Raw genomic sequence first — 57671 nt, forward strand, 5'->3', positions numbered from 1 at the left:
AGAGCTGACCAGGATTTCTTATGTCGCACCCGCCGGGAAAATTTGCGCCAGGCAGGCCATAATCTTTCCCCCTGACCGAAACACCTGCCCTGCCCCCGTCCGCCAGCACATCTGATAGGACGCTGGGCACACCAGGAGGGTGCAAGGAGGCTACCCTCTTCGCTAGAGTAGTGTGAGGTGGCATCTTGATGCGATACCTGCACAACCGGTACTGCACCTATCAGTAAGAGCCACCAGGTGCCAACTGGCACCCAATACTATCAACTAACTAAGGGGTATATAGAGGCATGAGCAAGATTTGGAAGGTCGCTGTTATCGGCGCTGCTGGCCGTATGGGGTCCGAGGCTGTTAAAGCAGTCAACACCGCAGAAGACATGGACCTTGTCGCGGCTCTAGGCAACGGGGACTCCCTAGAATTGCTGGTTGAATACGGCGCTGAGGTCATGATTGACCTGACCGTTCCTTCCGCTACTGAAGCTAACGTCCGCTTCGCTGTTGAACACGGTATTCACGCGGTGGTGGGCACCACCGGCTGGAACGAAGAGCGCCTGGCCTCCCTCAAAGCCCTGCTGGCTGAGCACCCCCAGGTAGGTGTGCTCATTGCCCCTAACTTTGCCATCGGCTCCATCCTGGCTACCGAGTTCGCAGCTAAAGCAGCTAAGTTCTTTGAATCGGTTGAAGTAATTGAGATGCACCACCCCAATAAGGTTGATGCCCCCTCAGGTACTGCCGTGCACACCGCCAACAAAATTGCGGCAGCCCGTGCCGAAGCTGGGGTGCCGGTCTCACCCGATGCCACCGAAACCGATGAAGGCGGCTCACGCGGGGCCAAAGTCAATGGCGTCAACGTCCACGCCGTCCGCCTGCGCGGGCTCACTGCCCACCAGGAAATCCTGCTGGGGGACGCCGGCCAGCAGCTGGTTATCCGCCACGATTCTTTTGACCGCACCAGCTTCATGCCCGGCGTGCTCCTGGGCGTGCGCCAGGTTGAACAGCACCCCGGCCTCACCGTAGGCCTTGACCGCTACCTCAACCTGGACTAACCCCCATGACCTCGCTGCGCGCTTTCACCGCCGGGGCAGTAGCCCTGGCCGCCCTTACTGTGCTCATACTGCCCCTACCAGTAGGAACCCGCCTCTTCCTCCTGGCCGTAGGTGTTTTCTGCGCGGTATTTATCGCAGTGGACGCCGGTGGGCACGGGCGTATCTACGCCGCCCTTGTGACCGTAGTGCTGAGCCTCTACCTGCTGCTCACCTTCCAGCGAGGTATCATCTTCCTCCAGAACGCCGGAGCCCTAGGGGCCCTGCTGGGGGCAGCGTTGATTGTCCTTCCTATCCTGGGCACCTGGGCTATGGTGCGAGAAATCATCTTTGGCTCCCGCACCCAGGCCCTAGGCCAAGAACTAGCCGCAGAAGCAGAACTGCCCGAAGACACCCTGCCCCAAGACACTCAGCCCCAAGACACTCAGCCCCAAGACACTCAGCCCCAAGACACTCAGCCCCAAGACGCTCTGCCTGAAGACACCCTGCCCCGCACCAAAGCAGGCCGTATCGACCGCGCCGCAGCCGATGCACAATTCACCCACATCGCAGCAGCCACCGAAGCGGAACCTGCCAACTGGAAAAACTGGTTCCGCCTCTCCCTGGCTTACGATGCCTGCGGCGACCGAAAACGCGCCCGCACAGCAATGCGCACCGCCATCGCCCTGCACCGAGGCAAAACCCCAGCCCATCTATCCATCTAAGCGAAAGCCGCCCACCGGCGTCCGCCCCGAAAACCCCAGCCATAAATAAGCAAACTCACCCCACCCCACCCGTCAGATAAGGTAACGTAGTAGATATGTCTGAGACCTCACAGCACCCCACCGCAGCAGAACCCACCTTCGGGCGCCTGCTCACCGCCATGGTTACCCCCTTCACCGCAGAAGGCAAACCTGACGAACAAGCCATCGCCGCGCTCGCAACCCAACTGGTTGATCGTGGCCACGACGGCCTGATCGTGTGCGGTACCACCGGCGAATACTCCACCATGACCGATGAGGAAAACGAAAAAGTTTTCCGCACCGTCAAGGAGGCTGTGGGCGACCGCACCAAGATCGTTGCCGGTGTTGGCTCTAACGACACCGCCCACACCCTGCACCTGGCCTCACGGGCCGAAGCTGTCGGCGTCGATGGCCTACTGGTAGTGACCCCCTACTACAACAAGCCCACCCAGACCGGCCTAGAGGCCCACTTCCGTGCTGTCGCTGATGCGGTCAAGACCCCCGTCATGCTTTATGACATTCCCGGCCGTGCAGGTATCCCCATCACCCCGGCGGTATTCCGTGCCCTGGCAACCCACGAGAACATCGTGGCAGTCAAGGACGCCAAGGCCGACTTCGCCGCAGCAACTGAAGTCATGGAAACCACCGACCTAGAATTCTACTCAGGCGATGACGGGCTGACCCTGCCCTGGCTTGCCATGGGCGCAGTCGGCCTGGTCGGCGTTACCTCCCATGTAGCCCCCGAACACTTCCGCCAGCTCATTGACGCAACCGTCGCCGGCGATATGGCAACTGCCCAGAAGCTGCACTTAGACTTAGCACCGGTCGTCCGCGCAACAATGAGCCGGGTTCCCGGTTGCGTTGCTGCCAAGCAGATTCTTACCTGGCAGGGCATCCTCGACTCAGCTGCCGTGCGCCTGCCGCATGTGCGTGCCACCGACCAAGAAATCGCTCTCATGCGCTCTGATCTTGAAGGCTCCATCATCGCCTCCACACTGGTCAAATAAAGAAACGTACTGCGGGCACCTGGCGGGCCCACCCAAAATCACCGTGATTTTGGGTGGCCCGCTTTGCCCGTATTTCAGAAAAGAAAACCGAACGAAAGAGAAACTATGCAAATAGTTGAAAGCCCGCACCTACCCCCCAAACTGAAAAAGGACACCCTACGCGTTGTGCCCCTGGGTGGCCTGGGTGAAGTTGGCCGTAACATGACCGTCTACGAAATCAACGGCAAACTACTCGTTGTTGACTGCGGCGTGCTCTTCCCTGAAGAGTCCCAGCCCGGCGTAGATTTGATCCTGCCTGACCTCAACTACATCAAGAACCGTCTGCAAGATATCGTCGCTATCGTACTGACCCACGGCCACGAAGACCATATCGGTGCTGTGCCCTACCTGCTGCGTCTGCGCCCGGATATCCCCCTGGTTGGTTCTCAGCTAACCCTGGCCCTGGTTGAGGCAAAACTGCAAGAGCACCGTATCAAGCCCTACACCATGGACGTTGTTGAAGGTCAGGTGGAACGCTTTGGCCCCTTCGAATGCGAATTCGTAGCTGTTAACCACTCCATTCCTGACGCACTGGCTGTCTTTATCCGCACCAAGGCCGGTAAATGCCTGCACACCGGTGACTTCAAGATGGACCAGCTACCCTTGGACGGCCGTATTACTGACCTGCGTCATTTTGCTCGCCTGGGTGAAGAAGGCATCGACCTCTTCCTACCTGACTCAACCAACGCTGAGGTTCCCGGGTTCACCCCGACCGAAAAGAACATTGGCCCGGTTATCTCCAACGTCATGCGCGATGCTAAGCGCCGCGTGATCGTCGCCTCCTTCTCATCTCACGTGCACCGCGTGCAGCAGGTACTTGAAGCTGCTGCTGAACGTGGCCGCAAGGTCGTGCTCGTAGGCCGCTCCATGGTCCGTAACATGACCATCGCTGAGAAGCTGGGCTACCTGAAGGTGCCCGAGGGCGTGCTGGTTGACCTCAAAAAGGTTGATGATTACCGCCCCGAACAGATCGTGATGATGTGCACCGGCTCCCAGGGTGAGCCCATGGCTGCTCTTTCTCGCATGGCCAATGGCGACCACAAGATTCAGGTAGAAAAGGGTGACACCATCATCCTGGCCTCCTCCCTGATTCCTGGTAACGAAACCTCTGTCTACCGCGTCATCAACGGCCTGATGAAGTTGGGCGCCAACGTGGTGCACAAGGGTAACGCTAAGGTTCACGTTTCAGGTCACGCCGCTGCCGGTGAGCTGCTCTACTGCTACAACATTCTGCAGCCTAAGAACGTCATGCCCGTCCACGGTGAAGTCCGACACCTCTTGGCCTCTGGCAAGCTGGCTATCGAAACCGGTATCAAGAGCGACCGCGTTCTCATCTGCGACTCAGGTACTGTAGTAGATTTGCGCGATGGCCGCGCTGACATTGTCGGCCAGGTACCTTGCGAATACGTCTACGTCGATGGCAAGTCCGTTGGGCACGTGACCGAAGATGACCTCAAGGACCGCCGCGTACTGGGTGAAGAAGGCTTCGTATCTATCGTGACCGTCATTGACCGGGCCACCAAGCGCGTGGTCACCGGCCCTGACATTCACGCCCGCGGTATCGCCGAAAACGACTCCGTCTTTGACGACATCACCCCCAAGATTACCTCCGCCTTGGAAGATGCCCTCCACCGGGCACCTGAGAAGGTGCACACCACCCACCAGTTGCAGCAGATTGTCCGCCGCACCATGGGCGCCTGGGTAGCCCGCCGCCTGCGTCGCAAGCCCATGATTGTGCCCGTAGTTATCGAGACTCACAGCCCCGAAGCTGAAGGCAACTAACAATCTCTGAGCATACCCGGCGGCAGTTTGACCTGCTGCCGGGTAAGCTATTTAAACGCAACCGATCATCAACCAGTATTGGGAAGAATGGCTCAGCGAAAGTCTGCATCGAGTAAATCAGCCCCCCGTTCCACGGGGAGCCGCTCCAAGACGTCCTCACGTCGCTCAACCTCCGCTCAAGGTCGAAGCCGTAAGATCGCCCCCGCACCCCCTCAAGAGAGTAACGCTTTGGTGCGCGCCCTAGTAGGGGCCTGGCAAGCTCTAGCTTTTACCGTAGGAGGTGCGGTGCGCCGTATGGGCGAACTCCGCACCGACATTGAACTGCACGAACGCCGAGACGGCGGTGCCCTACTGGTGCTGGTCATCGGCCTGCTAACTGCTGCCGTGGAATGGTGGGGCTGGCGCTCTGACCCCACAAACCTATCCTGGTACGAGTGGCCCCTGCACCTGTGGCATGTTGCAGTAGGCGGCCTCTTTGGTCAAGGCTCTTTGCTGATTCCTATCCTGTGCCTCATTTTTGCTATCCGCATCTTCCGCCACCCGCTAGAAGTGCGGGCAAATAACCGCATCGCCATCGGTTTTACCGTCATGACGGTCTCGGCCTCAATGATGGGAGCCAAGGTAGCGGGCTACCCCTCCTTCTCATCAAGTTTCGACGAATTCTGGGGCGGCGGCGGCACCGTGGGCGTGCTGATTGGCACCCCCGCAAGCCGTATCGTGGGTGGGGTCAACCTGCTTGAATGGTCAGTCATTGCCCTAATTTTCCTCACCGGCCTGTTGATAGCAACCGACACCCCTCTACGCCAAATCTGGCCCAAAATTGTGTACATTTATAGCCTCATGCTGGGCGAGAAACCCCACAGTTCTGTGGCCGATGCTGGGCGCCCCTCCCGTACTTCACGCACCCAAGACGAGACAAAAACCCGTGTGCTTGAGGGTGAGCATGACCGTTCTTACCTCTATGAGGACGCCCCCGCACCTGCCCCGCGCCAACGTGGCGGCTTACTCAGATGGTTAGGTTTTGGCACCCGCAAGGAGCAGGACACCAGGCTTGACCGCTATGAAGCTGACGAAGCCTACCAGAGCGCTGTGGTAGATGAAGGGTATGCCCCTGAACCTGATACGGCCCCGGTCAGACGCGTAGCTGCACCCGGCCGTCCTGCCCAGAAGACCGCTCCTGCCACAGAGGTCTTTGACATGGAGGCCCCTGCCCGGCAGACCCGCCGGCAGAAGAAAGCCGCTAAGAAACAGCCCGAGCTCTTTGACCAAAACCTGTGGAAAAACCAGGAAGAGACTGCAGCAGAAGGCAAGAGCGAGAGCCTCTCCGATGCCCCCGCTCAGCGTCTTGACCAGGCCCGCCAGGCTGCCGCCGACCACGGCTATAGCCCCGAACCTGTAGAGGCAGGTAGCTACAGGGCTGAGCCCGAAGCCGATGCGGCGCGCCCTGCCCCTGCCACCTCTGCCCCCGCCTCAGCCCGGGCTACTGCCACTCCTACCGTGCCCCGCCCCGGTAAGGCTACTGCTTCTGCCGCCTCACTGGGGGCCACCCTCGCCGGTGCTGCTGCTGGTGCAGCCACCGGGGCCGCTAGTTCTGCCGCCGGCTCAGTAGCTGCTTCAACAGCCGGCTCAGCAGCCGGTTCGGCAGCTGGTTCTGTTGCTGCAAACCCTGGTCAGGTGCCCGCCCCCGCGCGTCCGCCTGCCCGCCTGCAAAATAACACTGTTGCTGAAACTACTGAGCAGCCCCGCGGTGAGCTAGTCGTTGAATCATCAACTGGTGCTTATGCCCTGCCTACTGAGTCCATGCTTGAAGCTGGCCCACCTGCCAAGGAAAGCTCCGAAGCCAATGAACAGGTTGTTGATGCCCTGACCAACGTGCTTGAACAGTTCAACGTGGATGCTGAAGTAACCGGTTTCTCACGCGGCCCTACTGTTACCCGCTATGAAATTGAGCTGGGCCCCGGCACCAAGGTGGAGCGTGTTACCGCCCTATCAAAGAACATTGCCTACGCTGTGGCATCTGCCGATGTACGTATTCTCTCGCCTATCCCCGGTAAGAGCGCTATTGGTATTGAGATTCCCAATACCGACCGCGAAATCGTGGTACTGGGCGATGTGCTGCGCTCCTCTAAAGCCCACGGAACCGACCACCCCATGGTCATGGGCGTCGGCAAGGACGTTGAGGGCGGCTTCGTTATCGCTAACCTGGCCAAGATGCCTCACCTGCTGGTGGCAGGTGCAACCGGTGCCGGTAAGTCATCCTTTGTGAACTCCATGATTACCTCAATCTTGATGCGTTCAACCCCTGACCAGGTGCGTCTGATTATGGTGGACCCCAAGCGCGTGGAACTCACCGCCTACGAGGGTATTCCTCACCTAATTACCCCCATCATCACTAACCCCAAGAAGGCTGCTGAAGCCCTGCAATGGGTGGTGCGAGAGATGGACGCCCGCTACGACGACCTGGCCCACTACGGCTATAAGCATGTAGATGACTTCAATAAGGCCGTCAAAGCTGGCAAGATCCAGCCAGAACCTGGTTCTAAGCGCCAGATTAAGGCCTACCCTTACCTGCTGGTGATTGTCGATGAGTTGGCTGACCTGATGATGGTTGCCCCGCGTGATGTGGAAGAGTCCATCGTCCGTATTACCCAGTTGGCTCGTGCCGCCGGTATTCACCTGGTGCTGGCTACCCAGCGTCCTTCTGTTGATGTGGTTACTGGTCTGATTAAGGCTAATGTGCCTTCTCGTATGGCTTTTGCTACCTCGTCTGTCACTGACTCTCGTGTGGTGCTCGATCAGCCTGGTGCTGAGAAGCTAATTGGTCAAGGTGATGCCCTCTTCTTGCCTATGGGTGCTTCTAAGCCTATGCGTGTGCAGGGTGCCTGGGTGGGCGAGTCTGAGATTCATGAGGTCGTGGAGCATGTGAAGAAGCAGGCTCCTGCGGTGTACCGTGATGATGTGATTGCTGCTGCGCCGTCGAAGAAGATTGACGATGATATTGGCGATGACCTGGATGATCTGCTGCGGGCAGCGGAGCTGGTGGTCAATACCCAGTTCGGTTCGACCTCCATGTTGCAGCGTAAGTTGCGCGTGGGTTTTGCTAAGGCTGGCCGTCTGATGGATCTGCTCGAATCTCGCGAAGTTGTTGGCCCCTCTGAGGGGTCTAAGGCCCGTGACGTGCTGGTTCAGCCCGATGATTTGCCGGTGGTACTTGCTAAGCTTCGCGGTGAGGAGCCCCCGGCTGCGGCTGAGAGTGACCCTTACGGTGATGACCCTGTGGCTCACATGAATGATGGGGTGCCGCAGGCTGTTGACTACTATGACCAGGCTGATGACCCTGATAGTGAGGACGCCTGGAACCTCACCGGCCGCTAATTTACTCACCCGCCAGACCCTAAGGAGACTCCCATGTCTGAGCAAACCACAACCGCCTCGAACTGGAATGTGCCTAATGCGCTCACTGCCCTACGCATTGTGATGGTGCCACTTTTTGTGTGGGCGCTGTGGGCTGGTGGCCCTCATGGTGAGGCTGATCTGAGCCTGCGCTGGTGGGCTGTTGCCGTCTTTGTGCTGGCTATGGTCACTGACTGGCTCGATGGCTACCTGGCCCGCAAGAACAACTTGATTACCAGTTTCGGTAAGATTGCTGACCCTATTGCTGATAAGTTGCTGACGGGTGCTGCTTTTGTGGTTCTTTCTCTCTTGGGGGAGCTGTGGTGGTGGGTAACCATCGTCATTTTGGTACGTGAGTGGGGTATTACTATCATGCGCCTGTTTGTGATTAAGTACGGGGTGATGGCGGCTTCACGGGGAGGTAAGGTGAAGACCGTGCTGCAGACTGTGGCTCTGGTGCTGATGATTCTTCCCTTAGGCCAGCTTGGCTCCTGGGCCTTGTGGCCTGGCTATGGGGTGATGGCTGCTGCGCTGGTGGTGACTGTGGTGACCGGTATCGACTATGTTATGAAGGCTATGCAGCTACGCCGTGATTTTTTCGCAGCCCAGGGGAAGTAAGTTCTTATGGCTAAGGTGAGCCTTCAGGCACTTGAGGACGCTGCAGCCTGCTTGGTGGCTACAGCTGCGGCGTTGAGCCGGGGAGAGCATGCCCTGGGTGCGGACGCTGGCACCCAGCTGGCTACCGCCGAGTCTTTGACTGGGGGTATGGTGGGGCAGATGATATGCACTGTTGCTGGTGCTTCTGCTGTTTATCGGGGCGGTGTTATCTCCTATGCCACTGAGGTTAAGGCCTCTATCTTGGGGGTGCCCGCAGATTTGTTGGCTGAGCGCGGGGCTGTAGACCCTGATGTGGCAGTTGCCATGGCGCAGGGAACTACCCGAGTCTGTGGAGCTGATTTTGGGGTGTCTACTACTGGGGTTGCTGGGCCAGAACCTTGTGATGGGAAACCGGTGGGGCGCGTCTATCTGGCTGTGGCTCACCCGGTTAGTGGGGGCGTGCGTGTGCTGGAGAAGAACTACGCTGGTAGTCGCGGGGAGATTCGCGCCCAGGCTACTTGTGATGCTCTGACTCTGTTGAGAGAATTTATTTTAGAGACCAGCAGGTGAGCTCCCAGGAAGTTTTCAGATGAATTTTTCAGCTAACCGGGAATGAAACCACAGTTGCGTGGGGTTATATAGATGTAACGATGAAAAAATCGTAAGTAAACGAAATATTTTTCAGATCAGCTGACGAAAGCGCGCTTATGCGCTAGGCTGAACACAAGGAGCTTCTGATCTACCAGAAGCAGAGCAACCAGGAGATTGGTATAAAAATGACTAAGCAGCCCGTATCCGTGAACGGTGTGGTCCGTTGGAAGGATGTGGGTCAGACTGAGAACGCTGCCCCCGCCAACGACACCGGTAAGGTAATCCTGCTCCGCCACGCTATCGGCGAAGTTCTCCGCGATGTTCGCCAGCGCCAGGGTCGCACCCTCCGCGAAGTTTCCCACTCAGCCCGAGTATCACTGGGCTACCTCAGTGAAGTTGAACGCGGCCAGAAGGAAGCCTCATCAGAACTGCTGGCATCCATCTGCCAGGCGTTGGACATCTCCCTTTCAGCTATGCTGGCTGAGGTTTCAGCTCGCATGGCTGTGGAAGAAGGCTTCTCGGTGCCCGATACTGTACCTGCTGAATTCTCAGAACAGTTCAAGCGTGAATACGGTATCGCCGCAACCTCAAGCCGCGATATTCCTGCCGTCGAGCACCCCATGGCAGCTCGATAAACTATCGGCTTCTTTAGGCTAAAAGATAGAGCCGAGCCCGCAGAAGGGCTCGGCTCTCTTTGCGCCCTGTACCTTAGAGGATGGAAAATCATGAAGCTCAGTGAATTTTGGGCCGCTATGGACCATGAATTCGGGCCGGTTTATGCCCGCCATCTAGCCCGTGACCTGGTACCTGGGGATTTTGGTGATTTAACGGCCCAGCAGGCTCTGGATGCCGGTGCCAGCGTGCGCGAGGTCTGGTTGGCTATCTGCCGTGTGCAGGATGTGCCACCGGAGAGGCAGTTGGGGCCTGATGTTGAGGCTCGGCCCTAAGTTAGAAAACTATTCGTACTTGATAGAAAATGTGTTCGAATTCCTGTAGGGTTGTGAACAAACGACTGGCAGCCCGCGACACATAATCGGGTTATCCACAGATTTTCAAAATCTTCGCGCTGAACCCTTAAAGTGTCAGCCCTAGGTATTAGCGTGGTAGCCAGAGAAGAAATCTCGCACCGCGATAAGAAATGAGGAACATACATGGCAGCGAAAGCTCGCATGCAGTCAGTAGGCCAGGTGCCCGCCGAAGGCCGCGAAAAGGCCCTCGAAACCGTCCTTGCTCAGATTGATAAGAACTATGGCAAGGGCTCTGTAATGCGCCTGGGCGACCGTGAAACCGCCAAGGTAGAGACCATCTCAACCGGTGCTCTGGCGCTAGATGCCGCACTCGGTATCGGCGGTTTGCCCCGCGGTCGCGTGGTAGAAATCTACGGCCCTGAGTCCTCCGGTAAGACCACTGTGGCCTTGCACGCTGTTGCTAGCGTACAGAAGGCAGGCGGCATCGCAGCCTTCATTGACGCTGAGCATGCCCTTGACCCGGTCTACGCAGCCAAGCTGGGTGTAGACACTGATGCCCTGCTCGTCTCCCAGCCCGATACTGGTGAGCAGGCCCTAGAAATCATGGATATGCTGGTGGGCTCTGGCTCCATCGACATTATCGTAGTTGACTCGGTTGCAGCCCTGGTGCCCCGCGCTGAAATTGAGGGCGAAATGGGTGACTCCCACGTGGGTCTACAGGCTCGTCTGATGTCTCAGGCTCTGCGTAAGATCACCGGTCGCCTGTCTGCCACCAACACCACCGCTATCTTCATCAACCAGCTGCGTGAAAAGATCGGTGTCTTCTTCGGCTCCCCTGAAACCACTACCGGCGGTAAGGCCCTGAAGTTCTACGCCTCAGTGCGTATCGATATCCGTCGTATCGAAACCCTCAAAGACGGTGCTAACCCCATTGGTAACCGTACCCGCGCTAAGATCGTGAAGAATAAGATGGCTCCGCCCTTCAAGCAGGCCGAGTTCGATATTCTCTACGGTGAAGGAATCTCCGTTGAGGGTGGCATTCTTGATCTTGCTGTTGAGCACAATGTGGTCAAGAAGTCCGGTGCCTGGTTCACCTACGAGGGTGACCAACTGGGCCAGGGTAAGGAAAATGTGCGCCGCTTCCTCAAGGACAACCCTGAGCTGACCGAAGAGATTAAGTACAAGACCATGGTTAAGCTTGGCATCATCGAGGGTGAAGAGGAAGAGCAGGGTGAGGTTGAGCCCAGCACCTCCGCTGACCCGCTCGATGATATCTCTGAGAACTTCTAAACTCACCACAGTGAGCTCATAGCCGCCACTACCAGGCCTATGCCAGGTAGTGGCGGCTTTCGCCATAAAACGATGCAGGCAAAGAGGAGGGCAGCATGACTAGCGAAAACCCACTGACCGATTTTCTGACCCCCGAAGAATACCCAGCCTGGCACCCAGCCGCCCAAGGCCTTAGCGAAGATGTGCCGGGGGAGTCTGGCACCTATACCAGTGAACGACCAGCCACCCCCTACACCGGTAAAGCATCATCTGCAGTCGGTAGCAGTCATAGTGCGGGGCACATAAGTGAGAGAAGTGAGGGCGAGCGCCCAAGCAAGTACACCCGCCGCCGCAACCCCAACCTCAAAAAAGGGTTCCGCAAGCCACCTGCCAAATACGCTGCCCGCTCGCCCTTCGCACCTGCTATCGGGGCGGCGTCCGCACCGGCGGCCCAAGCCTCCCGGCGTAAACCTTCCCAGCCCCTCTTTCGTGAAGGCTCAGCCTTGAACGAGCCGGTGACCGATGAGGAGATGCTGGTACAAGGCGTTACCCCCATGCCTGAGAGACGAGGCCGGGGTAGTAGAGAGCCTGAGAGCGAATTTACGCGGGCTAAAAATATTGTGCTCAACCAATTGGCTGCTTCACCTAAATCGCGGGCCATGCTAGAGAAAAAGCTGGTTGAGAAAGACATCTCGGCAGAGGTGATTGAGGATATCCTGACCCGTTTTGAAGCGGTCAACCTTATTAATGACGCCGAGTTCGCTGACCTGTATGTGCGCACCTGTATGAATGTGAAGAAGCTATCGCGTTCAGCTATCCGGCGGGAGTTGAAGACCAAGGGCGTTGAGGGTGAGCTGGCTGAGCTTGCCCTAGAGCAGAGAACTGAAGAAGATGAGCGCGCGGACGCCCACGAGCTGGTGCGTAAAAAACTACGGCCCTCTATGAATCTAGGCGACCGTGCGGAGAAAGATAAGGTTATGCGCCGCCTAGTAGCTATGCTAGGCCGCAAGGGCTACCCGGCAGGTCTAGCTTTTAGTGTGGTGCGTGAAGAGGTCGAGAGCTACGCTCAGGAAATGGGTATGAGCGATGAAGGAGGGTACAGCTACTACGACTAACTGGGCGTGAACCGGATGAATCTAAGGGCTAGTGGTCGCCGTCATGAATTGTGCAGGCGTAGATGATGAGAACACTGCGCCTCTTATATTCGGTTACTTCGTAGATGAGGCGGTGCCTTCGACTATGCCCATGCTTCATCGGACCATAGCTTATTCATCGATTAGTCCATGCTCTGTTAGCTGGCCTCCTTTGACCTGGCGAACAGAACGTCGTAGATGTTTGAGATTGTTCTCAGATGTGCAATGCACCCTTAAAAAGGGGGATTGGGAAGAGAAATCACATTCCAATTGCTTTGTTCTACCCTTATTGCCTGCACCGCTACCATCGCTACAGCTAAGTGAGTATCGTCCTGCATACTTCTGCAGGGGTTCGGGGCTATCTGCCGGTGCCCCTCCCTCTCTGCGAGTAAGCGCAGGCCCCTGAAAGCGAGCTGGGGCGTATCTACCCAAGTCTCCAGGGCCTGCCGGGGTGTGGCGTCCGCCCCAAAAGCCCGGCCAGAAGACGCACAAAAGCGGGAGAATCTACGGGCTGCTCCACCGGGCTAGGGCAGTAGGCACTTGCAGCCTGGGCTGCACGTGATGCAAAGAATGAGGAAGAAGGGCGAACCGGCATAGAGCCCAGAATATCAACCTAGTAGACTGTACGGGTGAGTATTGACCTGAACACCGACAAGCCCGTGGCTGTACCTAAGACCCGCACCTATGAGGTGCGTACCTTCGGCTGCCAGATGAACGTCCACGATTCTGAGCGTATGAGCGGTCTGCTTGAATCCTCAGGCTATGCGCCCGCAGAAGAAGGAACCACCCCCGACCTCATTGTTTTTAACACCTGCGCTGTGCGTGAGAACGCCGATAACAAGCTCTACGGCAACCTGGGCCAGCTCGCCCCTCTCAAGCGCGAAAACGAGGGCATGCAGATTGCTGTGGGTGGCTGCCTGGCGCAGAAAGATCAGGACGCCATTATAAAGAAGGCCCCCTGGGTTGATGTGGTCTTCGGTACCCACAATATTGGTTCCCTGCCGGCCCTGCTGGAGCGTGCCCGTCACAATAACGAGGCCCAGGCAGAGCTGCTTGAAGCCCTTGAGGTTTTCCCCTCCACCTTGCCAACCAAGCGCGACCACGTGTACTCGGGCTGGGTTTCTATCTCGGTGGGCTGCAATAACACCTGCACCTTCTGCATTGTGCCCTCCCTGCGCGGTAAGGAAGAAGACCGTCGCCCCGGTGAGATCCTGGCTGAGGTTCAGGCCCTGGTTGACGATGGCGCTATCGAGGTGACTCTACTGGGCCAGAACGTCAACTCCTACGGTGTGGGCTTTGGCGACCGTCAGGCTTTCTCTAAACTCCTGCGGGCCTGCGGTGAAATTGAGGGGCTGGAGCGCGTGCGTTTCACCTCCCCCCACCCGGCCATGTTTACCGACGACGTAATCGACGCTATGGCCGAGACCCCCAACGTCATGCCTGTGCTGCACATGCCCTTGCAATCTGGCTCCGATAAGGTGCTCAAAGACATGAAGCGCTCCTACCGTTCCAAGAAATTCTTGGGCATCTTGGAGAAGGTGCGTGAGCGCATCCCTGAGGCTATGATCACCACCGATATTATTGTGGGTTTCCCCGGCGAGACCGAAGAGGACTTCCAAGAGACTCTGCGCGTGGTAGAAGAAGCCCGATTCTCCTCTGCCTTTACCTTCCAGTACTCCATTCGCCCCGGAACCCCGGCTGCCACCATGCCCAACCAGGTGCCCAAGGCTGTGGTACAAGAACGCTATGAGCGTCTGACCGCCTTGCAAGACCGCATCGCCGGGGAAGAGAACCGCAAACAGTTGGGCAAGACTGTTGAGCTGATGGTCACCGCTGAGTCCGGCCGTAAGGCAGAAGAAACTGGCCGTCTTTCTGGGCGGACCCGTGACCAGCGTCTGGTGCACTTCACCGTACCGGAAGGCTGCCAGACACCCCGCCCCGGCGACCTAGTGACCCTGCCCATCACCGAGGCAGGTTCCTTTCACCTGATTTCTGACCCCACAGCCGACCAGTATTCGGTGCGCCGCTCCCGCGCAGGTGACGCCTGGGACCGCGCCCAGGCCGACTCCTGCGGAACCGGCACCACCCAGGTGCCCGGCAGCCCCGTTTCTCTAGGCTTCCCCACCTTCAAGCCCGCCCGCTAACCCATGACAGGAAAGGACGCCGGCAACAACTCCCTACCCATTATCGCCGTAGTGGGCCCCACCGGCTCAGGCAAAAGCGCCCTCGCTATCGAACTGGCCCAGGCCCTGGGCGGGGAATGCGTCAACGCTGATTCCATGCAGTTCTACCGGGGCATGGATATCGGCACCGCCAAGGTCACCCGTCAAGAGATGCAGGGAGTGCCCCACCACCTGCTCGATATTCTCGATGTGACCGAAGAGGCTTCGGTGGCAACCTTCCAGGCTCAGGCCCGGCAGGTTTTTGATGAGATTCGCGCTCGCGGGCACTACCCGATTCTGGTGGGTGGTTCTGGTCTTTATGTGCGGGCTGCCCTGGATGTTTTGGATTTTCCTGAGACTGATCCGGCGGTGCGGGCCCGCCTGGAGGCTGAGCTGGCGGGCTCTGGTCCCGGCCCCCTGCTGGAGCGGCTAGGCCAGGTTGATCCCGTATCAGCTGACCGGGTTAAGGATGACCGCCGTCTGGTGCGTGCCTTAGAGGTTTTTGAGGTGACAGGCCGCCCTTTCTCATCCTTTATGCCTACCCGCACCTATTGTCAGCCGGCCCTGCAGATTGGTTTGAATGGGGATCGTGCCCAGTTGCATCAGCGGTTGCATGAGCGGGTTCTTGCTATGGAAGAGGCCGGGCTGCTGGCTGAGGTTCAAGCCTTGGAGGCTCAGGGGCTGCGTCAGGGTAAGACTGCCCCGGCCGCTATTGGCTACCGGGAGTTCCTTAAGGTTTTGGACGCTGCCCGCGGCGCGCTGCCGGCTGGGGAGGATTATTCTGTGGCTCAGGCGGTTGAAGATACTGTTACTGCTACCCGCCAGTTTGCCCGCCGCCAGCTCACCTGGTTCAGGGCAGATGAGCGGGTGCACTGGCTGGATTGGTCCAGCCCTACCCTGCGTGATGAGGCTTTGGCCATCGTTGCGGACTATCAGGCATTAAACTAAAGAAGAAAAGCGCCTACAACGGAAAGGCAAAACCCGTGGCAACCCACACCGTAGAAACCCCCGTCTGGGGCGATTTGACCGGCAAGACCCTGACCAAGGGGCAGGCGACCGGCAATGACTTCATCTTCGTCACTGACCCTCAAGGTAGTCTTGACCTACCGGCAGAGCTTATTGCTAAGGTCACCGACCGCCACTTCGGTATTGGCGCTGATGGCTTTATCCGGGCGGTCAAGACCGAGCACCTGGACTTTGCCTCTCACCTGCTAGAAGAAGCCCCCGAGGCCGTCTGGTTCATGGACTACCGTAACGGTGACGGTTCTATTGCCGAGATGTGCGGCAACGGGGTGCGCGCCTTCGTTGACTACCTTCTCACCGAGAAACTGATAGAACTTGAAGAAGGCGGGCGCCTGCTGATTGCCACCCGTGCTGGCATTAAGGCTGTTGGCCGCACTGAGGACGGCTACGCTATCGACATGGGCCCCTGGGGTTTCATCAATGGGGATATGGCGCGCGATAACGGTACGGACGCCCAGGTCACCGCCAAGGGCCTGCGCACCCCCCGCGGGGCCCTGTCTATCACCATGGGCAACCCTCACATGGTGGTCATGCTGGGTACAGACGGTAAGCTCGATGGGCTGAACCTGCACGAGGCCCCTAAGGTTTCACCTAACCCGCCTGAGGGCACCAACGTGGAGTTCGTTGTGCCAGAAGAAATTTCAGCAGAAGATGGGGACCCTGCCACCGAAAATATTGGTTTGATCCGCATGCGCGTACACGAGCGCGGTGTGGGGGAGACTCTCTCTTGCGGTACCGGCGCCTGTGCGGCGGCTGCTGCTACCCGCTTCTGGGGTGGAGACGAGGCCCCCGATGAATGGCTGGTGCGCGTACCTGGCGGCACCTTGGCCGTTACTTTCGTGCTAGGCCCTGATGACCTGGAACATGTGGTGCTGGCTGGGCCTGCCGCTATGACCGGCAAAGTACTGCTAGGTTAGACGGCTAGATCTGGCCGGTGCACCTGGAGGATGCGGAAGCCCTTTGAGGTAGCGTAACGGGCTACCTCAAGGGCAGGGAAGGTTTCAGCTAGCCACTTCTGTAAGGAATCTGAGCCCAGATTCTTTTGTGCCACCAGGTAGGCGCTGCCGCCGGGGGCCAGGCGGGGGAGCCAGGTGCGCATAATGCTGTGGAGTACGTCCTTACCCACACGAATGGGCGGGTTGGACCAGATAGTGTCAAAGGTGAGGGACTCATCTAACGCATCAGGTGCAGTGACCGTCACGTTGGTTAGGCCCAGGCGCTCAGCGTTCATTCTGGTGAGCTGGGCTGACCGGGAATTGACCTCAACCCCGTAGATTTGAGCCTGGGGCGCTGCCATGGCCAAGGTCAGGGTAATTGGGCCCCAGCCACACCCGATATCGAGCATGCGCGCCCCCTGCGGGGCAGGGGCCTCATCAAGAAGAATGCGGGTTCCTTTATCGACCCCACCCGGGCTAAAAATACCGGGGGCGGTGAGCACCTGCACCCGGCGTCCGCCTAGCTCAACGGTCACCGGCTGAGGAGAAAAATCGCCGGTAGGGTTTTCAGAAAAATAGTGCGCACTACTCATAGACGTTCATTCTACGCTAAGCCCCTGCCCATACCGCCCTAGAAAAGCTAGAATAGAAGGACGCTTTAAACCACCTCGAAAGGTACTATGACCGAGACTTCAACCCCCAGCAATGACCCTAAACTTCCCTCAGATGAACAGCTCAGGCTGACGGTAGACCGCGTGCTGGGGCGGGCACAGAGCAACGGTAGCGTGCTCGATGAGCGGGCCCGCGAACTCTCTAATAACCAACGTGAACATTCTGAATACGACGGCGACCAGGTTGACCTTGAAGAACGCCGGGCCCTACGCCGTGTAGCGGGCCTATCAACCGAACTCGATGACGTCACCGAAGTTGAATACCGCCAGCTCCGCCTAGAACGCGTAGTCCTGGCCGGTGTCTGGTCAGAAGGCACCCTGGAAGAAGCCGAGAACTCCCTGCGTGAACTGGCTGCACTGGCTGAGACCGCCGGTTCTGAGGTGCTTGATGGCCTGGTGCAGCGTCGTCTCAAGCCCGACCCTGGCACCTACTTAGGTTCCGGTAAGGTGCTGGAACTTAAAGACATTGTTGAGGCTACCGGGGCTGATACCGTGATTGTGGATGCCGAGCTGGCTCCCTCCCAGCGCCGCGCCATTGAAGATATTGTCAAGGTCAAGGTTATTGACCGTACCGCCCTGATTCTCGATATCTTCGCCCAGCACGCTAAATCGCGTGAAGGTAAGGCCCAGGTTGAGCTGGCCCAGCTTGAATACATGCTGCCGCGTCTGCGCGGTTGGGGTGCCTCTCTGTCCCGTCAGGCTGGTGGCCGTGCCGCAGGTGGTGAGGGTATTGGTTCTCGTGGCCCTGGTGAAACCAAGATCGAAATGGATCGCCGCCGCCTTCGCTCCCGTATGGCTAAGCTCAAGCGAGAGATCGCTGCTATGGCCCCTGCCCGTGAAACTAAGCGTCTTAACCGCAAGCGTAACCGGGTGCCCTCGGTAGCTATTGCCGGTTACACTAACGCCGGTAAGTCCTCCCTGCTCAACCGCCTGACGGACGCCGGTGTGCTCGTTGAGAACGCCCTCTTCGCTACCCTTGACCCCACCGTGCGTAAGGCCCAAACTCCGGACGGCGTGGGCTACACCCTCTCAGACACCGTTGGTTTTGTGCGCGCCCTGCCCACCCAGCTCGTTGAGGCCTTCCGCTCCACCCTGGAAGAAGTCGCCGATGCAGATGTGATTGTGCACGTGGTCGATGTCTCCCACCCTGACCCGGAGGGGCAGATCCACTCGGTACGCCAGGTCATCACCGAGGTTGATGCCCAGAATATCCCCGAAATCATTGTGCTCAACAAGGCCGATGCCGCTGACCCCTTCGTCATTGAGCGTCTGCGCCAGAAGGAGCCCAACCATGTGGTGGTATCAGCTCGAACCGGTGAGGGCATTGAGGAACTGAAGCAAAAAATTGCTGACACCATTCCTCGCCCCTCCATCGAACTTCACCTGCTGGTGCCCTTCTCCGCCGGGGGCGTTGTCTCCCGCCTGCACGAATGGGACGCTGAAATTCTGCGGACCGCTTTTGTGCAAGATGGCACCTATGTGCAGGCCCTAGTCCGTGAAGAAGTGGCCTCTGACCTATCTGAGTACGTTATTGAAGGTGACCTGCTGGAAGTGCTACAACCTGAAATTGATGACGCTATCGCCGCAGGGGCGGTCGAAACCCAGCGCGCATGAACGACCACGTCACCGCACCCACCGGGCAGGAGCTAGAAACCCTGCCCGGTGCCCAGCCCGTCCTATACCTGCTCGATACCGTAGTAGAACGCTCCGGGGGTCAAAGACGCGACGGCCAGCGCACCATGGCAGCTCATGTGGCCCGCTCCCTAGATACCGGCAAGCACCTGCTGGTTCAAGCAGGCACCGGAACCGGTAAATCCCTGGGCTACCTGGTACCTGCCATTCATGCTGCCCAAACAGCAGAGAAACCTATCGTGGTGGCAACTGCGACTCTGGCCCTCCAATCTCAGATTGTTAACCGCGATATTCCGCGTCTGCTTGAATCCTTGGGCGATGAGCCTGAACACGAAACCGATGTGGCTATTCTCAAAGGCCGCAACAACTATGTCTGCCTGCACAAACTCGAAGGCGGCTACCCTGAGGAGGACGGCGACGCCCTCTTCGACATGGACCCAAGCACAGGTGCCACCGGTCCTGCCGGAAAACTGGGGGAGGAGGTCGTCCGCCTGCGCGCCTGGGCTCAAACCACTGATACCGGTGACCGTGATGAACTTTTACCCGGTGTAAGTGACCGCGCCTGGCGGCAGGTGGCAGTGACCGCCTCAGAGTGTTTGGGTAAAAAGTGCCCTCTGGTTGAAGAATGTTTCAGCGAAATGGCTCGGGCCCGGGCAGCAGAGTCCGACATCGTTATCACTAACCATGCCCTTCTGGCTATTAACGCCTTTGAGGGTGCTGCGGTGCTGCCTGACCACGATATCGCCATTATTGATGAGGCCCACGAACTAGCAGACCGGGTGACTGGTGCGGTCACTGGGGCTCTCTCACCGGCTGCTATTACCAAGGTTGCCCGCAGCCTTAGACGGCACACCGATGCGGACCATAAGGCCCTGGAGCAGGCGGCGCTGGCGCTAGATGATTCACTTAACGGGGTTCCCGCTGAGATGATGCCTAAGGGCCTGCCTGACCGGGTGGCTGCCGCCATGGAGCGGGTGCGTGATGCTGCCCGTCAGGCTCTCACTGATACTAAGAGCGGGGATAAGGACGGGGACGCCGGCCGCCAGATGGCTCGTGCCGCCTTGACTGAGGTGCACGAAACATCCGAGAAAATGCTGACAGCTGACCCCCTCTACCAGGTGATTTGGGTGTCTCGTACGGGTTCTTGGGAGCCTGGTAAGGGGTATGTGGCCGCTGCTGATGATGACCCCGCAACCTTGAACATTGCCCCTATTTCTGTAGCTGGTCACCTGCGTGAGGGGCTTTTTGAGAACCGCACCGTTGTGCTGACCTCTGCCACACTGACGGTAGGGGAGAGCTTTGACGCTGCTGCTGGTGCTCTGGGGCTGATGGGTAAGGAGGCCCCCCGCTGGGACGGCATTGACGTTGGCTCACCCTTTAACTACCCCAAGCAGGGTGTGCTCTACCTGGCCTCTGATCTGCCTAAGCCTGGGCGGGGCGTGTCGGTAGAGCAGCTTGATCGCATCGTTGAACTTGTCACTGCCTCCGGTGGTGGTGCCCTGGGGCTTTTCTCTTCTAAGCGCGGTGCTGAGCTGGCTGCTGAGTATGTGCGGGAACGTACTGATATGAATATTCTTTTGCAGGGTGAGTCTTCTTTGCGTGCCCTGGTCAAGGAGTTCACGGACGATACTGACTCTTGCCTTTTTGGCACCATGAGCCTCTGGCAGGGCGTGGATGTTCCCGGTGATTCCTGCCGACTGGTGATGATGGACCGTATTCCTTTCCCTCGCCCCGATGATCCTTTATCGCAGGCACGGGCCCGTGCTGTGGCGTCCGCTGGTGGTAATGGGTTTATGGCTGTTTCTGCCTACCATGCTGCGGTGCGGATGGCTCAGGGTGCGGGGCGCCTGGTGCGGTCAGTGGGTGATAGGGGAGTTGTGGCGGTGCTCGATTCACGGATTGCCACCCAGCGGTATGGTTCTTACCTGGTGAAGTCTCTGCCGCCTTTTTGGACGACCACGCGTAAGGACGTCGTGCTCGGGGCTCTAGAACGCCTGAAGCAGTCTATTAGCCAGTAGTAGAGGGGGTTGCCCTGCCGAGCTACCACGCCGTTTATAGTTTGGGCCGTTGATAGGCAACCCTGGTGATAAACAGGGCTGTTTATAGACTGCGCAGAACAGAGACGACTTTGCCCATGATGGTGGACTTATCACCCAAAATGGGCTCGTACTGAGTGTTCTGGGGCAGCAGCCAGGTGTGCCCGTCTCGCTGACGGAAGGTTTTGACGGTGGCTTCGTCATCGAGTAAGGCAGCGACAATATCACCGTTGTGTGCGGTGTTCTGGGCACGTACTACTACCCAGTCACCGTCGCAGATTGCAGCATCGACCATAGAATCACCCTTGACCCGCAGCATGAAGAGGTCGCCTTGACCTACTAGCTGGCGGGGGAGGGTCATCACATCTTCGATAGCCTGCTCAGCGGCGATGGGGGAACCTGCTGCGATTCGACCCACCAAGGGGACTGTTGCAAGGTTGTCATCAGTCTGTGCGAAGGTGGGCACAATCGGTAGGGTGATGACGTTGGTCTCTGGCTTGGCTTCTTCAGGTGAAGGTTCGCCGCTGAGAATTTCGATAGCGCGGGGGCGCTTGGAGTCGCGTCTGATATAGCCCATCTCTTCTAGGCGGGAGAGCTGGTGTGTGACTGATGAGAGTGAAGCTAAACCAACGATGTCACCAATTTCACGCATGGATGGCGGGTAGCCGTGCACCTCGATGGCGTTGGAGATGGCGTCCAAAATTTTTTTCTGGCGGGCAGTGAGGGGGCGAGAGCCCTTGTGGGGCGGGCTTGCCGGAGTCTGCGCAGTTCGTTCGCTCACGGTATCTCGTCTCTGTTGGTTCTTAAAATGTCAGCCACCCGGTGTTCACTATCAAGTGGTCTTCTAAGACTATGCCAAGCCAACAGCTTATTCAAACATTTGTTCTAATTTTTCTCGACTATGTTCGATTTTTCTGATAGAACATAGATATGAAGAAATCTTAGAACAAACATTCGACTTTCGGTTGAATGTTTGAGCGTGAATCAGGAGAAAGACTTATGAGCACCATCGCCTTGCCCGAGTTTATGGCTCGTACTTCTTTGAAGAAGCCCCTTGATCAGGCTGCTACTTTTACCATTAGCCAGGGGGCTCAGCCCGTAGCCTCAGCCGGAGCTCTGCGACAACCTCAATACCGTATTCGTTTTGCATCGCCCACCCCTGCGCACCGCGTACCTGCACGCCCCGCACCTACCCGCCCTGCACCTGAGACTGCTTCACGAGACCAATCTTCTTTATCTACCTCTTCTTCCCTGGCTCAGAAGCCTGCGGTGGCCACGGCGCCCCGGGGCCTTGCAGGGCCAGGTCACACAAAGGGCGTAAAACCTCAGAAGATTCGCCTCACCCGCCGCGGCCGTCTAGTGTTTAGAGGCCTACCACTTCTTACAATGCTGGCCCTGGTTATTCTGGGTGCCCTAACCCTGCTTGCGCCGGGGGAGGCTAAGAGCGCTACCGCCGATTCGGTGACGCCGGTGAGCCGTACAGTCACTGTGGTGCACGGGGATACTCTCTGGACGATTGCCGCAGATGTGGCACCAGAAGAAGATAACCGCGACGTCATCACCCGCATCATGAAGATTAACGATCTCACCAGCGCCCAGCTGGTACCTGGCCAGACCCTTGAGGTTCCTCTCTATCACCAGGGGCGATAAAGGTGATAAGGGGGGCGAGCCTATGTGCCAGGTGGCGCAAAAGAATGCAGGGCAAGGCCTAGGTCGGTACACTAGGGGAGTGACAGAAAATACCACAGCACTCCAAGCCCTGCCTCTGCGCGATGATTTGCGGGGCCGTTCGCCCTATGGCGCGCCCATGATTGATGTTCCGGTAACCCTAAATGTTAACGAGAACACCCACCCTATGCCGCAAGAAGTTATCGACGCCATCACCCGCGATGTAGCCCAGGCCGCTGCAACCCTGAACCGCTACCCCGATCGCGAATTCGATACCCTCAGGGCAGAACTGGCCGACTATCTAGGGCATGGCCTGACCCCTGAAAACATCTGGGCTGCGAACGGGTCTAACGAGATCCTTCAGCAGCTGATGCAGGTCTTCGGTGGCCCTGGCCGTTCGGTGATGAGTTTTGTGCCTACCTATTCCATGTATCCCCTGCTGGCAGATGGTACCAATACCGCTTTTATCGCCGGTACTCGTGCCGCCGATTACTCACTGAGCGCGGAATCAGCAGTTCAACAGGTCACTGAACATACGCCCTCCATCGTCATTCTCTGCTCACCCAATAACCCCACCGGCACAGGCCTGGGCTTGGATGTGATTGAAGCTGTCTACGATGCAGTAGCAGCCTACAACGGTATTGTTGTGGTCGATGAAGCCTACGCCGAATTCGCCCAAGACCGCACCCAGAACGCCCTGACCCTGCTACCTGGCCGCCCCAACCTGGTTGTTACCCGCACCATGAGCAAGGCCTTCGCCCTGGCAGGTGCCCGCCTGGGCTATTTTGCTGCTAATCCTGCCGTTGCGGACGCCGTTCGCCTGGTTCGCCTGCCCTACCACCTCTCTGCCGTCACCCAGGCAACAGCGGTTGCCGCTCTGCGCCACCGCACCCAGCTACTAGCTAACGTAGACGATATCCGCGCCCAGCGTGACCGTATCGTAGAGCACCTCACCGGCCTGAGCTTAGAACCGGCCGTGTCAGATTCCAACTTCGTCTTCTTTGGTGGGCTCAAAGACGAAAAAGCGGCCTGGAACTACCTGCTAGAGCGTGGCGTCCTTATTCGAGATAACGGTATCGCCGGTTACCTGCGTGTGACCGCTGGAACCGACACAGAAACCAGCGCTTTCTTAGAACACCTCACCGACTATATACAGACCTACGAGCGTTAAACGCCAGAGACATCCCTATAGAACCCCGGCAAAACTCCTCAGAAAAAGAGACAGACATGGCAGTATCTACTGAATCATCCACCGGCCTTGGCCCCCGTATTGCAAAGATGGAACGGGTGACCAGTGAGTCATCCGTGAGCGTCGAAATCAACCTCGATGGTACCGGCGTATCAGAGATCGATACCGGTGTCCCCTTCTACGATCACATGCTCACCGCCCTCTCAAAGCACTCCCTGATTGATATGACCATCAAGTGCACCGGCGATACACATATCGATGTGCACCACACTGTTGAAGACACCGGCATCGTGCTAGGTGAGGTGCTCCGCCAGGCACTAGGTGATAAGGCGGGTATCCGCCGCTTTGGCACTGCCACCGTGCCCCTGGATGAGGCGCTGGCCTCTGCTGTGGTCGATATTTCTGGCCGCCCCTACCTGGTGCACACCGGGGAGCCTGAAGGCTTCGAATACCACCTGATTGGTGGCCACTTCACCGGCTCAATGGTGCGTCACGTCTTTGAGGCCTTCGCCTACCACTCCGGAATTTGCCTGCACATCACCCTAGAGGGCGGGCGCGACCCCCACCATATCGCTGAGGCCCAGTTCAAGGCCCTGGCCCGTGCCCTCCGCCAGGCCGTTGAGCCAGACCCCCGCCACACCGGTATTCCCTCAACCAAGGGAGCCCTCTAATGAGCGAGGCTACAGGGCAGAAGCCTACTGTCACGGTTCTGGACTATGGGGCAGGGAATGTGCGCTCAGCCGTCCGCGCCCTTGAAGAAGCAGGGGCGCAGGTAGTGCTCTCCCGCAAGGAATCAGATGTGCTGGGAGCTGACGGTCTGGTCGTACCCGGTGTGGGTGCTTTTAAGGCTGTCATGGACGGGCTAAAAGAAGCAGACGCTATCCGCATGATCGGCAGACGTGTTGCTGGTGGACGCCCCGTGCTTGGTATTTGCGTGGGCTTACAAGTCATGTTCGAAAAAGGTGTAGAGCACGGTGTTGAGACTGATGGCCTGGGCGAGTGGCCCGGTACCGTTGAAAAGCTCAAAGCTGAGGTCGTACCGCACATGGGCTGGAATACTGTGCGCGCCCCTGAAGGGTCACAGCTCTTTGCCGGTATCGAGAATGAGCGCTTCTACTTTGTGCACTCCTATGGGGTGCAAGAGTGGGCTTTTGACCAGAATAACGAGGCTATGCTCCCGCCCCAGGTCACCTGGGCTAACCATGGTGGTGACTTCATCGCCGCAGTTGAAAATGGGCCCTTGAGTGCAACCCAGTTCCACCCTGAAAAGTCTGGCGAAGCCGGTATCCGCCTGCTTAAGAACTGGATTACTTCCCTGCCGATTACCGGGCGTTTGGGCCAGGCCCAGTAGGGTGTATGGGCTGAAACTTCTGGCCTGCTACCCATTACTTTCAATCTAGATTTTTACTTCCACAACTTCCAAGGAGATAACAATGACTGACCGCCTCGAACTGCTACCGGCAGTTGATGTAGCTAACGGCCAGGCCGTGCGCCTGGTCCAGGGCGAAGCTGGCTCAGAAACCAACTACGGTTCCCCCGTTGAAGCAGCCCTAGAGTGGCAGAATGCCGGTGCTGAATGGTTGCACCTGGTTGATCTGGATGCTGCCTTTGGCCGAGGCGATAACATCGACATTCTCACTGAGGTGGCCCAGGAGCTCACCATCAAGATTGAAATGTCTGGCGGTATTCGCGACGACGAGTCACTAGAGCGGGCTCTCTCCCTTAACCCTGCTCGCATTAACCTAGGAACTGCCGCCCTAGAAAACCCCGAGTGGACCCGTAAAGTCATTGCCGAGCACGGCGACATTATTGCTGTTGGCCTGGATGTGCGCGGTGACGTACTGGCTGCCCGCGGCTGGACTAAGGAAGGCGGCAACCTCTGGGAGGTGCTTGACCGCCTGAATGAGGACGGCTGCGCCCGCTACGTTGTCACTGACGTAACCAAGGACGGCACCTTGCAGGGCCCCAACCTGGAACTGCTGCGCAAGGTTGCTGAGCGCACCGATAAGCCGGTGGTTGCCTCTGGCGGCATCGCTACCCTAGATGATATTGCGGCTTTGCGGACCATGGTGCCTTATGGTGTTGAGGGTGCTATTACCGGTAAGGCTCTTTACGCTGGCCAGTTCACCTTGGCTCAGGCCCTAGATGTTGCAGGCCGTCCCTAGTGGCAGATTTTTCTGACCGGGTGCACCGGGCTCATACTCATGGGCACGGTCACCCTGGTAACCCCAGTGCACCACGCCGCCAGTTGCCTGCCCATATTGCTGCCCAGTTGGCGTCCGCTGGCCAAAAAAATGATACGGGCGGTCAGCCTTGGGAGGGGCGCAACCTGGGGGAGGGCACTAGCCATACCCACCAGTTCCCTGGCGATGATGGTACTACTGACCCTGCCTTGCTGAGAGCCTTTGAGGCTTTTGCAGCGGGTGAGGTTGATGAAGTAGCTGTGGTTGATGCTCTGCGCTCTGTGCGTATTTTTGCCCCTGTGGTTGCCCAGTTGTCTCAGGCTGAGATTACTGAGCAGGGTTTGGTCTCAGATAAAGAGTCAGAGATGGCTTTGGTGAGTATTCAGGCACCGGACGGGCGCCGTGCCCTGCCTGTTTTCACTCATGTAGATGCGCTCACTAGGTGGCATGATATGGCCCGCCCGGTTGCCGCAGATATGCGTAAAACTGCCCTGTCTGCTGTGGAAGATGAGAACCAGCTTATTGTGGTGGACCCTGGGGCCGATCTAACCTTTGTACTGCGCCGCCCGGCCTTTTGGGCGATTGCTAAGGGTGAGCCCTGGGTGCCTTCTTACCGTAACTCTCAGGTTGCTCAGGAATTGAGGAACATTGCTGCGCCTATATCTGCGGTGGTGGCGGTTGAGGCAGCCCCTGGCAGCGGCGTCTATTCGCAGACTGCGGGCGGACGCCTGCTGGCAGGGGGCGGTCACGGGCCGGAGCTGAAAATTATGCTCACTCTTCGCCCTGGCCTCACGCAGGAGCAGGTTAACCAGACTGTGCGTACTTTTCAGGAGGGGCTTGCCCTTAACCGGGTGGTTGCTGAGCAGGTTGATTCTGTGCAGATTGCTTTAGCGTCGGCTTAGAATACTGGGCCGGTGAATTTTTCGCCGGGGCCCTTGCCGGGGGCATCCGGGTAGGGGGAGGCCTCGCGGAAGGCTAACTGTAAGGAGCGTAGCCCATCGCGTAGGGGAGCTGCGTGTTGTGAGCCGATTTCTGGGGCGGAGGCGATGACGAAACCTGCCAGGGCGGTGATGAGTTTGCGGGCTTCATCGAGATCTTTGAGTTCGTCGGCGTTCTCTTCGGCTGCTAGCCCGCATTTGACGGCGGCGGCGCTCATAAGGTGAACAGCGGCGGTGGTGATTACCTCAACCGCAGGGACCTCGGCAATATCTCGCATCTGGGCGTTGATTTCTTCAACCTCTTCAGCAGTTACACCATCGGGTAGCTGCTTGCTCTGGTGGGAGGGTTCTTCAAAACGGTAGCTGGTTTCCTTGCTCATGTTTACTAGAATCTCACATCAACCCTACCCAGTGTGAATTACTCGTCACAGTTACCCTGGCTCCTGGCGTCCGCCTCTGAGAAAGAGGGGTGAAACCCTTGTATTTGCGCGCCTTATCCAGTAATGTTAAATGCTGTTTGCAAGTGGAACTTATATTCCCACCCGATGTTGCTAGTTTTGGCGACCGGGTCAGCACCCAGGCTTCCGTAAGGGAGACGAGAGGGAAAGCTACGCCGTATGTTGGCGTGCCTGCCCCCTTGTTCTGGGTAGGTAACTGAAGCCTCCGCTTGCCAAGCCGCAACCGGGGGCTTTTTTCAACCCCCACAGAAATTCACGGGGGACACCCCCGCCACAAGCAACAGGAGCTTTGTCATTAGCGATCCACGCATCAACGACCGCATTCGCGTCCCGGAAGTTCGACTCGTCGGCCCCGGCGGTGAACAGGTCGGTATTGTCCGCGTAGAAGATGCACTGCGTCTTGCTCAGGAATCTGACCTCGACCTGGTTGAGGTTGCTCCTAACGCTAAGCCGCCTGTGTGTAAGCTTATGGACTTCGGTAAGTACAAGTATGAAGCCGCAGTCAAGGCACGTGAATCTCGAAAGAAGCAGGTTAATGCTTCTTTGAAGGAAATCCGTTTCCGCCTCAAAATTGACACCCATGACTACGAAACCAAGGTAGGGCACGCACGTCGTTTCCTTTCCGGCGGTGACAAGGTCAAGGCTATGATTCAGTTCCGTGGTCGTGAACAGCAGCGCCCCGAGATGGGTGTGCGCCTGCTTGAACGCATGGCAAACGACCTCACCGAGGTTGGTACTGTAGAGTCCAACCCCCGTGTTGATGGCCGTAACATGGTGATGGTTCTTGCTCCGCTGCGCGGTAAGCAGGAGGCCCGCCGTGAAAGCCAGAAGTCAGGTGGCCGCAAGGGTCGCGAACGCGTCAACACCACTGAGGCAACCCCTGTGACTAATTCCCTGGCAGATGCAATGCCTGCGGAACTTAAGGCACAGGCGTCAGCCGAATAGGAGCTGTTTAGACACCAGGCGCGGGCTCGTGTAGGGTTTCGTGCTTGGTCGTCGTTCGCTCTGCCGCTGTTCTTACTGAAAAGTAAGGACGTCGGTGGGCGGGCAGAACACCCTTAAAACTTCCCCGCATCTGTGGGGTTGTTGAGTTTTTCAGTTCCTTTCCCCGCAACCGGGGTGAGGGTAGAACGTAAGGAGAATCGGCTCATGCCGAAGCAGAAGACCCACTCTGGTGCTAAGAAGCGCTTCAAGCTCACCGGTACTGGCAAGGTTAAGCGCCAGCAGGCCAACCGCCGCCACTACCTGGAGCACAAGTCCTCCCGTCTGACCCGTCGTCTGGCTTCTGACCAGATTGTAACCGGCGGCCAGGCTAAGGTCATCAAGAAGATGCTGGGCAAGTAAGCTCACTTTCTCTTGAAGCTTCGCCCTTGTGATGAGGGCGCACCAAAAGTAGATATTTTCTCTCCTGCACCAGCGCTTAGAATTTTGTGAAGCTGGGTAGGACATAGACGTTAGGAGACACACGTGGCACGTGTGAAGCGCGCGGTTAACGCGCACAAGAAGCGCCGAGTAATCCTTGATCGTGCATCAGGCTACCGTGGCCAGCGTTCACGCCTTTACCGTAAGGCTAAAGAACAGGTCATTCACTCACTGGTTTACAGCTACGACCACCGTCGTAAGAAGAAGGGTGACTTCCGTCGCCTGTGGATTCAGCGCATCAACGCAGCTGCACGCGCTGAGGGCCTGACTTACAACCGCTTCATCCAGGGCCTGAAGGCTGCTGAGGTTGAGGTTGACCGTCGTATGCTGGCTGAGCTGGCTGTTAACGAGCCTGCTGCTTTCTCAGCTCTGGTTGAAATCGCTAAGAACAACCTGCCTGAGGACACTTCAGCTCCCAAGGCTGCCTAAGCTCTTTTAGGTCTGTCTTTCCCTAACTAACTGTTGGGGTGCGGACGCCGCCTCCCACTTTCCTGCCGCTGGGCAGGGGAGCGGGAGGCTGCGTCCTTTTTGTTGTGGTCTTACTGGGCTGGAGCGTCGGGTTGGGGCGTCGGACGGGAGGAGCGGGGCTGGGCGCACAGTGAACGTCCACCAGACTCTCGCGGTGTCTGCGCCTATAGTGGGCACAGTGAGAGTTCGGTGGGCGGACGGCGACCGGGTGGGCTTATCGTCGCTCCTTGAAGTTCCAAGGGAACTGGTTACTCCACCCAGGTGATGACCTCTTCGGCGGGTTTGCGGGTCTGGGGCCAGGGTAGTTCTTCGGCGCGGTAGCCCAGGGCCAGCATGGTAACGATGCCTTCGGTGGCGGGGTCAATGATGCCGTGCTCGGCTAGGAGTGCGTTGGCTTTCTCTGGGTTGAACCCTTCGATGGGGCAGGAGTCGAGGCCGATGAGGGCGGCTGCGCTCATCATGTTGCCCAGGGCGATGTAGGTTTGTTTGGCGGACCAGTCGAAGAGGGCGCGGTCGGTGGTGAGGCCCATGTCGTCTAGTTGGAAGGTTTTGTAGGTTTCGAGGGCCTTGGCGTGGGCCTCCGGGGTGAGATTTCGGGAGGCTAGGGAGCCTTGCATGTGGGGGCCATCGTGCTGCATGTTGCGCTTGGCAAGGAGCAGGATGAAGTGGCTTGCCCCGTCTAGTTGGCGGGCTGCACCCCAGCTGAAGGGCTTGAGGGCTTCACGAATTTCGGGGTTTTGCAGGACGACGAAGCGCCAGCCTTGTGCGCCGACGGAGCTGGGGGAGAGGCGGGCGACTTCGAGAATGTAGTTGATGTCGTCCTTGCTGATTTTCTTCTCGGGGTCGAAGAACTTGATGGCGCGGCGGCGGTGGGCTGCGTCAAGGACGAGCTGCTTAATGTTTTGGTTCTGCATGGGATGTTCCTTGAATTGTTGGGGGTATGGCTTGTTGCTCAATAAACAGGGTATCGGTTTTATTCCTTGCCTGGGTAGGCATATGGTTGATTCGTTCACTGCTTAGGGCAGGCGCGGGGTGGTTCGGTGGTATGAGATAAACCTAGCCGTGAGACAATAGAGCCTATGGATTTCAAAGAACGCCTCAGCACCCCCGTCATCATGGAAAACCCTCAGGCAGACCGTGTTAAAGATATTGCCAAGCTTGCCACTCGGGCAGCCCGCACTAAGACTGGGCATTTCCTGGTGGAGGGGCCGCAGGCCGTCCGCGAAGCTCTTAAGGCTCACCAGGTTAAGCCCTTGCTTGATGCTGTTTACATTACTGAGCGTGCTTTTGAGCGGCACCCTGATATTGCTGACCTGCTTGAAGAGGTCTATGGCAGCCCCACCCCGGAGGCTGGGCGTAAGGTCTTCATGCGTATGGTCACCGAGCCGGTGCTTGCGGCGATGGCTGAGTCTGTTAGCCCTCAGGGTATTGTTGCTGTTGCTTTCCAGAATGATATTGCCCCCTCTGATATTTGGGGTGAGGGCGCTATTAACCCTAAGCTTATTGCTGTGCTTACCCGTGTGCAGGATCCGGGTAATGCTGGCACTATTCTGCGTGCGGCGGACGCTGCCGGTGCTGACTTGATTGTTACCACCAAGGGGTCTGTGGATCTTTATAACCCTAAGGCTGTGCGATCTACCGCCGGTTCTCTCTTCCATGTGCCCGTGATCCAGGGTATTGATCTTGAAGATTTTGCTGAGGACGCCAAGGCCCAGGGCATTGGTGTGCTTGCGGCGGATGGCTATGGCCGTGTTTCTCTTGATGACTTGCAGGATGCCGCTTTTGCCTTGCGTAACGGTGTTGAGCCTCGCAAGAAGGTTAAGTATGACCTGGCTAAGCCCACCATGTGGCTCTTTGGGAATGAGGCTGCGGGTCTAAATGATGAAGAGAAGGCTGCTGCTTCTTTGCGTGTGGCTGTTCCTTTGCGTGGGGCTGCTGAGTCGTTGAATGTTGGTATGGCTGCTGGTGTGTGTCTCTTCGCTTCCTCTTTGGCTCAGAACCGTAAGGGCGACTAGTGGGGGAGGGCGCCGCTGCTGTGTACCCGGTGCAGGTGGTTGGGGCAGCTATTGTTGATTCCTTGGCTGCCCCTACCCGCCTGTTGGTGGGCCAGCGTTCTGCTCCGCCTGCGCTGGCGGGCCTCTGGGAGTTTCCTGGTGGCAAGGTTGAGCCCGGTGAAGCTTGTGAGGATGCCTTGCTGCGCGAGCTTCGTGAAGAACTCGGCATTATTGCTAGGCTCGGTGTTGAAATCACCGGCCCTCACCCCCAGGGCTGGGTGCTGAACGAGAAGGCGGCTATGCGGGTTTGGTTTGCAGAAATTGCGGACGGACGTGCCACCGCCTTGCAAGATCATTCTGAGTTGCGCTGGGTTCCGCTTGATGCCACAGCGTTGGAGCTGCCCTGGATTCCTGCTGATTTTCCTATTGTGGAGGAGATCTTGGCGGGCGTCCGCGCGTAATTTTGGGGTAAATATTCTCTCTCTGCTGAAAAGGGGTAGGTCAGGCTACGTCTAAGCGGTAGAATTAGTATGCACACTTTTTATTTTTGAAAGGCATAGAAGATGACTCAGTCACCTAACCCCAATGAATACCAGGCACCTGTCAACGCTCAAGGTGCACCCGTAAGCCCTAACGTCCAGCCTGGTTTCGACAACACCGGGTACGGCCAGCAGCCTGTAGCTCCTGACGCTGAACAGAAGCACAGCCGCTCACAGGCAGTTCTTTTAGCTACTGCTGTCGTCTATCTCCTGACCCAGTTGCTGAACTACTTCTTCACCCCCGAGGTCATTGATGTTTATGGTGAGCAGGTTGTTGTTGAAAAGAACCCCCTGCTGAGCGTAGTAAGTACGCTCATTGGTCTGGGTCTCTTTGCCCTGGTCTACGGCCTGATGGCTAAGTACAAGAAGGCCGGCCGTATCCTTGGCTACATCTTTGCCGCTATCGGTATTATCGGCGCTATCTGGCTCCTCATTGGTTCTTTGGTCTTCGCCCCCATCCTGGTAGTGGCTTACCTGCTGTGGATTGTGCTGGCCATTGTCTGGATTGTCGTCGTCTCTAACAAGTCAGTATCTTCCATCCTGCGCTAATCGCTAGCGACTACAACCCCAATGGGCCCTCCGGCAAAAGCCAGAGGGCCCATTCTTGTAAAAAGATTGTGGAGCCTGGGTAGCGAGTCCGCGGAGCTCACAAGGTAGACAAGGCCAGCACCTACCGCGCATTTGCACTAAACTAGTGTCTTGATGCCATGGGCGCGCATCAGCGCCCGTTACGCCCACAATGTGAAGAGAAGTGCACATGACTGATTCTTTGCCCGAGGTGCCTGAGAACCCCACACCCTTCCAGGTGCTGGCTAACATTCGCGCCATTCTAGAAAAAGACCCCGAGAACGGTCTTGAAACCGTCCGCGAGGCCTTCACCGCCGAATTTGAGCGCGCCCAGAAGGAAATCGCTGAGAAAACCGCTGACTTTGAAGAGCTCAAGCGCGTGCGCCTGGACTTCACCGGCGATAAGGCCAGCTTCACCCTAGCCAATAAGCAGATGCGCGATTTGCGCAAGGAGCACAAGGCTGAGGTCGGTAAGCTCATGGGCCAGGCGCGCGGACGCCTGACCAAGGCCCTTGAAGCACGCAACGCCCAGCTGGAAGAAGAGCGCGATGCCCGCATCCTAGTTGAAGAAGCAGTGGACGTCACCGCCCACACTCCTCGCCGCCGCATCGGCGGGCGCCACCCCATCAGCGTCCTACAGGAACAGATGTGCGATATCTTCGTGGGTATGGGCTGGGAGATTGCAGACGGCCCCGAACTCGAATCAGAGTGGTACAACTTCGACTCACTGAACTTCAAGCCTGACCATCCGGCGCGTGAACTGCAAGACACTTTCTTTGTGGAGCCCACCAGCGCCCACCTGATGCTCCGCACCCACACCTCACCGGTGCAGATGCGTTCCTTGCTTTCCCGCGATGTGCCCCTCTACGTGGTCTGCCCCGGCCAGGTCTACCGCACCGATGAGCTCGATGCCACCCATACCCCGGTCTTCCACCAGATTGAGGGCCTGGCGGTTGATAAGGGCCTGACCATGGCTGACCTTAAAGGCACCCTAGAGCACATGGCCCGTGCCATGTTCGGCGAAGAAGCCAAGATTCGCCTGCGCCCCAACTACTTCCCCTTCACTGAGCCTTCTGCCGAGCTAGATGTCTGGCACCCGGACGCTAAGGGCGGCCCCCGCTGGATCGAGTGGGGTGGCTGCGGTATGGTCAACCCCAACGTGCTACGAGCAGCCGGTGTTGACCCCGAAGTTTACTCAGGTTTCGCTTTTGGTATGGGCATCGAACGTACCCTCATGTTCCGCAACGGCGTCCAAGATATGCGCGACATGATTGAAGGCGACGTCCGTTTCTCACAGCAGTTCAAGATGGAGATCTAACCCATGCGCGTACCCCTTTCCTGGCTGCGTGAATACGCACCCGTCCCGGCCGACGCAAGCGCCGAAGATGTCATGGCAACCCTGGTAAAGGTTGGCCTTGAAGAAGAAGACGTTCACCGCCCCACCGACGAGCTAACCGGCCCCATCGTGGTGGGCCAGGTGCTCTCCATGGAGCCTGAAACCCATTCCAACGGTAAAACCGTTAACTGGTGCCAGGTGCGCGTTGTGCCTGAGGGCCAGCAGCAGACCCTGACCGGTAAGGGCATTGAAGAGTCCGGTGTGCAGGGCATTATCTGCGGCGCCCACAACTTCAAGCCTGGGGACAAGGTTGTAGTGACCCTGCCCGGTGCTGTGCTGCCTGGCGGTTTCGCTATCACCGCCCGCAAGACCTACGGTCATAAGTCAGCCGGTATGATTGCCTCCGTCAAGGAGCTAGGTATCGGTGAAGACCAGGGCGGTATTCTGGTGCTCTCCACCCTGGGGCTTGACCCTGAGGTTGGCACCGATGCCATGGAGCTACTCGGCCTCTATGATGAGGCAGCTGAGGTCAACGTGACCCCTGATCGTGGTTACGGCTTCTCCATTCGTGGTATCGCCCGCGAGTACTGCCACGCCACCGGCAACGATTTCGAGGACTTTGTTCTTGATCTGGCCGCTAAGGCACCTGCTGCCAACGACTCTGGTGTGCCCGTCACCCTCACCGACTCAGCCCCCATCCACGGTAAGGACGGGGCCACCCGCTTTGTGGCCCGCTCGGTCAGTGGCGTGGACGCAACCGCCCCTGTGCCCACCTGGATGTCCTCCCGCCTGCGCCTGGCGGGCGTCCGCTCCGTCTCCTTGCCGGTTGATATCTCTAACTACGTCATGCTTGAGACCGGCCAGCCCCTGCACTTCTATGATGCAGATAAGCTGGCAGGTGGCATCACCGTGCGCCGGGCAGAGGCTGGCGAGAAGCTCACCACCCTGGATGAGAAGGAACGCGAGCTCAACACCGAAGACCTGCTCATTACCGATGAGTCCGGCCCTATTGGCCTGGCTGGTGTGATGGGTGGGGCCTCCACTGAGGTCACTGACTCAACTACCCGCATCGTCATTGAAGCAGCCCGCTTCGATGAGGTTTCTATCGCCCGCACCGCCCGCCGCCACAAGCTCTCATCTGAGGCCTCCAAGCGTTTTGAGCGTGGTGTTGACCCCCAGATTCAGGCCGCTGCGGCCCAGCGCGCCGTTGACCTGCTGGTTGAACTAGCCGGTGCCAGCGCCGATGAGGGCGTAACGGACGCCGGTGGCAGCTTTACCCCCACCGTCATCTCCCTGCCCGCTGACTACACCGCAGGCCGTATCGGCATCGACTACACCCAGGAGCAAATCGTTGGTTCCCTGGAACAGATTGGTGCCAGCGTTGAGGTAGCTGAGGGCTCCTACGAGGTCACTGTTCCCTCCTGGCGCACCGACCTGGGCGCTAAGGAAGACCTGACTGAGGAAGTCGCCCGATTGGTCGGCTACGACCTGATTCCCTCCACCTTGCCTGTGGCCCCTCCTGGGCGCGGCTACACTGTCGAGCAGACCTTGCGCCGCCGGGCCCTGAACGCCCTGGCAGCCTCCGGTTTGACCGAGGTCTTTGCCTACCCCTTCGTCTCTGATGAAGATAACAACCTCTGGGCAAGCCCTATCGCCGGTGAGAAGGTGGACTCTATCCGCCTAGTTAACCCCATCTCATCCGCCCAGGGCTGGATGCGCCGCTCCCTACTGCCGGGCTTGACCGACGTTCTTTCCCGCAACCTCTCCCGCGGATTCAAGAACCTAGCCATCTACGAGACCGGCTCCGTCTTTATCCCCGGCACCCAGCTAGGTTCAGCCTCCATTCCCGGCCTGGGCGTCAAACCTGCCGATGAGGTACTAGCTGACCTGAATGCTGGCATCCCTGAGCAGCCCCGCCACATTGCCGGTCTTTTTGCTGGTGCTGAGCATGAAGAAACTCCGGGTGTGAGCGCTCGCGCCTTTGACTGGCGCGATGCCCTAGATTCTGTTCTGTTGGTTGCTGATGCTGCTGGCGTGAAGCTCACGGTTGAAAATGGTGAGCATCAGGCCTTCCACCCTGGCCGCACCGCCGTGTTGAAGGACGCTGCCGGTGAGGTTATCGCCTACGCCGGTGAGCTACACCCCAAGCTCCTGGCTAAGCTGAATCTGCCTGAGCGCACCAGTGCCTTTGAGCTCAACTTCACTGCCCTGATTGCTCAGGCTGGTGAGGCTGTGCAGGCTACCGGTATTTCTGGCTACCCGGCTGCTAACCAGGACGTTGCCCTGGTTGTTGATGCTAAGGTTCCTGCCGCGGATCTTGCTGCCGCCCTGGTAGAGGGCGCGGGCCAGCTGCTTGAGGACGTCCGCGTCTTTGATGACTACCGCGGCATCGGCATTGAAGAGGGCAAGAAGTCTCTAGCCTTTGCCTTGCGTTTCCGTGCAACTGACCGCACCCTCACCGCCGATGAGGCCTCTGAGGTTCGTGAGGCTGGTGTGGCCCTGGCCGCCGAGCGTTTCGGCGCGGTTCAGCGTGCTTAGAGGCATTAAAGCCTGGTAATAGCTAAGTGGGAATGAGCCCGGCGGATGCGCGTCCGCCGGGCTCATATGTCTTAGCAGGGGGTGATTCGGCTGAGGTTGAGGTGGGGGAGGGGACGTTTTCTTAGAGAGGGCCTGGAAAAGGCTGGGCCTTGAGAGGGCTGGCCAATTTTTTTGGGTCTGACACGGTAGAATGGACTTCCCGCCTTGTCTAGGCAATCACCCACAACCTCTGGAGATGCACCGTGAGCGATCAGCGCTACCTCGAAGATAAAGATACCTTCGACGAAAATGACCGCACCGACGACTTCTTCACCTTCTCGGAAGAAGAAGAATACTACGAGGAACCTCGCGGGCCCCTGGGCCCTAAGCTAGCCCTTGCTGGCATCATGCTGGTAGCTTCACTTCTGGCGATGCTACTGCTCATCGGTGGTGTGCGCACTTTCAACGAGGCCCGCGCCAATGAAGGCTACGAGGGGCGCTCCTGGGTGATGGCCGGCAGTTTTGAGAAGCTCACCAGCGACCTGCAAGGCGATAGCAATGTGGCCACCTATAAGGGAACGCTGCCTGATGATGCTGCTATGGCTGATAAGACCTTCGTTTCTGAGATTGCTGACCCGGTGCAGGTTAACCCCGGGTCTGCTGTTGAGTTCCGTGGTTCTCAGACGGGCACTGTGAGCGCTGATTTCCCGCAGAAGGTTGATGCCCTGCTGGTGCAGACTGATGAGAGCCATTTGACGGTTGCCCGTACTGGTGAGGCAGGTAGCTTGGTGCCGGTCACTGAGAGTACGGTGGCCTCTCAGAAGCGTAGTGCTATGTTCCGTCTGGCTGGTGCCATTCTGGTCTTTGGTGGTGGGGTTGCTGCTACTTTTATGATGATTCGTCAGCGTAAGGGCGCTGAACTGGCTTAGTCTGTTGTGGGCTTGCCTGGGCTGACTTGGGCTGGGGTGGTTTTACACTACGACACACATTGCATAAATATTTACTAGTATGTAAAAACATGCAAAGATGGTGCTATGACTATTACCGTAGCTGTCACAGGAGCCACCGGGTACGCCGGTGGTGAGATTCTGCGTCTTTTGGCCACCCACCCCCACGTTGAGGTAAAAACCGTGGCCGCCCACTCGTCCGCTGGTTCCCGACTCGGCGATCTGTCCCCCCATCTTCGCGCCTACGCCGACCTGGTGGTCACAGACACCACCGCCGAGGCCCTCAGCGGGCACGACGTTGTCTTCATGGCCCTGCCCCACGGGGCAAGTGCAGAGATCGCCGCCCAGCTACCCGAAAACACCCTGGTGATTGACGCAGGGGCAGACCACCGCCTCGACAGCGCAGAGGCCTGGGAAAAGTTCTACGGCTCAGAACACTCCGGCACCTGGCCCTACGGCCTACCTGAACTACCAGTTGGTACCGGTAAACAGCGTCAAAACCTGGCAGGTAGTAAGCGAGTTGCCGTGCCCGGCTGCTACCCCACAGCCTCCATCTTGGCCCTAGCTCCCGGCTTTGCCGCCGGTCTGCTCGAACCCAGAGATGTTGTCATTGTTGCCGCCTCAGGCACCTCAGGGGCAGGTAAGAGCCTCAAACCCCACCTGCTCTCAGCCGAAGCCATGAGCAGCATGAGCCCCTACGGGGTCGGCGGTTCCCACCGGCACACCCCCGAAATTGAAGAAAAACTCTCCCACATCGCAGGGGAAGAGGTGCAGATTTCATTCACCCCCACCCTAGCCCCCATGCCCCGCGGCATCCTCGCCACCGCCACCGCCCGCGTCCGCCCAGGTGTCACCGAGGCTCAGCTGCGGGAAGCCTGGCAGCAGGCCTACGCCGATGAACAGTTCGTGCACCTGCTCCCAGAAGGGCAGTGGCCCACCACCAAGAGCGTGCAGGGCTCCAACCACGCCGAAATGCAACTAGCCTTCGACGCACACACCGGGCGCCTTATCGTTACCAGCGTCATTGATAACCTGGCTAAAGGTACCGCCGGCGGTGCCATCCAGTCCATGAATATTGCCCTCGGGCTCCCCGAAAATGCAGGCCTACTCCAGGAAGGACTCGCACCGTGACCGACTCTATCCACCAGATTGAAGGCATCACCACCCAAGGCGTCACCTTCCCCCGTGGCTTCCGGGCAGCCGGTGTGCGCGCCGGAATCAGCGCCGTTGACGGTAAAAAGGACGTCGCCCTGGTCGTTAACGACGGGCCCGTCAAAAACGCCGCCGCCGTCTTCACCAGCAACCGTTTTGCCGCCGCCCCCGTCCTCTGGAGCCAGCAAGTTATCAGCGATGGCCGGGCGGACGCCGTCCTCCTCAACTCCGGTGGCGCTAACGCCTGCACCGGTGCCCCCGGCTTCCAAGACACCCACACATCCGCTGAACTCCTGGCCGAGCTGCTGGGCATCTCGGCCGGTGACGTCCTAGTCTGCTCCACCGGCCTCATCGGCGAGCGCCTACCCATGGACAAGCTCACCGCCGGAACCAAGGACGCCCTAGCCTCCCTAGGTGTAAGCCCCGGCTCCTCCCTGGCCGCCGCTGAAGCTATCATGACCACCGATACTGTCTCAAAGCAGGCCGCTATCGGTGTAGAAATTGAAGAGGGCGGCTACTACCTGATTGGTGGTATGGCGAAGGGTGCTGGCATGCTGGCCCCCGGTCTGGCCACCATGCTGGTTGTTATTACCACCGATGCTCTGATCTCACCTGAAAATCTTGATATTGCCCTGCGTGAAGCAGTGCGCCTGAGCTTCAACCGGGCTGACTCAGATGGGTGCATGTCTACCAACGACACCGTCATTCTCATGAGTTCTGGTGCATCAGATATTGAACCTGACCTGGGGGTCTTCACAGAAGCTCTCACCAAGGTCTGCCAAGATTTGGCTCTGCAGCTCATTGGGGATGCCGAGGGCGCCAGCCACGACATTCACGTGCGGACCCTGGGCGCAGCTAGTGAAGCGGACGCTGAAGAAGTCTCTCGGGCTGTCTCCCGCTCTAACCTCTTCAAAACCGCCATCTTTGGTAATGACCCCAACTGGGGCCGAATCCTCTCCGAGGTAGGCACCACCTCAGCTACCTTTGAGCCGGAAAACGTCAACGTCACCATCAACGGGGTGCAGGTGTGCACCGGCGGCGGTATCGGCCAAGACCGCTCCCTGGTCGATCTTGCCGCACACCGTAAGGTCACCGTCGATATTGATTTAGGTGCAGGCCAGCATGAAGCTACCATCTGGACCAACGACCTCACCCACGACTACGTGCACGAAAACTCAGCCTACTCCAGCTAACCAAAGGACCCCTATGGCAGAGCAAAAAAACGCCCACGCCCGCTTCGACACCGCCCAGCAAAAAGCGAAAACCCTCATGGAAGCCCTCCCCTGGATTCAACAGTTCCGGGGTAAGGTCATGGTCTTCAAATACGGTGGCAACGCCATGATTTCAGAGGAGTTGCGCGCCGCTTTTGCAGAAGACATGGTCTTTCTCCGCACCATCGGCATCTGCCCAGTAGTGGTACACGGTGGCGGCCCGCAGATTACCGCCATGCTGGGCAAGCTTGGTATCCACAGCGAATTTCGCGGCGGCTTGCGCTACACCACCCCCGAAGCTATGGACGTAGTCCGTATGGTGCTCACCGGGCAGGTAGCCCGCGAACTGGTCTCCCTCATCAATGCTCACGGGCCTTTTGCTGTTGCTATGAGCGGTGAGGACGGCGGGCTGCTGCGCGCTCGCCGTATCGGCACTGTAGTAGATGGGCAAGAAGTAGATCTGGGGCTGGTCGGTGAAGTTGTCGGTGTGAACACCACCGCCATCATGTCCATGATTCAAACCGGTAAAATTCCCGTCATTTCATCCATCGCCCCTGAAATGCACGACCCCGAGAAATACCCGGAACATAACCACGGCCTAGCGGGTCTTACCGGGGAAATCCTCAACGTTAATGCAGATACCGCCGCCGCAGCCGTCGCTGCAGCCCTGGGAGCTGAAAAGCTGGTCGTCCTTACCGACGTTGAAGGTCTGTACGCCAACTGGCCCCACAAAGATTCGCTGATTTCATCCTTGACCGTGAGCGAACTGCGAGCCATGCTCCCCACCCTGGTTTCGGGCATGATTCCCAAGATGGGTGCCTGCCTGCAAGCCGTTGAGCAAGGTGTTCCTCGTGCTTCTATCGTCGATGGTCGCCTGGCTCACTCGCCCCTGCTGGAAATTTTCACTGACCGCGGTATCGGCACCCAGCTCACCCCCGATAATGTCGAGGACACCCCCTGGCACCACCCAGCACCTGACTTCCAGGTCAAGCCCATCACCTATTAGGACCACTTCACTCAGCAAGGGGAAAACCATGTCTCAAGAACAACTACTGACCAACTACAAAGATGAGCTACTCGGTGTCTTCGGTGACCCCTCCCTGGTGCTGGTAGAAGGCAAGGGCTCCCGCGTCACAGACGCCGACGGCAAGGTCTACCTAGACCTGCTCGGTGGTATTGCTGTCAACGCCCTTGGCCATGCCCACCCCGCCTGGGCCCAGGCCATCAGTGAGCAAGCAGCCACCTTAGCTCACGTCTCCAACTTCTTCACCACACCCCAACAGATTTCTCTAGCTCACCGCCTGCTTGGCTACCTGGGCGCTGAGGACGGCCGCGTCTTCTTCTGCAACTCCGGCACCGAAGCCAACGAAGCAGCCTACAAGCTGGCCCGCCGTCACGGCAACACCCACGGCAAAGGCACCATCCTAGCCCTTGACCACGGGTTCCACGGCCGCACCATCGGCGCCCTCTCCTTGACCTGGAAGCCCGCCTACCGCGAACCCTTTGAGCCCCTACCTGGCGGCATCAAGCACATCCCGGCCACCCTCCAAGCCCTCGAAGAGAACCTCACCGACGATGTTGCCGCCCTCATCATCGAACCCATCCAGGGTGAGGCTGGCGTGCTGCCCCTGCCAGAAGGCTACCTAACCCGCGCCCGTGAACTCACCCGCGCCCACGGTGCCCTACTCATCGTGGACGAAGTACAAACCGGTATGGGCCGCACCGGCCGCTGGTTCGAGCACTCCCGCGAACTCACCGGCACCAACCTGCCCGATGCCATCACCCTAGCCAAAGGCCTAGGCGGCGGCTTCCCCATCGGCGCCATGATCGTCACCGGTGAAGAGAACACCCGCACCCTCCAAACAGGCATGCACGGCACCACCTTCGGCGGCAACCCCCTAGCCACCGCAGCCGCCACCGCAACCCTAGCCACCATCGAAGCAGAAGGGCTACTAGAGGCAGCAACCGACCGCGGCTCTACCTTCCGGGCAGCCATCGAAAAAACAGGGGGTGTAGAAGAAACCAGGGGAGCGGGCCTACTCATCGGCATCGTCCTAACCGAAGAAACCACCCAAACCGGTGCCCCCCTCGCCCCAGCCTTCGTAAGCACAGCACGAGAAGCCGGATTCATCGTCAACGCCCCCGATACTCGCACCATCCGCATCGCCCCAGCCCTGACCATCACCGATGAAGAACTGGCCAAATTTGCTGAAGCCTTCCCCACCATCCTGGCTCAAGCCCGTCAGCAGTAGAAACACCCCCACCCCTAGGAGAACACCGTGGTACGCCACTTCCTCAAAGACACCGACCTCACCCCCGACGAACAAGCCCAGGTACTTGACCTAGCCGCCTCCATGAAAGCTGACCGCTACGGCTACAAGCCTCTAGCAGGGCCCCAGACCGCCGCCGTCATCTTCGACAAAACCTCAACCCGCACCCGCTTCTCCTTCCACGCAGGAATTGCAGAGCTCGGCGGCAACCCCCTCATCGTCAACCCCGGCGAAGCCCAACTCGGCCACAAAGAGACCATCTCAGATACTGCCTCCGTCATCTCCCGCATGGTCTCCACCATCGTCTGGCGTACCTACGCCCAAGCCGGCCTGGAAGAAATGGCCCAGCACTCCCGCGTACCCGTCATCAACGCCCTCTCCGACGACTACCACCCCTGCCAGATCCTGGCCGATCTGCTCACCATCCGCGAGCACAAAGGCGACCTCACTGGCCTGACCATGGTCTACCTGGGGGATGCAGCTAACAACATGGCCAACTCCTACCTCCTAGGCGGGGCCACCGCCGGAATGCACGTGCGCATCACCGGCCCAGAAGGCTACCTGCCCGCAGACTCCGTCGTCGCAGAAGCAGAAGAACGCGCAAAGGAAACCGGCGGATCAGTCCTGGTGACCACCGACCCCGACCAGGCCCTTGCCGGTGCGGATGTCGTCATCACCGACACCTGGGTCTCTATGGGCCAAGAAGACGAAAAAGAAGCCCGCGCCCAGGTTTTCAAACCCTACACCGTCAACACCGAAGCCATGAACAAGGCAGCAGAAGGCGCCATCTTCCTCCACTGCCTACCTGCCTACCGCGGCTACGAAGTCACCGCCGACGTCATCGACGGGCCCGCCTCCGTCGTCTTTGACGAAGCCGAAAACCGTCTTCACGCCCAAAAAGCCCTCATGGCCTTCCTGCTCGCCGAGTCCAACCTCGCCACCGACGTCCGCACAGCTCTCTAAGACACCAGGCACCAGAAAAAGAGAAGAAACAATGGCGATCCCCTCCACCAAAACCGCGCGTCAGGCCCGCATCATCGAGGTTCTTCAAACCCACCGTGTGCGCTCGCAGGCTGAACTGGCTAAGCTGCTCACCGATGACGGGCTCAAGGTGACTCAGGCGACCCTTTCGCGTGACCTGGTGGAAATTGGGGCTGAGCGTGTGCGCGATGAAAAGTCAGGGCTGATCTATGCGGTGCCTAACCACCCGGTGCGTCGTAGTACTCAAGAAGGCCCCGATGCCCGCCTGGTTTCTCTCTTCAAGGAGTTGTTGGTGACCGCAGAGGCCTCAGCTAACCTGGTGATTTTGCGGACCCCGCCGGGTGCGGCCCAGTTCTTGGCCTCGGCTATTGACCAGGCTGGTTTAGAACCCCTGCTGGGAACGATTGCCGGTGACGATACTGTCATGGTCATTGCCCGTGATCCGCAGGGAGGCGAAAAGGTAGCTGCCCTCTTCCTAGAATGGGCGGCATAGGTTAGAGAAGTGAATATGAGGGCGGGCTACCTCTGTACGGTAGCCCGCCCTTGGTGTGTGCGAAGCCGGGATTTATGCGAAGAGCTGCTTCATCTCTTCAAGGTTGAAAAATTCTGCTACGTCAGCTGGGGTCTGGCTTCCTAGCGTTTCGTCAGCACCTGCATCCAGGAGCATGCGGGCGATGGGCAGGTTGTTGCGGAAGGTGGCGCAGACCAGGGCGGTTTGGCCTCGTTCGTTGAGACGGTCCAGGTCGGCGCCTTCGTTGATGAGTAGCTGTACCAGCTCTGAGTGTTCGTGGTAGGCGGCCAAGATGAGCAGGGTGTCGCCCTTGGCGTTGGTGAGGTCAACGGGTACGCCCTGGTCGAAAAGGGACTTGAGGGCTATCGGTTTGTTGTCCCGTGCCAGGTCGAAGACCGAGTTAAGAAAGTCAATGTCTTGTTCGGTCAGAGTGTGGTTCGCATCTGTCATATCTTCACTTTCTCAGAAGTCGGGTCTTTTTAGCAACCCTGTCTAGACCTATAGGGTGCTTATCCCTACCCTGGGAGCTTTCACCGAGAGGTGTTAAGCGGTCAGGTATGAAAGAATAGGCAGGGTCAGCTAGGCCCGTCAGGAAAGGCACCCTGTGAATACCCAGCACTCCCAGCACTCCCAGCACACTGCAGACTCTTCACCCCAGCACAATCTAGCGACCCTCCTTGCTGCCCGCGCTGATTCGGACCGCACTGCCCTGACCTGGGCCGGTGGCTCCTTGAGCTACCAGCAGCTGGTCACGGCGGTAGGTGCTGCCCGCACCTGGCTGGGGGAGCGAGGCCTCACCCCTGGCGATAGGGTAGCTTTGGCCCTGCCGAATGTGCCGGCCATGGTGAGCCTCTACTATGGTGCCCTGTCTTTGGGGGCGGTAGTGGTGCCCATGCACCCGCTGCTATCGGCGCGTGAAGCTGCCTACCAGGTGCAGGACGCTGGCGCCCGGCTTCTGGTGGCAGCCGCCGGTACGCGCGTGGGCCAGGAAAGCGAGCAGATTCGTGAAGAGGTGGGGCCGCAGCTGGCCGTTCAGGTGCTTTCTGCCGATGCCATGTTCGATAGGGACGCCCCGGCACAGCAGGCCTGGGAGCCCTCCCCTGTGCGGGCCCAGACCCCTGCGGTTATTCTTTACACATCGGGAACTACTGGTGCCCCTAAGGGGGCTACCCTTACCCACGCTAATATGCTCTCTAACGCCCTGACCTGCGCAGATGTTTTCGGTTTCACCGCAGATGACGTAATCTTTGGGGGCCTTCCGCTCTTTCACGCCTTCGGGCAGACTGTATCGATGAATGCGGTACTGGCAGCAGGCGCCGCTATCGCCCTGCTGCCTCGTTTCACACCGGGTGGGGCCGCCCAACTGTGCGCCACAGCCGGGGTCACAATTTTTGCTGCGGTTCCTACCATGTATGGTGCCCTGGCCAGCTACCTGGGCACCGACCCGGCCTTGGCGCACCGTCTGAAGGGGCGTGTCCGCTTCGGTATCTCAGGTGGTGCAGCCTTACCGGCCTCTGTACACGCCGATATTGAGCGCCTGGTAGCCTGCCCTATCTATGAGGGGTATGGGCTGAGCGAAACAGCGCCGGTTGTCTCTTTCAACCGGGCTGAGTACGGCCTGGTCATTGGTTCTGTGGGCAGGGCCCTGCCCGGTGTGGAGGTCAAGGTCGTCGATGAAGAGGGGCAGCCCTTAGCTACGGGTGAGGCCGGTGAACTGTGGGTGGCTGGGCCTAATGTTATGGCCGGTTATTGGGGCCGCCCTGAGGCTAGCGCTGCGGTGCTCAAGGGTCGCTGGTTTGCCACCGGTGATATTGCTCGACTCGATGAGGAGGGGAACATCTTTATTGTTGACCGGCTTAAAGACATGATTTTGCGTAACGGTAACAGCGTCTACCCGCGGGAAATTGAGGACGTTCTCTACACTAACCCTGCCCTCCAGCTGGTGGCTGTAGTGGGTCAGCCCTCAGATGTGGTGGGTGAAGAAATCGTGGCGGTGGTGGTGCCTCGCCAACCCCTGGATGCTGCGCAGCAGGCTGAGCTGATCGCCTCCTTAGATCAGCTAGCTCGCCAGGAACTTGCAGCCTATAAGTACCCGCGCCGCTACATTTTTAAGGAAGAGCTACCCTTGGGCCCGACCGGCAAGATTCTTAAGCGGGTGTTGGCTGAGGCTCTCACCCAGGAGTCCTAGGTAAGAGCCTCTACTAGTTTTGGTGAGCCTACGGGGCTAGTTGTGCCCGGCGGGATTGCATGGAGGCTGAGAGCGAGGCACCGAGCAGAATCATGCGGAAGGTACGCTCTGCTGAGTCTGTTAGGAGCTCTTCACCATTGACGAGGGCATCTTCAAGGTCCATGGGCAGGGGAATAATCGAGGCAAAAGCGTCGATACCGGCATCGTGCACACGGTAGGCCTTTTTGCCAATGGAACCAGCTAAGGCGAGTACCGGGGCGCCTGATACCTGGGCGCGGGAGGCGATTTCTGCTGGTACCTTGCCCTTGGGGGTTTGAAAGTCGATGGCGCCTTCTGCGGTGACCACCAGATCTGCCCGGCGGATTTCTTCGTCCAGGTTGATACCTGCTAAACCAGAATCGATCAGGGCCTCAAAGCGCGGGGTGAGCTCTGCACCGATGAAAGCTAAACCAGCGCCCAGGCCGCCGGAGGCGCCGGTACCTGCCCCGGTGCGGAAGTCCACATAGAGTTTGCCGTCGGTCATGTTCTGGTAGGTTTCTTCCAGCAGATCTGCCCAGTGGGTGAGGGCCTGATCGAGCTGTTCGACCTGCTCTGGGGTGGCCCCCTTCTGCGGGCCAAAGACGCGGGCAACTCCCTGAGGGCCGGTAAGAATATTGTGTTGGTTCAGTGCAAGAACAATCCTCACCTGAGAAAGGCGGGGGTGCAGGCCGGAGTAGTCGATGGATGCTGCTTCAGCCAGGTGGGCCCCGCCTAGGGGTATCTCTTCCCCGGCCTCGTTGAGGATGCGAGCGCCTAAGGCTGAGAGGGCACCTGCACCACCATCGGAGGTGCCTGAGTCCCCGCAACCTACTAGTACGGTGTGTACGTCCTCCTGATCCAGTGCTGCTGCGATGAGTTGGCCTACCCCGTAGGTGGTGGTTTCAGCGGGGTTGCGTAAATCCTTGGGTACCAGGGACAGGCCGGCTGCTGCTGCCATTTCGACGACAGCAACGCCTTCCTGTGCCCCGCCGAGTAAGGCGTAGTGGGAGCGAACTTCTTGATTCACTGGGCCGGTGACTTTGGTGTGGATCAGTGTGCCGCCGGTTGATTTTGCCAGCATTTTGGCGGTGCCTTCTCCGCCGTCGGGAATGGGCATGGTGACGGTGTTGACGCCGGGGATGACGCGGCGGATACCGGAGGCGATAGCATCGGCTACAACGTCTGCTTCAAGGGAACCCTTGAACCCAGAGGGGGCAATGAGGATGCGCTGAGGGATAGAGGTAGTCATGGTCTTTCTCCTTATGTGGTGTTGTTTAGAGGTAGAGGGGTAGGCCAAGGGCTGGCCAGATATAGAAGGCAAATCCGGCAATGAGTGCTGCATGAAGCGGCGCCAGCCAGGCCGAAAGTTTGAGGAGGTCTGCTGGGGTATAGGTGGGGTGCCCGTCGATGGAGGCGAAAAGGGCAACTGGTTTGGCGCTGGAGGTCAGGGTGTGGCAGAAGCCTGCGGCTGCGGTTGAGATGAAGGCTGCTGCGACCGGGTTGACGCCCAGGGGGATGGCGGCAGTGATGATGAGGGGCACTAGCACAGCTGAGCGGGCAGAGCGGGACTGGATGACCAGGTGGGCCACCGTGGAGAGGGCAATAACGAGAAGGACGAAGGCTGCTGCTCCGCTGCGTCCTAGCCCGGCAACTGGGGCGAAGATTGATTCTGCGAGCCAGGTTGCTGCCCCTGATTCTGAGAGGGCGGTACCGATTGCCAGGGTGGTGGCCATAAAAATGAGCATGGGCCAGGGGGCTTTTTTGAGGGCTGCTGCTAGTTTGACTGATCCGAAGTGGGGGGCGCTGGCAGCTAGGGCACCGAGGATGGCAACAATCACTGGGTCTACCCCGTGGATGGTTTCGGTGCACCAGAGCAAGATGGCAAGAAAGAGCACTAGCGCCATGTTTTTTTCCGCTGGGGTAAGTGCGCCTTGTACCGGGGTTGCATCGTCGGTTTCGAAGTCTGTTATATCGATTTGGAGCTTGGTGGGGGCATCATCTTTGGTGGGGAAGAGCAGGAAGACTAGCTCAGTGACTAGGAGTGAGGCGAGCAGGCCTAGGCCTGAGCCTAGTATCATCCACTGTAGAAAGCCGATGGTTTCTAGCCCGTAGGCTACCAGGATTTCTGCGGTGACGAGGTGGGCACCTGCGCCGATAAAGCTGGCAACGGCTGAGACCAGGATGGTGGAGGGAGCTAAGATGCCTAGGGCCTTGACGAGTTTGGGGCGGTCGGGCATGGCGTCGGCCACGGCCAGGTAGATGGGCAGGGCGAGGGCTGCCCGCCCGGAGGGGGAGGGCACCAGGTAGACGGTGAGGAAGAGGGCTAGGTTGTAGAGGTGGGCTAGTTGGCGCGGTGTTCGGGCTAGGGATACGAGCCTGGCGGTGAGGCGGCGGGTGAGGCCTGAGGCGGTAAGAGCTTGAGCCATCACTACGGCTGCTACCAGTAGCCAGACTGCGCTAGTTCCTAATGAAGCGGTGAACTGGTCGGTGCTGATGATGCCTGTTAGGACCAGGGCGACTGCTGCTGCGAGGGAGATATAGGTGTCTGAGAGGGGGCTAAAGACCCAGGCCCAGATGGCGAGGGTGAAGATGGCTAGGGTGAGGGCACCTTCTAGGGTGAGTTGTGATGAGGTGAGCCCGGTCAGTGCGGTGGCGGTGATGAGCAGTACGGCAATGAAGAAGGATGCCAGGAGTTTACCGGTGATGAAGCTGGGTTTGATGATTGTTAGTGGCGCGGTATCGGTAGCTGGTTGAGGGTTAGGTGCGGTGGTGGATGTGTAGAGAAGTTTCATACGAATCGGTAGCCTGCCCCTCGAACGGTCACGATGTAGTCTTCGCCAATTTTTTTTGCGGAGGGCGCGGATGTAGACGTCGACGATGTTGGAGTTGGGGTCAAAGTCCATGCCCCATACTTGCCCTAGGAGTTGCTCCCGGGAGAGCACCTGGTTTTTGTGGCGCATGAAGGTTTCTAGTAGGGAGAATTCGCGGCTGGTGAGTTCGGTGCTGGCCCCTGTGATGGTGACTTGGCGGGTGAGTACGTTGAGGATGAGGTCGCGGTGGGTGAGTGTGGATGCGTTGGTTTCTTCTCGGCTGGTGTCGAGTAGGCGTAGGCGGATGCGGGCTAGGAGCTCTGCGAATTGGAAGGGCTTGGTCATGTAGTCGTTGGCGCCGTTTTCGAGTCCTTCGAGGGTGTCTGAGACGGAGTCGCGGGCGGTGAGCATGATGATGGGTGTGGTGATCCCTTCAGCTCGTAGGGATTTCATGATGGTGAACCCGTCCATGCCGGGCAGCCCTACATCGAGGATGATTAGGTCGAAGTCGCTGACTTTGGCGAGGGCGTAGGCGGAGCGGCCTTCGTCGATCAGGGTTGAGGTGTAGCCGGCTGATTTGAGGCCTTTGACAATGAAGGATGAGATGCGTGGGTCATCTTCAACGATCAGGATATGGCTCATGGCGGTGTTTCTTTCTGGTGGTGCGGTTGGTGTGGAGGCTTTTTATTTAGTCCAGCTGGGGTAGCGTACGCTGGAGATGTTCTCTGCTAGGGGGTCGGTGTCGTCCTTGCCGCTTTCGGTAGCGGGCTCTGCTGGGAGGCTGATGCCGAAGATGGCTCCGATCTTGTTATCTGGTTGGGCTATCCAGACTGAGCCGCCGTGGGCTTCTGCGATGGAGCGGACGATGGCTAGCCCTAGTCCGGCGCCTACGGAGTGTTTCTTGGCGGTGGCGGGGTTTTTGGCGTTGTTGCGTTTGAAGCGTTCGAAGAGGGTGGCGGCGTCTTCTTCGCTGACGCCGGGGCCTTGGTCGCGTACCCAGAGTTTGAGTTCTCGTTTTTTGCCGGTGTCTTCGAAGGCTGAGCCGATGGAGATGGTGGTTCCTTCGGGGGAGTATTGGGCGGCGTTGGCGCAGAGTTGTACGAGGGCTTGGGTGATGCGCTGTTCGTCGAGGTTTACTTCGCCTTCTGCGATGTCTGAGATCATCCAGCGGTGGTCGGTAAAGGCCTGAACTTTTGAGTCGAGGGTAATCATGAGGTCTGCGACGTCAACGGGGTGGGGTGAGACGAAGTTGGGGCGTTCTGATTTGGCGAGGGTGAGTAGGTCGGCGACGATGCGTCCCATGCGTTCTAGTTCGTCGTCTACTAGTTGGAGGGTTTGGTCTTGTTCTTCGGTGCGGTCCATGAGCTCAAGGTGGCCGCGGACGATGGTGATGGGGGTGCGCAGTTCGTGGCTGACGTCGTCCATAAATTGGCGTTCGATCATGGCTGATTCCTCTAGTCGGTCGAGCATCTGGTTGAAGGTGTGGCCCATGGCTGCTACATCGTCGTCGCCTTTGACGGCGACTCGGCCTGAGAAGTTTTTGTCGTTGATTTCTTGGGCGACTGTGCGCAGGCTGCGGATGGGTTTGGTGATGCGTCCTGCAACGAGCCAGGCGATGAGTATGGTGGCTGCTAGCCCACCGAGGCCTACCCAGATCATGGTGATGATGGTGTGTTGGACTTCGTCGAGTTCGGGTTGGATGTATTCGACTACGATAAGGTGGCCGGTGTGTGCGCCGGTGTCGGTGTTGAGGTTGATTTCGACTGTGCCCCAGTGGACGGGGCCAGCTGGGGTTTGGGCGATCCCGGAGGTTCTATTGTTGCTGGTGATGGTAGTTAGTAGGTCCCTGTCGTGGTGGAGGCGGTAGCCGCTGTTGTCGGAGAACTGTTCTTGTTCGTCGATGAAGATCACTTGTTGGGGTGTGATTCCGATGAGTTGTTCGCTGTGGCCGGTGTATTGGCGGGAGACGAAGGCTGTGAGTAGCTGGTTGAGGTCTTCGAAGGGTGCTGCGGTGGTGGGGTCTACTCCGATTTCAGCGAAGTTGCGGAACTCTGAGATTTCGCTTTCTGCACTTGCTGCGGCGTTGGATCCTACTTCGCTGATGAGGATTTCTCGCACTGTAAAGATGAGCCCGGTGATGATGAAGGCTGTCACTAGGACCATCCAGGCAACGATGCGAAGCCGGACTGAGCCTGTGCGCTGGCCTTGGGTGCCAGAGGGATGTGCTCTGCGGTGTTTGGGGTGGAGCTTGCGGAGGGGGTTAGTCATCGTCGCCATCGTCATCGAGTTCGTAGTCATCGTCTATGTCATCGTCATCATCTGCCGGTGCGGGGGCCGGTGCTGGGGGCTGTTCGATGATGGCGGGGGCGGGCGCGTGTTCAACTACCGGGGGTGCGGGGGCTTCGACCATGGTGGGTACCTGGTCTATGAGCTGGGTTGTACCTGCTGCCTCTTCGGGGGCGGCTTCTTAGGTGGGGGCAATGTGCTCAGTGACGGGTGCTGTTGCTGGCTGTGAGGCTGGATCCTGGTTCTGTGCTGATGGTGTAGCAGAGGGGGTGGCAGATGAGCTTGGGGAGCTGGTGCGGTCTAGGACGATGGGGGCTGTTTCTTCCCCTAGTTGGCCTTGGAAGCTGATGAGAAGGGCGAGGGCAGCTACCGTCCCGACAGCTGCTAGGAGCAGAGTTCCGAACATGTATTTCTTGAGCATGTTTCTAGTGTGTCAGCTGTCTTTAAAAGTTCTGTGAGTCTCTCATTAAGGTTTTTTCATGTTGGGGTGGGTGTTTCTCTTGCTGGTTGTGTGTGAGCGCGCGATGATAGTAAGCGGGTATCACTAACCGATACATTTTGTATAATTATGTCTGAGTGTGCATAATTATTTATAGAACCTGCGGGAACACCCCGCCCCTGAACGCCACATATCAAGGAGCACCATGAAAGAGCGTATCGTCCTAGCCTACTCAGGCGGTCTCGACACCTCCGTCGCCATCGGCTGGATCGGCGAAGCAACCGGCGCAGAAGTTATCGCCGTTGCCGTTGACGTAGGGCAGGGCGGCGAAGACCTGGAAACCATCCGCCAGCGCGCCCTAGACTGCGGTGCCGTTGAAGCCTACGTTGCAGATGCCCGCGATGAATTCGCCAACGACTACTGCATGCCCGCTCTCAAGGCCAACGCCCTCTACATGGACTCCTACCCCCTGGTATCGGCTGTCTCCCGCCCCGTCATCACCAAGCACCTGGTAGCTGCCGCCAAGCAGTTCGGTGCTACTACCGTTGCCCACGGCTGCACAGGTAAGGGCAACGACCAGGTCCGTTTCGAAGTTGGCATCCAGACCCTGGGCCCTGACCTCAAGTGCATCGCACCTGTGCGCGACCTAGCTCTGACCCGCGAGAAGGCTATCGACTACGCAGAGAAGAACAACCTGCCGATCGTCACCACCAAGAAGAACCCCTTCTCTATTGACCAGAACGTCTGGGGCCGCGCGGTTGAAACCGGCTTCCTCGAAGACATCTGGAACGGCCCCACCAAGGACGTCTACGACTACACCGACGACCCCACCTTCGCACCCACCCCCGACACCGTGGTCATCTCCTTCAAGGAAGGTATCCCTGTTGCTATTGACGGCCAGGCTGTTACCCCCCTTGAAGCTATCGAAATCATGAACCGTCGCGCAGGCGCCCAGGGCATCGGCCGCATCGACATCGTTGAAGACCGCCTGGTCGGTATTAAGTCCCGCGAAATCTACGAGGCTCCCGGTGCTATGGCCCTGATGGCTGCTCACAAGGAACTTGAAAACGTCACCATCGAGCGTGAGCAGGCCCGCTTCAAGAAGATTGTTGGCCAGCGCTGGACCGAACTGGTCTACGACGGCCAGTGGTTCTCACCGCTGAAGAAGTCCTTGGACGCCTTCATCAACGACACCCAGAAGATGGTCAACGGCGATATCCGCATGGACCTGCACGGTGGCCGCGCCGTAGTCACCGGCCGCAAATCAGAGACTTCCCTCTACGACTTCAACCTGGCCACCTACGATGAAGGTGACTCCTTCGACCAGTCCATGGCCCGCGGCTTCATCGAGCTCTTCGGCCTCTCATCCAAGGTCGCTTCAGCCCGCGACCAGCGCCTGGGCCTCTAAACCCAGCCTTGCTTCAGCCGCCCCACCCCGCGCGTCCTCGCCCACCTCTAGGGTAAGGACGCCGGCGGGCGGCTTTTGCCGTATATTCCCCACGATTTTCTCAACTCCGCAAAGGTAAAAACATGTCAGCTGAAAAGCACGGTACCAATGACGGCGCTCTATGGGGCGGACGCTTCGCAGGCGGCCCTTCTGAGGCGCTCGCTGCCCTGTCGAAGTCAACCCAGTTCGACTGGCGTCTGGCTCCTTATGATATTGCTGGTTCTCGCGCTCATGCGCGGGTGCTGGCGAAGGCTGGTCTGCTCACTGAGGATGAGCTGACCGGTATGATTGCTGCCCTAGACCAGCTTGAAGCTGATGTGCGTTCTGGTGCTTACACCCCGGCTGAGTCGGATGAGGATGTGCACGGTTCCCTGGAGAAGGGGCTGATTGAGCGTGCTGGTGCCGATTTGGGTGGTAAGTTGCGTGCGGGCCGTTCCCGTAATGACCAGATTGCTACTTTGGGTCGCATGTATCTGCGTGACCATGCTTCTATTATTGCTGCTGGTGTGATGAGCACTATTGATGCTTTGATTGCCCAATCTGAGGCTCACCCTTACGCGCCTATGCCTGGCCGTACTCATTTGCAGCATGCTCAACCTGTTTTGCTTTCCCATCAGCTTCTGGCTCATGCGTGGGCTCTTTCTCGTGACCTTGACCGCCTGCTGGATTGGGATAAGCGCGCCGCTGTTTCTCCTTACGGTTCTGGTGCGCTTGCTGGTTCTTCCTTGGGGCTAGACCCTGAGGCTGTTGCCGCTGATTTGGGTTTCAACTCTGCAACCCACAATTCGATTGATGGCACTGCTTCTCGTGACGTCTACGCTGAGTTCGCCTGGATTGCGGCCATGATTTCGGTGGATCTTTCTCGTATCTCTGAGGAGATTATTCTCTGGGCTACTAAGGAATTCTCTTTTGTGACCTTGCATGATTCTTTCTCTACTGGCTCGTCGATTATGCCGCAGAAGAAGAACCCTGATATTGCTGAGCTGGCTCGTGGTAAGGCTGGCCGCCTGATTGGTGATCTTACCGGTCTGCTGGCTACTCTTAAGGCTTTGCCCTTGGCTTATAACCGTGATTTGCAGGAAGATAAGGAGCCGGTCTTTGATGCTATTGACCAGTTGGAGGTTCTGCTGCCTGCTGTTTCGGGCATGATTGCTACCTTGACTTTTAACACTGACCGTTTGGCTGAGCTTGCTCCTCAGGGCTTTGCTTTGGCCACGGACGTTGCCGAGTGGCTGGTGCGCGAGGGTGTGCCTTTCCGTGTGGCTCATGAGCTGGCTGGTGAGGCTGTGCGCGTCTGCGAAGAGAAGGACTGTGAGCTGTGGGATCTATCGGATGAGGATTACCTGGCTATTTCACCGGCTTTGCATGCGGGTGTGCGTGATGTGCTGACTGTTGAGGGTTCTTTGAATTCTCGCAGCGCCCAGGGCGGTACTGCACCGTCTGCTGTTGCCGCCCAGTTGGCTGCGCTTAAGAGTGAGCTTGAGCCTGCTCGTGCTTTTGCTGCCCGCCCCCAGGTCATCAGCTAGGGTCGAGACATGGTTAAGTCCCTTGATTCTTCTTTGCCTCTTGCGCAGCAGATTCCTGCTGCTTGCGCGCAGATTCAGGACTTCCCTAAGGAGGGTATTCTCTTCTACGATGTTACGACCTTGTTCGCGAACGCGCAGGTTTTTCGTGCTTCTATGGAGGAGCTGGCTCAGCGTTTTGAGGGGCAGTTCGATATTGTCGCTGGTGTTGAGGCGCGCGGCTTTTTGATGGCTTCAGCTATCGCTTATATTGCTGGTACTGGCGTCATGACCGTGCGTAAGGCAGGTAAGTTGCCGCGCGATACCTATATGAAGGAATACTCTTTGGAGTATGGTCAGGCTGCGATTGAGATTCATAAGGACGATATCCCGGCCGGTTCGCGGGTGTTGATTGTTGATGACTTGTTGGCTACTGGTGGCACTCTTGAGGCTGCTACCCGCCTGATGGAGATGGCTAACTTGCAGGTTGCTGGTATCGGTGTGCTGTTGGAGTTAGATGGCCTGGGCGGACGCGGGCTGCTGGCCGGTCACCGCTTGGAGGCTTTGTCTCTGGTGGCTGAGTAGAGGCTGGCCCGCTCATAGCACCCCTGTTTTTATGCGTAGTAAGCTTTTTGTTTCCTGCACTACCGTTGCGCTGTTCGGTTTGGCTGCCTGTGGTTCTGACGGCGGTCAGGCCGAATCTAGCGAATCACCAACTACTGAGGTGACTAACTCAGTAACCGCATCGGTGTCTAATCTTCTGCAACAGCTGTAGCTACCGAGCCAGCCAGTACATCGGGCTCCTTCGGCTGTGGCATCACTATGGGAGGGCTCAGCGTAGTATGCGAGACAACGTCTCAAAGCACCGCGCTTGATGTTGGCACCGTTATTAACTTCAACGGAGTCTCCTGCCAAGCTGTTTCTGCCGATTCCATCACGTGCATTGGCACTGATGGCGCAGGTTTCACCATTTCACCTGATGGAGTGACCCAGCCCTAGCAGCATTTCTGAGCGGACGGCCGCCCTCCCTCGATAGGGGAGAGGGCGGGCGTCCTTTCTTTTTGTCAGGCTGTGCAGGTAGAATGGAGGGCTTGAATTTTCCGCGATGAAGGGTTCCCTCTTGACTGAGAACACAACCGCAACCGGTGAGCAGACTGCCGCTGAAAAAGCCTACGAGGCTCAGCTGGTGGGTGAACGAGCCTATGTGGGTAGGCTCTATGCCCGCCTTGATGAGCTGCGAGAGATTAATGAGAAGAAGCTCAAGAGCACCCGCAAGAATCAGGCTGTCGGTAGTCACCAGAACCGTTCAGAGCGTGATGCTTACGCCCAGCATTATGAAGACCGCCTGGCCCAGTACAATGCGGTTGACCACCGTCTAGCTTTTGGCCGCCTTGACCTTGATGATGAGGCGATCCGCTATATTGGCCGTATCGGTCTTGCTACTGAAGAGCACGAGCGTCTACTCATTGACTGGCGTGCCCCTGAGGCTGGCACCTTTTATCAGGCTACTGCGTTCAACCGGCAGGGTGTGCGCCGCCGCCGTCATCTGATGCTAGAGCGCCGCGAGGTCACCGGTTTTGAGGATGACGTTCTTGATTCAACCTTGCTTGATGAGGGCGAGGAGAACCTGCACGGTGAGGGGGCCCTGCTGGCGGCTCTTAACCGTAAGCGCACCGGCCGTATGGGTGATATTGTGGCGACAATTCAGGCAGAGCAGGACGCCATCATCCGCGCTGATCTGGCAGGGGTGCGCGTGGTGCAGGGCGGCCCTGGTACCGGTAAGACTGCTGTGGCTTTGCACCGTGCAGCTTATCTGCTCTATACCTTCCGCGAGCGTCTGAACAATGCGGGTGTCCTGGTAGTTGGCCCTTCTGCCTCTTTCATGTGGTACATCGAGCGGGTGCTTCCTTCTTTGGGTGAGACTGGTGTGGTTATGTCTTCTCTGGCTACCTTGTACCCCGGTATTAAGGCTGTGCCCGAGGCTGACCCGGCTGTCGCCAAGATTAAGGGCGATCTGCGTATGGCTGAGGTTATTAAGAAGGCTGTGGCTGACCGTCAGAAGGTGCCGGCTCAGCCCGTAAAAATGTATGTGGATTCCACCGCTATTGAGCTGACTCCTGGCATGGTTAAGCACGCTCGTGGCACTGCGCGCTCTACCGGCAAGCCCCATAACGAGGCCCGCGAAACTTTTGTGAAGGTGTTGCTGAAGGAGCTGACGCACCAGCTTAACGAGAAGCTGGATGCTGCTGCCGGTCACGCGGTTGACCGCCCCTACCTGGAAGATGACGTACGAGCCTCCATGGATGTCCGCCGGGCTGTTAATCTTGCCTGGATGCCTCTGTCCCCTGAGACTCTAGTGCGCTCGCTTTTTTCTAAGCCGGAGTATCTGCGTAGTGCGACTGTGGGCGTCCTGACGGATGCTGAACGTGATGCTTTGGCGCGCGCCGCTGATCTGCCCTTTACTGAGTCTGATGTGCCTTTGCTGGATGAGGCTGCTGAATTGTTGGGTGATTTTTCTAAGGTTGCTGGTGCTGGGGCTGTTGCCCGTGCTGAGGCTGCCCACCAGGCGAATCTTGAGAATGCTCGTAAGGCCCTTGAGAATGTGGATCAGCAGTTGGCTGATATGGGTGTGGACGGTGTAGTAACCGCCGAGCAGATTGCTGAGCTGAATGAGGAGCGCGGCGAGCGTATGACCGCTGCCCGTGCTGCGCAGATTGACCGCACCTGGGCTTATGGGCATGTGGTGGTTGATGAGGCTCAGGAGCTGTCACCTATGCAGTGGCGTCTGCTCATGCGTCGGTGCCCTATGAAGTCTTTTACGATTGTTGGCGATATTGCGCAGGCTTCTTCTGCAGCGGCTTCACAGTCGTGGGCGCAGGCGCTTGAACCTTTTGTGGGGGAGCGTTTTACCTTAGATGAGCTGACGGTCAATTATCGTACTCCTGCCCAGATTTCGGATGCGGCGGTGGCGGTTGCTCGTGCTGCTGGCCTGGATATTTCTGCCCCGCGTGCTGTGCGCGAGGGCAATTGGGCGCCGTCTGCTCGTATTGTGGGGCAGGACGGGCTCTACCCGGCTGTGGTGGCTACGGTCAGTGAGGAGCTGGAACAGGGCGCCGGTGGCCTCATTGGTGTGATTGTTAGTGAGGAACGCTACCGCGAGACTGCCCTAGCGATTGCTGCTCAGCATCGGGGCAAGCTGGGTACTTCGGCTTCTGCCCTGGAGCACCAGGTGCTGATTCTGACTCCGTGGGAGGCTAAGGGCCTTGAATTCGATACTGTGATTATCGTTGAGCCTAATGATTTGGTGCGCGCGGCCAATGGTTCGGTGGGTGATTTGTATGTTTCTATGACCCGCCCCACCCAGCGTTTGTATCTCTTGGCTTCCAGTGAGTTGCCGGCCGGTATTGAGGTATCTGCTTAGTAGCAGTCTGGTACGGTGGTGCATGGTAGATGTACCGATTTTTTATAAGAAACTAGTCAGGAGTAACCGTGTCTGAAGAGACTCTTGCAGCTCAGCACAACGACGATTCCTTTGAGAATATCTGGCAGGAATTGAAGTGGCGTGGTTTTGTGCACGTCAGTACCGATGAAGAAGCCCTTGAGAAGGCGCTGGCTGAAGAGACTGTGAAC

Annotated in this window: 51 protein-coding genes and 2 pseudogenes (1 of these 53 only partly in view); 43 read left to right on the plus strand and 10 right to left on the minus strand. The window is 58.3% G+C overall.

All coding sequences use genetic code 11. The features are described 5' to 3' along the window. Window positions 1–287 precede the first annotated feature (287 nt). The 14 genes from dapB (at window position 288) to dapF (ending at window position 16643) form a co-directional block, all read left to right on the plus strand. Entirely contained in the window at window positions 288–1043 is a 756-nt protein-coding gene (gene dapB / locus ACEE09_RS02640) for a 4-hydroxy-tetrahydrodipicolinate reductase (protein ID WP_449081819.1), read from the plus strand. A 5-nt stretch (window positions 1044–1048) separates the two neighbouring features. After that, window positions 1049–1744: a hypothetical protein gene (locus tag ACEE09_RS02645; protein WP_449081820.1), complete on the plus strand. Its 696-nt coding sequence runs from the start codon at window positions 1049–1051 to the stop codon at window positions 1742–1744. Window positions 1745–1839: 95 nt separating this feature from the next. After that, window positions 1840–2769 (plus strand): 4-hydroxy-tetrahydrodipicolinate synthase, encoded by a 930-nt coding sequence (gene dapA, locus ACEE09_RS02650; RefSeq protein ID WP_449081821.1) that lies wholly within the window; start codon window positions 1840–1842, stop codon window positions 2767–2769. A 105-nt stretch (window positions 2770–2874) separates the two neighbouring features. Then, a complete protein-coding gene (locus ACEE09_RS02655; RefSeq protein WP_449081823.1) occupies window positions 2875–4590 on the plus strand; it encodes a ribonuclease J in 1716 nt (571 codons plus the stop codon). Between the two features lie 87 nt (window positions 4591–4677). Then, window positions 4678–7965 (plus strand): DNA translocase FtsK, encoded by a 3288-nt coding sequence (locus ACEE09_RS02660; RefSeq protein WP_449081825.1) that lies wholly within the window; start codon window positions 4678–4680, stop codon window positions 7963–7965. Window positions 7966–7998: 33 nt separating this feature from the next. Then, window positions 7999–8601: a CDP-diacylglycerol--glycerol-3-phosphate 3-phosphatidyltransferase gene (pgsA, locus tag ACEE09_RS02665; protein ID WP_449081827.1), complete on the plus strand. Its 603-nt coding sequence runs from the start codon at window positions 7999–8001 to the stop codon at window positions 8599–8601. Window positions 8602–8607: 6 nt separating this feature from the next. Then, the gene (locus tag ACEE09_RS02670) at window positions 8608–9150 is read left to right on the plus strand and encodes a CinA family protein (protein WP_449081829.1); all 543 of its coding nucleotides are present in this window, start codon (window positions 8608–8610) and stop codon (window positions 9148–9150) included. Between the two features lie 206 nt (window positions 9151–9356). Further along, window positions 9357–9806, plus strand: a complete 450-nt coding sequence (locus ACEE09_RS02675; protein WP_449081830.1) for a helix-turn-helix domain-containing protein — start codon at window positions 9357–9359, stop codon at window positions 9804–9806. A gap of 90 nt (window positions 9807–9896) precedes the next feature. Further along, entirely contained in the window at window positions 9897–10118 is a 222-nt protein-coding gene (locus tag ACEE09_RS02680; RefSeq protein ID WP_449081832.1) for a DUF3046 domain-containing protein, read from the plus strand. 204 nt (window positions 10119–10322) lie between these two features. Next, the gene (recA, locus tag ACEE09_RS02685; protein ID WP_449081834.1) at window positions 10323–11429 is read left to right on the plus strand and encodes a recombinase RecA; all 1107 of its coding nucleotides are present in this window, start codon (window positions 10323–10325) and stop codon (window positions 11427–11429) included. A 95-nt stretch (window positions 11430–11524) separates the two neighbouring features. Further along, complete coding sequence (locus ACEE09_RS02690) at window positions 11525–12523, plus strand: regulatory protein RecX (RefSeq protein ID WP_449081836.1); 999 nt, start codon at window positions 11525–11527, stop codon at window positions 12521–12523. 647 nt (window positions 12524–13170) lie between these two features. Next, window positions 13171–14685 carry a tRNA (N6-isopentenyl adenosine(37)-C2)-methylthiotransferase MiaB gene (miaB, locus tag ACEE09_RS02695; protein WP_449081838.1) on the plus strand — a complete coding sequence of 505 codons (1515 nt, stop codon included), beginning with the start codon at window positions 13171–13173 and terminating at the stop codon, window positions 14683–14685. Window positions 14686–14688: 3 nt separating this feature from the next. After that, a complete protein-coding gene (miaA, locus tag ACEE09_RS02700) occupies window positions 14689–15651 on the plus strand; it encodes a tRNA (adenosine(37)-N6)-dimethylallyltransferase MiaA (RefSeq protein WP_449081840.1) in 963 nt (320 codons plus the stop codon). A 35-nt stretch (window positions 15652–15686) separates the two neighbouring features. Then, entirely contained in the window at window positions 15687–16643 is a 957-nt protein-coding gene (dapF, locus tag ACEE09_RS02705) for a diaminopimelate epimerase (protein ID WP_449081842.1), read from the plus strand. Here the strand turns inward: dapF and ACEE09_RS02710 are convergent. Beyond that, window positions 16640–17254, minus strand: a complete 615-nt coding sequence (locus ACEE09_RS02710) for a class I SAM-dependent methyltransferase (protein ID WP_449081843.1) — start codon at window positions 17252–17254, stop codon at window positions 16640–16642. The genes dapF and ACEE09_RS02710 overlap by 4 nt on opposite strands. A gap of 87 nt (window positions 17255–17341) precedes the next feature. On the opposite strand from ACEE09_RS02710, the gene hflX reads away from it, so the two are divergent. Further along, a complete protein-coding gene (gene hflX, locus ACEE09_RS02715; protein WP_449081845.1) occupies window positions 17342–18946 on the plus strand; it encodes a GTPase HflX in 1605 nt (534 codons plus the stop codon). After that, a complete protein-coding gene (locus ACEE09_RS02720; protein WP_449081847.1) occupies window positions 18943–20982 on the plus strand; it encodes an ATP-dependent DNA helicase in 2040 nt (679 codons plus the stop codon). Before hflX ends, ACEE09_RS02720 begins: the two co-directional genes overlap by 4 nt. 82 nt (window positions 20983–21064) lie before the next feature. Here ACEE09_RS02720 and lexA read toward each other — a convergent pair. Beyond that, window positions 21065–21724: pseudogene (gene lexA / locus ACEE09_RS02725) on the minus strand (transcriptional repressor LexA); the annotation flags it as partial. Window positions 21725–21999: 275 nt separating this feature from the next. Between lexA and ACEE09_RS02730 the strand changes: the two are divergent. From ACEE09_RS02730 to ACEE09_RS02755, 6 genes are all read left to right on the plus strand, one after another. Beyond that, window positions 22000–22650: a LysM peptidoglycan-binding domain-containing protein gene (locus ACEE09_RS02730; RefSeq protein WP_449081849.1), complete on the plus strand. Its 651-nt coding sequence runs from the start codon at window positions 22000–22002 to the stop codon at window positions 22648–22650. A 79-nt stretch (window positions 22651–22729) separates the two neighbouring features. After that, on the plus strand, window positions 22730–23839 hold the full coding sequence (locus ACEE09_RS02735) for a histidinol-phosphate transaminase (RefSeq protein WP_449081851.1): 1110 nt from the start codon (window positions 22730–22732) through the stop codon (window positions 23837–23839). A 56-nt stretch (window positions 23840–23895) separates the two neighbouring features. After that, entirely contained in the window at window positions 23896–24528 is a 633-nt protein-coding gene (gene hisB / locus ACEE09_RS02740) for an imidazoleglycerol-phosphate dehydratase HisB (RefSeq protein WP_449081852.1), read from the plus strand. Continuing rightward, entirely contained in the window at window positions 24528–25208 is a 681-nt protein-coding gene (gene hisH / locus ACEE09_RS02745) for an imidazole glycerol phosphate synthase subunit HisH (RefSeq protein WP_449081853.1), read from the plus strand. The genes hisB and hisH overlap by 1 nt, the downstream gene beginning before the upstream one ends. Window positions 25209–25290: 82 nt before the next feature. Next, window positions 25291–26022: a bifunctional 1-(5-phosphoribosyl)-5-((5-phosphoribosylamino)methylideneamino)imidazole-4-carboxamide isomerase/phosphoribosylanthranilate isomerase PriA gene (gene priA / locus ACEE09_RS02750; RefSeq protein WP_449081855.1), complete on the plus strand. Its 732-nt coding sequence runs from the start codon at window positions 25291–25293 to the stop codon at window positions 26020–26022. Beyond that, window positions 26022–26942, plus strand: coding sequence for an SseB family protein (locus ACEE09_RS02755; protein ID WP_449081857.1), 921 nt, complete (start codon window positions 26022–26024; stop codon window positions 26940–26942). Before priA ends, ACEE09_RS02755 begins: the two co-directional genes overlap by 1 nt. On the opposite strand, the gene ACEE09_RS02760 is transcribed toward ACEE09_RS02755, so the two are convergent. Continuing rightward, the gene (locus ACEE09_RS02760; RefSeq protein ID WP_449081916.1) at window positions 26939–27256 is read right to left on the minus strand and encodes a DUF1844 domain-containing protein; all 318 of its coding nucleotides are present in this window, start codon (window positions 27254–27256) and stop codon (window positions 26939–26941) included. The two genes, ACEE09_RS02755 and ACEE09_RS02760, sit on opposite strands and share 4 nt — an antisense overlap. A gap of 501 nt (window positions 27257–27757) precedes the next feature. Here ACEE09_RS02760 and infC point away from each other — a divergent pair. The 3 genes from infC to rplT all read left to right on the plus strand — a co-directional run bounded on the left by infC (window position 27758) and on the right by rplT (window position 29287). Next, window positions 27758–28381, plus strand: a complete 624-nt coding sequence (gene infC / locus ACEE09_RS02765) for a translation initiation factor IF-3 (protein WP_449081918.1) — start codon at window positions 27758–27760, stop codon at window positions 28379–28381. 204 nt (window positions 28382–28585) lie between these two features. Beyond that, window positions 28586–28780: a 50S ribosomal protein L35 gene (rpmI, locus tag ACEE09_RS02770; protein ID WP_135011425.1), complete on the plus strand. Its 195-nt coding sequence runs from the start codon at window positions 28586–28588 to the stop codon at window positions 28778–28780. Between the two features lie 123 nt (window positions 28781–28903). After that, on the plus strand, window positions 28904–29287 hold the full coding sequence (gene rplT, locus ACEE09_RS02775) for a 50S ribosomal protein L20 (protein ID WP_449081859.1): 384 nt from the start codon (window positions 28904–28906) through the stop codon (window positions 29285–29287). Window positions 29288–29574: 287 nt separating this feature from the next. Here rplT and ACEE09_RS02780 read toward each other — a convergent pair whose 3' ends face one another. Continuing rightward, window positions 29575–30240, minus strand: a complete 666-nt coding sequence (locus ACEE09_RS02780) for an NAD(P)H-dependent oxidoreductase (protein ID WP_449081861.1) — start codon at window positions 30238–30240, stop codon at window positions 29575–29577. A 165-nt stretch (window positions 30241–30405) separates the two neighbouring features. Between ACEE09_RS02780 and ACEE09_RS02785 the strand changes: the two genes are divergently transcribed. From ACEE09_RS02785 to ACEE09_RS02840, 12 genes and pseudogenes are all read left to right on the plus strand, one after another. Then, window positions 30406–31341 (plus strand): TrmH family RNA methyltransferase, encoded by a 936-nt coding sequence (locus ACEE09_RS02785; protein ID WP_449081863.1) that lies wholly within the window; start codon window positions 30406–30408, stop codon window positions 31339–31341. 20 nt (window positions 31342–31361) lie between these two features. Continuing rightward, a complete protein-coding gene (locus tag ACEE09_RS02790; protein ID WP_449081865.1) occupies window positions 31362–31781 on the plus strand; it encodes a (deoxy)nucleoside triphosphate pyrophosphohydrolase in 420 nt (139 codons plus the stop codon). A 102-nt stretch (window positions 31782–31883) separates the two neighbouring features. Beyond that, the gene (locus ACEE09_RS02795) at window positions 31884–32408 is read left to right on the plus strand and encodes a hypothetical protein (RefSeq protein ID WP_449081867.1); all 525 of its coding nucleotides are present in this window, start codon (window positions 31884–31886) and stop codon (window positions 32406–32408) included. A gap of 208 nt (window positions 32409–32616) precedes the next feature. After that, the gene (pheS, locus tag ACEE09_RS02800; RefSeq protein WP_449081869.1) at window positions 32617–33744 is read left to right on the plus strand and encodes a phenylalanine--tRNA ligase subunit alpha; all 1128 of its coding nucleotides are present in this window, start codon (window positions 32617–32619) and stop codon (window positions 33742–33744) included. A 3-nt stretch (window positions 33745–33747) separates the two neighbouring features. Beyond that, window positions 33748–36300 carry a phenylalanine--tRNA ligase subunit beta gene (gene pheT, locus ACEE09_RS02805; protein ID WP_449081871.1) on the plus strand — a complete coding sequence of 851 codons (2553 nt, stop codon included), beginning with the start codon at window positions 33748–33750 and terminating at the stop codon, window positions 36298–36300. Window positions 36301–36542: 242 nt separating this feature from the next. Further along, entirely contained in the window at window positions 36543–37208 is a 666-nt protein-coding gene (locus ACEE09_RS02810; protein ID WP_449081873.1) for a hypothetical protein, read from the plus strand. A 105-nt stretch (window positions 37209–37313) separates the two neighbouring features. Beyond that, window positions 37314–38357, plus strand: coding sequence for an N-acetyl-gamma-glutamyl-phosphate reductase (gene argC / locus ACEE09_RS02815; RefSeq protein ID WP_449081875.1), 1044 nt, complete (start codon window positions 37314–37316; stop codon window positions 38355–38357). After that, window positions 38354–39571, plus strand: coding sequence for a bifunctional glutamate N-acetyltransferase/amino-acid acetyltransferase ArgJ (gene argJ, locus ACEE09_RS02820; protein ID WP_449081876.1), 1218 nt, complete (start codon window positions 38354–38356; stop codon window positions 39569–39571). The genes argC and argJ overlap by 4 nt, the downstream gene beginning before the upstream one ends. A gap of 13 nt (window positions 39572–39584) precedes the next feature. Continuing rightward, a complete protein-coding gene (gene argB, locus ACEE09_RS02825) occupies window positions 39585–40595 on the plus strand; it encodes an acetylglutamate kinase (RefSeq protein WP_449081878.1) in 1011 nt (336 codons plus the stop codon). A 28-nt stretch (window positions 40596–40623) separates the two neighbouring features. Beyond that, the gene (locus ACEE09_RS02830) at window positions 40624–41841 is read left to right on the plus strand and encodes an acetylornithine transaminase (protein WP_449081880.1); all 1218 of its coding nucleotides are present in this window, start codon (window positions 40624–40626) and stop codon (window positions 41839–41841) included. 27 nt (window positions 41842–41868) lie between these two features. Then, complete coding sequence (gene argF, locus ACEE09_RS02835) at window positions 41869–42822, plus strand: ornithine carbamoyltransferase (RefSeq protein WP_449081882.1); 954 nt, start codon at window positions 41869–41871, stop codon at window positions 42820–42822. 22 nt (window positions 42823–42844) lie between these two features. Next, window positions 42845–43333 (plus strand): annotated as a pseudogene (locus tag ACEE09_RS02840) (arginine repressor); the annotation flags it as partial. Between the two features lie 72 nt (window positions 43334–43405). Here the strand turns inward: ACEE09_RS02840 and ACEE09_RS02845 are convergent. Continuing rightward, a complete protein-coding gene (locus tag ACEE09_RS02845) occupies window positions 43406–43801 on the minus strand; it encodes an ankyrin repeat domain-containing protein (protein ID WP_449081884.1) in 396 nt (131 codons plus the stop codon). A gap of 154 nt (window positions 43802–43955) precedes the next feature. Here ACEE09_RS02845 and ACEE09_RS02850 point away from each other — a divergent pair, with 154 nt between their 5' ends. Further along, entirely contained in the window at window positions 43956–45539 is a 1584-nt protein-coding gene (locus tag ACEE09_RS02850) for an AMP-binding protein (RefSeq protein WP_449081885.1), read from the plus strand. A gap of 28 nt (window positions 45540–45567) precedes the next feature. Here the strand turns inward: ACEE09_RS02850 and ACEE09_RS02855 are convergent, their stop codons facing one another. The 5 genes from ACEE09_RS02855 to ACEE09_RS02875 are packed head-to-tail and all read right to left on the minus strand — an operon-like array spanning window position 45568 to window position 51074. Continuing rightward, window positions 45568–46806 (minus strand): glycerate kinase family protein, encoded by a 1239-nt coding sequence (locus tag ACEE09_RS02855; protein ID WP_449081887.1) that lies wholly within the window; start codon window positions 46804–46806, stop codon window positions 45568–45570. A 25-nt stretch (window positions 46807–46831) separates the two neighbouring features. Next, window positions 46832–49009: an SLC13 family permease gene (locus ACEE09_RS02860; protein ID WP_449081888.1), complete on the minus strand. Its 2178-nt coding sequence runs from the start codon at window positions 49007–49009 to the stop codon at window positions 46832–46834. A gap of 42 nt (window positions 49010–49051) precedes the next feature. Continuing rightward, the gene (locus tag ACEE09_RS02865) at window positions 49052–50635 is read right to left on the minus strand and encodes a sensor histidine kinase (RefSeq protein WP_449081890.1); all 1584 of its coding nucleotides are present in this window, start codon (window positions 50633–50635) and stop codon (window positions 49052–49054) included. Continuing rightward, a complete protein-coding gene (locus tag ACEE09_RS02870; RefSeq protein WP_449081892.1) occupies window positions 50628–50777 on the minus strand; it encodes a hypothetical protein in 150 nt (49 codons plus the stop codon). Before ACEE09_RS02870 ends, ACEE09_RS02865 begins: the two co-directional genes overlap by 8 nt. Window positions 50778–50834: 57 nt before the next feature. Then, entirely contained in the window at window positions 50835–51074 is a 240-nt protein-coding gene (locus ACEE09_RS02875; RefSeq protein ID WP_449081893.1) for a hypothetical protein, read from the minus strand. A 223-nt stretch (window positions 51075–51297) separates the two neighbouring features. On the opposite strand from ACEE09_RS02875, the gene ACEE09_RS02880 reads away from it, so the two are divergent. The 5 genes from ACEE09_RS02880 to tyrS all read left to right on the plus strand — a co-directional run. Continuing rightward, window positions 51298–52500 (plus strand): argininosuccinate synthase, encoded by a 1203-nt coding sequence (locus ACEE09_RS02880; protein ID WP_449081895.1) that lies wholly within the window; start codon window positions 51298–51300, stop codon window positions 52498–52500. Window positions 52501–52622: 122 nt separating this feature from the next. Next, on the plus strand, window positions 52623–54065 hold the full coding sequence (gene argH, locus ACEE09_RS02885; protein ID WP_449081896.1) for an argininosuccinate lyase: 1443 nt from the start codon (window positions 52623–52625) through the stop codon (window positions 54063–54065). A gap of 9 nt (window positions 54066–54074) precedes the next feature. Next, complete coding sequence (locus tag ACEE09_RS02890; RefSeq protein WP_449081898.1) at window positions 54075–54626, plus strand: adenine phosphoribosyltransferase; 552 nt, start codon at window positions 54075–54077, stop codon at window positions 54624–54626. Window positions 54627–55146: 520 nt separating this feature from the next. Further along, window positions 55147–57462 (plus strand): HelD family protein, encoded by a 2316-nt coding sequence (locus ACEE09_RS02895; protein ID WP_449081900.1) that lies wholly within the window; start codon window positions 55147–55149, stop codon window positions 57460–57462. 68 nt (window positions 57463–57530) lie between these two features. Continuing rightward, window positions 57531–57671: the 5' end (the start) of a tyrosine--tRNA ligase gene (gene tyrS / locus ACEE09_RS02900; protein WP_449081902.1), read on the plus strand. Its footprint extends 1167 nt past the window's final position; 141 of the gene's 1308 nt are visible here — the first part of the coding sequence; it begins with the start codon at window positions 57531–57533; the stop codon falls past the right edge of the window.

Source organism: Rothia sp. 88186D007BW (assembly GCF_053544215.1).

What these genes read in the sequence shown, in the direction of transcription:
- dapB (WP_449081819.1), top strand. Translation starts at nt 288, where the DNA reads ATGAGCAAGATTTGGAAGGTCGCTGTTATCGGCGCTGCTGGCCGTATG.
- ACEE09_RS02645 (WP_449081820.1), top strand. Translation starts at nt 1,049, where the DNA reads ATGACCTCGCTGCGCGCTTTCACCGCCGGGGCAGTAGCCCTGGCCGCC.
- dapA (WP_449081821.1), top strand. Translation starts at nt 1,840, where the DNA reads ATGTCTGAGACCTCACAGCACCCCACCGCAGCAGAACCCACCTTCGGG.
- ACEE09_RS02655 (WP_449081823.1), top strand. Translation starts at nt 2,875, where the DNA reads ATGCAAATAGTTGAAAGCCCGCACCTACCCCCCAAACTGAAAAAGGAC.
- ACEE09_RS02660 (WP_449081825.1), top strand. Translation starts at nt 4,678, where the DNA reads ATGGCTCAGCGAAAGTCTGCATCGAGTAAATCAGCCCCCCGTTCCACG.
- pgsA (WP_449081827.1), top strand. Translation starts at nt 7,999, where the DNA reads ATGTCTGAGCAAACCACAACCGCCTCGAACTGGAATGTGCCTAATGCG.
- ACEE09_RS02670 (WP_449081829.1), top strand. Translation starts at nt 8,608, where the DNA reads ATGGCTAAGGTGAGCCTTCAGGCACTTGAGGACGCTGCAGCCTGCTTG.
- ACEE09_RS02675 (WP_449081830.1), top strand. Translation starts at nt 9,357, where the DNA reads ATGACTAAGCAGCCCGTATCCGTGAACGGTGTGGTCCGTTGGAAGGAT.
- ACEE09_RS02680 (WP_449081832.1), top strand. Translation starts at nt 9,897, where the DNA reads ATGAAGCTCAGTGAATTTTGGGCCGCTATGGACCATGAATTCGGGCCG.
- recA (WP_449081834.1), top strand. Translation starts at nt 10,323, where the DNA reads ATGGCAGCGAAAGCTCGCATGCAGTCAGTAGGCCAGGTGCCCGCCGAA.
- ACEE09_RS02690 (WP_449081836.1), top strand. Translation starts at nt 11,525, where the DNA reads ATGACTAGCGAAAACCCACTGACCGATTTTCTGACCCCCGAAGAATAC.
- miaA (WP_449081840.1), top strand. Translation starts at nt 14,689, where the DNA reads ATGACAGGAAAGGACGCCGGCAACAACTCCCTACCCATTATCGCCGTA.
- ACEE09_RS02710 (WP_449081843.1), bottom strand. Translation starts at nt 17,254, where the DNA reads ATGAGTAGTGCGCACTATTTTTCTGAAAACCCTACCGGCGATTTTTCT.
- hflX (WP_449081845.1), top strand. Translation starts at nt 17,342, where the DNA reads ATGACCGAGACTTCAACCCCCAGCAATGACCCTAAACTTCCCTCAGAT.
- ACEE09_RS02720 (WP_449081847.1), top strand. Translation starts at nt 18,943, where the DNA reads ATGAACGACCACGTCACCGCACCCACCGGGCAGGAGCTAGAAACCCTG.
- ACEE09_RS02730 (WP_449081849.1), top strand. Translation starts at nt 22,000, where the DNA reads ATGAGCACCATCGCCTTGCCCGAGTTTATGGCTCGTACTTCTTTGAAG.
- hisB (WP_449081852.1), top strand. Translation starts at nt 23,896, where the DNA reads ATGGCAGTATCTACTGAATCATCCACCGGCCTTGGCCCCCGTATTGCA.
- hisH (WP_449081853.1), top strand. Translation starts at nt 24,528, where the DNA reads ATGAGCGAGGCTACAGGGCAGAAGCCTACTGTCACGGTTCTGGACTAT.
- priA (WP_449081855.1), top strand. Translation starts at nt 25,291, where the DNA reads ATGACTGACCGCCTCGAACTGCTACCGGCAGTTGATGTAGCTAACGGC.
- ACEE09_RS02760 (WP_449081916.1), bottom strand. Translation starts at nt 27,256, where the DNA reads ATGCGAGATATTGCCGAGGTCCCTGCGGTTGAGGTAATCACCACCGCC.
- rpmI (WP_135011425.1), top strand. Translation starts at nt 28,586, where the DNA reads ATGCCGAAGCAGAAGACCCACTCTGGTGCTAAGAAGCGCTTCAAGCTC.
- ACEE09_RS02780 (WP_449081861.1), bottom strand. Translation starts at nt 30,240, where the DNA reads ATGCAGAACCAAAACATTAAGCAGCTCGTCCTTGACGCAGCCCACCGC.
- ACEE09_RS02785 (WP_449081863.1), top strand. Translation starts at nt 30,406, where the DNA reads ATGGATTTCAAAGAACGCCTCAGCACCCCCGTCATCATGGAAAACCCT.
- ACEE09_RS02795 (WP_449081867.1), top strand. Translation starts at nt 31,884, where the DNA reads ATGACTCAGTCACCTAACCCCAATGAATACCAGGCACCTGTCAACGCT.
- pheS (WP_449081869.1), top strand. Translation starts at nt 32,617, where the DNA reads ATGACTGATTCTTTGCCCGAGGTGCCTGAGAACCCCACACCCTTCCAG.
- pheT (WP_449081871.1), top strand. Translation starts at nt 33,748, where the DNA reads ATGCGCGTACCCCTTTCCTGGCTGCGTGAATACGCACCCGTCCCGGCC.
- argC (WP_449081875.1), top strand. Translation starts at nt 37,314, where the DNA reads ATGACTATTACCGTAGCTGTCACAGGAGCCACCGGGTACGCCGGTGGT.
- argB (WP_449081878.1), top strand. Translation starts at nt 39,585, where the DNA reads ATGGCAGAGCAAAAAAACGCCCACGCCCGCTTCGACACCGCCCAGCAA.
- ACEE09_RS02830 (WP_449081880.1), top strand. Translation starts at nt 40,624, where the DNA reads ATGTCTCAAGAACAACTACTGACCAACTACAAAGATGAGCTACTCGGT.
- ACEE09_RS02845 (WP_449081884.1), bottom strand. Translation starts at nt 43,801, where the DNA reads ATGACAGATGCGAACCACACTCTGACCGAACAAGACATTGACTTTCTT.
- ACEE09_RS02855 (WP_449081887.1), bottom strand. Translation starts at nt 46,806, where the DNA reads ATGACTACCTCTATCCCTCAGCGCATCCTCATTGCCCCCTCTGGGTTC.
- ACEE09_RS02860 (WP_449081888.1), bottom strand. Translation starts at nt 49,009, where the DNA reads ATGAGCCATATCCTGATCGTTGAAGATGACCCACGCATCTCATCCTTC.
- ACEE09_RS02865 (WP_449081890.1), bottom strand. Translation starts at nt 50,635, where the DNA reads ATGACTAACCCCCTCCGCAAGCTCCACCCCAAACACCGCAGAGCACAT.
- ACEE09_RS02870 (WP_449081892.1), bottom strand. Translation starts at nt 50,777, where the DNA reads ATGGTCGAAGCCCCCGCACCCCCGGTAGTTGAACACGCGCCCGCCCCC.
- ACEE09_RS02875 (WP_449081893.1), bottom strand. Translation starts at nt 51,074, where the DNA reads ATGCTCAAGAAATACATGTTCGGAACTCTGCTCCTAGCAGCTGTCGGG.
- ACEE09_RS02880 (WP_449081895.1), top strand. Translation starts at nt 51,298, where the DNA reads ATGAAAGAGCGTATCGTCCTAGCCTACTCAGGCGGTCTCGACACCTCC.
- argH (WP_449081896.1), top strand. Translation starts at nt 52,623, where the DNA reads ATGTCAGCTGAAAAGCACGGTACCAATGACGGCGCTCTATGGGGCGGA.
- ACEE09_RS02890 (WP_449081898.1), top strand. Translation starts at nt 54,075, where the DNA reads ATGGTTAAGTCCCTTGATTCTTCTTTGCCTCTTGCGCAGCAGATTCCT.
- ACEE09_RS02895 (WP_449081900.1), top strand. Translation starts at nt 55,147, where the DNA reads ATGAAGGGTTCCCTCTTGACTGAGAACACAACCGCAACCGGTGAGCAG.